General features: G+C 73.6%; 34 protein-coding genes. 3 read left to right on the top strand and 31 right to left on the bottom strand.

What is annotated here, in order from left to right; all coding sequences use genetic code 11:
• Positions 1 to 119: 119 nt before the first annotated feature.
• The 28 genes from ACFWYM_RS41265 to ACFWYM_RS41130 all read right to left on the bottom strand — a co-directional run bounded on the left by ACFWYM_RS41265 (position 120) and on the right by ACFWYM_RS41130 (position 43,912).
• Positions 120 to 1,004: a tryptophan 2,3-dioxygenase family protein gene (locus ACFWYM_RS41265; RefSeq protein WP_384849663.1), complete on the bottom strand. Its 885-nt coding sequence runs from the start codon at positions 1,002 to 1,004 to the stop codon at positions 120 to 122.
• A gap of 28 nt (positions 1,005 to 1,032) precedes the next feature.
• Positions 1,033 to 1,875, bottom strand: coding sequence for an ABC transporter permease (locus ACFWYM_RS41260; protein WP_384849660.1), 843 nt, complete (start codon positions 1,873 to 1,875; stop codon positions 1,033 to 1,035).
• Positions 1,872 to 2,879, bottom strand: coding sequence for an ATP-binding cassette domain-containing protein (locus ACFWYM_RS41255; RefSeq protein ID WP_384849657.1), 1,008 nt, complete (start codon positions 2,877 to 2,879; stop codon positions 1,872 to 1,874). Before ACFWYM_RS41255 ends, ACFWYM_RS41260 begins: the two co-directional genes overlap by 4 nt.
• Before the next feature lie 10 nt (positions 2,880 to 2,889).
• A complete protein-coding gene (locus ACFWYM_RS41250) occupies positions 2,890 to 10,053 on the bottom strand; it encodes an amino acid adenylation domain-containing protein (protein ID WP_384849654.1) in 7,164 nt (2,387 codons plus the stop codon).
• Positions 10,050 to 18,083, bottom strand: coding sequence for an amino acid adenylation domain-containing protein (locus ACFWYM_RS41245; protein WP_384849651.1), 8,034 nt, complete (start codon positions 18,081 to 18,083; stop codon positions 10,050 to 10,052). Before ACFWYM_RS41245 ends, ACFWYM_RS41250 begins: the two co-directional genes overlap by 4 nt.
• Positions 18,080 to 24,445: an amino acid adenylation domain-containing protein gene (locus tag ACFWYM_RS41240; protein ID WP_384849648.1), complete on the bottom strand. Its 6,366-nt coding sequence runs from the start codon at positions 24,443 to 24,445 to the stop codon at positions 18,080 to 18,082. Before ACFWYM_RS41240 ends, ACFWYM_RS41245 begins: the two co-directional genes overlap by 4 nt.
• Positions 24,446 to 24,501: 56 nt before the next feature.
• Positions 24,502 to 28,482 (bottom strand): amino acid adenylation domain-containing protein, encoded by a 3,981-nt coding sequence (locus tag ACFWYM_RS41235; protein ID WP_384849644.1) that lies wholly within the window; start codon positions 28,480 to 28,482, stop codon positions 24,502 to 24,504.
• A 186-nt stretch (positions 28,483 to 28,668) separates the two neighbouring features.
• On the bottom strand, positions 28,669 to 28,881 hold the full coding sequence (locus ACFWYM_RS41230) for an MbtH family protein (RefSeq protein ID WP_384849641.1): 213 nt from the start codon (positions 28,879 to 28,881) through the stop codon (positions 28,669 to 28,671).
• Positions 28,882 to 28,921: 40 nt separating this feature from the next.
• Positions 28,922 to 29,545 carry a 2-hydroxychromene-2-carboxylate isomerase gene (locus tag ACFWYM_RS41225; protein ID WP_384849638.1) on the bottom strand — a complete coding sequence of 208 codons (624 nt, stop codon included), beginning with the start codon at positions 29,543 to 29,545 and terminating at the stop codon, positions 28,922 to 28,924.
• A gap of 64 nt (positions 29,546 to 29,609) precedes the next feature.
• Positions 29,610 to 30,356, bottom strand: a complete 747-nt coding sequence (fabG, locus tag ACFWYM_RS41220; protein ID WP_384849635.1) for a 3-oxoacyl-[acyl-carrier-protein] reductase — start codon at positions 30,354 to 30,356, stop codon at positions 29,610 to 29,612.
• A 9-nt stretch (positions 30,357 to 30,365) separates the two neighbouring features.
• Positions 30,366 to 30,854 carry a 3-hydroxyacyl-ACP dehydratase FabZ family protein gene (locus ACFWYM_RS41215; RefSeq protein WP_384849632.1) on the bottom strand — a complete coding sequence of 163 codons (489 nt, stop codon included), beginning with the start codon at positions 30,852 to 30,854 and terminating at the stop codon, positions 30,366 to 30,368.
• Positions 30,851 to 31,249: a 3-hydroxyacyl-ACP dehydratase FabZ family protein gene (locus tag ACFWYM_RS41210; RefSeq protein WP_384849629.1), complete on the bottom strand. Its 399-nt coding sequence runs from the start codon at positions 31,247 to 31,249 to the stop codon at positions 30,851 to 30,853. The genes ACFWYM_RS41215 and ACFWYM_RS41210 overlap by 4 nt, the downstream gene beginning before the upstream one ends.
• Positions 31,249 to 31,497, bottom strand: coding sequence for an acyl carrier protein (locus tag ACFWYM_RS41205; RefSeq protein ID WP_384849626.1), 249 nt, complete (start codon positions 31,495 to 31,497; stop codon positions 31,249 to 31,251). Before ACFWYM_RS41205 ends, ACFWYM_RS41210 begins: the two co-directional genes overlap by 1 nt.
• Positions 31,498 to 31,526: 29 nt before the next feature.
• On the bottom strand, positions 31,527 to 32,642 hold the full coding sequence (locus ACFWYM_RS41200; protein WP_384849623.1) for a beta-ketoacyl synthase N-terminal-like domain-containing protein: 1,116 nt from the start codon (positions 32,640 to 32,642) through the stop codon (positions 31,527 to 31,529).
• 87 nt (positions 32,643 to 32,729) lie between these two features.
• Positions 32,730 to 33,131 (bottom strand): hypothetical protein, encoded by a 402-nt coding sequence (locus tag ACFWYM_RS41195; protein WP_384849620.1) that lies wholly within the window; start codon positions 33,129 to 33,131, stop codon positions 32,730 to 32,732.
• Positions 33,131 to 33,538: a hypothetical protein gene (locus ACFWYM_RS41190; RefSeq protein WP_384849618.1), complete on the bottom strand. Its 408-nt coding sequence runs from the start codon at positions 33,536 to 33,538 to the stop codon at positions 33,131 to 33,133. Before ACFWYM_RS41190 ends, ACFWYM_RS41195 begins: the two co-directional genes overlap by 1 nt.
• Positions 33,539 to 33,898 (bottom strand): hypothetical protein, encoded by a 360-nt coding sequence (locus ACFWYM_RS41185; RefSeq protein WP_384849615.1) that lies wholly within the window; start codon positions 33,896 to 33,898, stop codon positions 33,539 to 33,541.
• On the bottom strand, positions 33,898 to 34,869 hold the full coding sequence (locus ACFWYM_RS41180) for a hypothetical protein (RefSeq protein ID WP_384849612.1): 972 nt from the start codon (positions 34,867 to 34,869) through the stop codon (positions 33,898 to 33,900). Before ACFWYM_RS41180 ends, ACFWYM_RS41185 begins: the two co-directional genes overlap by 1 nt.
• Positions 34,866 to 35,711, bottom strand: coding sequence for an alpha/beta fold hydrolase (locus tag ACFWYM_RS41175; protein WP_384849609.1), 846 nt, complete (start codon positions 35,709 to 35,711; stop codon positions 34,866 to 34,868). Before ACFWYM_RS41175 ends, ACFWYM_RS41180 begins: the two co-directional genes overlap by 4 nt.
• A gap of 33 nt (positions 35,712 to 35,744) precedes the next feature.
• Complete coding sequence (locus ACFWYM_RS41170) at positions 35,745 to 36,638, bottom strand: beta-ketoacyl synthase N-terminal-like domain-containing protein (protein WP_384849606.1); 894 nt, start codon at positions 36,636 to 36,638, stop codon at positions 35,745 to 35,747.
• Complete coding sequence (locus ACFWYM_RS41165; protein WP_384849603.1) at positions 36,635 to 37,792, bottom strand: beta-ketoacyl-[acyl-carrier-protein] synthase family protein; 1,158 nt, start codon at positions 37,790 to 37,792, stop codon at positions 36,635 to 36,637. The genes ACFWYM_RS41170 and ACFWYM_RS41165 overlap by 4 nt, the downstream gene beginning before the upstream one ends.
• Entirely contained in the window at positions 37,789 to 39,066 is a 1,278-nt protein-coding gene (locus ACFWYM_RS41160) for a beta-ketoacyl-[acyl-carrier-protein] synthase family protein (protein ID WP_384849599.1), read from the bottom strand. Before ACFWYM_RS41160 ends, ACFWYM_RS41165 begins: the two co-directional genes overlap by 4 nt.
• A gap of 31 nt (positions 39,067 to 39,097) precedes the next feature.
• The gene (locus ACFWYM_RS41155) at positions 39,098 to 39,352 is read right to left on the bottom strand and encodes an acyl carrier protein (protein WP_384849596.1); all 255 of its coding nucleotides are present in this window, start codon (positions 39,350 to 39,352) and stop codon (positions 39,098 to 39,100) included.
• Positions 39,353 to 39,481: 129 nt separating this feature from the next.
• Positions 39,482 to 40,252: an IclR family transcriptional regulator gene (locus ACFWYM_RS41150; RefSeq protein ID WP_384849593.1), complete on the bottom strand. Its 771-nt coding sequence runs from the start codon at positions 40,250 to 40,252 to the stop codon at positions 39,482 to 39,484.
• Positions 40,249 to 40,998, bottom strand: coding sequence for a thioesterase II family protein (locus tag ACFWYM_RS41145; protein WP_384849590.1), 750 nt, complete (start codon positions 40,996 to 40,998; stop codon positions 40,249 to 40,251). Before ACFWYM_RS41145 ends, ACFWYM_RS41150 begins: the two co-directional genes overlap by 4 nt.
• A gap of 24 nt (positions 40,999 to 41,022) precedes the next feature.
• The gene (locus tag ACFWYM_RS41140; RefSeq protein ID WP_384849587.1) at positions 41,023 to 41,946 is read right to left on the bottom strand and encodes an ACP S-malonyltransferase; all 924 of its coding nucleotides are present in this window, start codon (positions 41,944 to 41,946) and stop codon (positions 41,023 to 41,025) included.
• 304 nt (positions 41,947 to 42,250) lie between these two features.
• The gene (locus ACFWYM_RS41135) at positions 42,251 to 43,042 is read right to left on the bottom strand and encodes a LuxR family transcriptional regulator (protein ID WP_384849584.1); all 792 of its coding nucleotides are present in this window, start codon (positions 43,040 to 43,042) and stop codon (positions 42,251 to 42,253) included.
• A gap of 48 nt (positions 43,043 to 43,090) precedes the next feature.
• Positions 43,091 to 43,912 (bottom strand): LuxR C-terminal-related transcriptional regulator, encoded by an 822-nt coding sequence (locus ACFWYM_RS41130; protein ID WP_384849581.1) that lies wholly within the window; start codon positions 43,910 to 43,912, stop codon positions 43,091 to 43,093.
• Between the two features lie 1,029 nt (positions 43,913 to 44,941).
• Here ACFWYM_RS41130 and ACFWYM_RS41125 point away from each other — a divergent pair.
• Genes ACFWYM_RS41125 through ACFWYM_RS41115 form a run of 3 tightly spaced genes read left to right on the top strand, consistent with a single transcriptional unit; the run spans position 44,942 to position 49,191 of the window.
• The gene (locus ACFWYM_RS41125; protein ID WP_384849666.1) at positions 44,942 to 47,776 is read left to right on the top strand and encodes an AMP-binding protein; all 2,835 of its coding nucleotides are present in this window, start codon (positions 44,942 to 44,944) and stop codon (positions 47,774 to 47,776) included.
• 18 nt (positions 47,777 to 47,794) lie between these two features.
• Positions 47,795 to 48,760 carry an NAD-dependent epimerase/dehydratase family protein gene (locus ACFWYM_RS41120; RefSeq protein WP_384849578.1) on the top strand — a complete coding sequence of 322 codons (966 nt, stop codon included), beginning with the start codon at positions 47,795 to 47,797 and terminating at the stop codon, positions 48,758 to 48,760.
• A 14-nt stretch (positions 48,761 to 48,774) separates the two neighbouring features.
• Positions 48,775 to 49,191, top strand: coding sequence for a nuclear transport factor 2 family protein (locus ACFWYM_RS41115; RefSeq protein ID WP_384849575.1), 417 nt, complete (start codon positions 48,775 to 48,777; stop codon positions 49,189 to 49,191).
• Positions 49,192 to 49,206: 15 nt separating this feature from the next.
• Here the strand turns inward: ACFWYM_RS41115 and ACFWYM_RS41110 are convergent, their stop codons facing one another.
• From ACFWYM_RS41110 to ACFWYM_RS41100, 3 genes are all read right to left on the bottom strand, one after another.
• Positions 49,207 to 49,524 carry a hypothetical protein gene (locus ACFWYM_RS41110; protein WP_384849572.1) on the bottom strand — a complete coding sequence of 106 codons (318 nt, stop codon included), beginning with the start codon at positions 49,522 to 49,524 and terminating at the stop codon, positions 49,207 to 49,209.
• Positions 49,525 to 49,588: 64 nt separating this feature from the next.
• Positions 49,589 to 50,239: a response regulator gene (locus tag ACFWYM_RS41105; protein WP_384849569.1), complete on the bottom strand. Its 651-nt coding sequence runs from the start codon at positions 50,237 to 50,239 to the stop codon at positions 49,589 to 49,591.
• Positions 50,227 to 51,528: a sensor histidine kinase gene (locus ACFWYM_RS41100; RefSeq protein ID WP_384849566.1), complete on the bottom strand. Its 1,302-nt coding sequence runs from the start codon at positions 51,526 to 51,528 to the stop codon at positions 50,227 to 50,229. Before ACFWYM_RS41100 ends, ACFWYM_RS41105 begins: the two co-directional genes overlap by 13 nt.
• Positions 51,529 to 51,780 lie beyond the last annotated feature (252 nt).

Below are 51,780 nucleotides of genomic sequence, written 5' to 3'. Positions count from 1 at the left end.
GGGATGCAAGGCGGAGGAGGGCGACAACGCGGAGCGTTGGCAACCGACGACAACGCCGCAGATCGGCGCACCAGCCCCCGCGACCGCGGCCAGATCCACCGGACAGGCCCTCGGCTTCATCAGGTCGACAAGTCCGACCCGTACCCCATCGGGCAGCCGTATACGACATTGCCGTCGCCCTCGACCTCGCTCGTCTCCTCGGCGGGTGCGGCGTGCACCTGGCTGCGGGCCTCGTGCAGGTCGGGGTAGAACCACTTGTCGAGCGTGGAGCGCAGGAACGCGGCGCCCGCGCTGCCGCCGCTGCCCGGGCGGGTGCCGAGAGCCCGGACCACCAGCATCCAGTGCTGGTAGCGCCATTGGTGGAAGAGCGCGTCGTACTCGAGGAGGTCCTCGGCGGTGTCGCGCAGCTCCTCGTCGGGCTGGCCCGGTGCGAAGAGCTTCTCGGGGGTGAGGCCGCGCCGCTCCAGGGCGCGGGTGAAGGCGTCGGCGACGTTGGGCTCCTGGAAGCGGCGCCGCAGCCGCTCCCGCTCCTCGTCCGTGGCGCCCGGCAGGTTCAGATAGCGGCGGTCCCGGAGCCCCGAGGCCATCTCCAGCTCGCGGAACTGCACCGACTGGAATCCGCTGGACTCCCCCAGCGCGCCCCGGAATTCATTGAACCCGGCCGGGGTCATGGTGGTGAGGACGTCCAGGTGCCCGAGCCACAGGCCGGTCACCCGGGTGAGCCGCCGCAGCGACCAGCGGGCCTGCCCGAACATCTCCCGGTCGATGGCGGTGCGGATCAGCTCCAGCTCGTCCAGCGCGCAGGAGAACCACAGCTCGATGGCCTGGTGGGTGATGATGAACAGCTTCTCGTCGTGGGCGTCGGTGCGCGGCCGCTGGAGCCGCAGCAGGTCGGCGACCTCCAGGTAGGAGCCGTACGACAGGGGTTCGTCGGCGTTCGCCGGCGCGTCGGCCGGGCCCGGCGGGGGGTTGGGGGTGATGGGTTCGGCGATGGTGTCGGTCATGCGCGGCTGTCCCCTCGGTGTGCGCCGCTCAACGGGCGGCGGCGGTGCGGTACTTGCGGATGGCGAGCGGTGCGACGGTCGCGAGGATCAGCGCCATCCAGACCAGGCTGAGCGCGACGGGGTGGTCGTTCGGGAAGGAGTGCCCCGCGGCCGCGGTGGGGTTGCCCCACAGCTCGCGGCAGGCGCCGACGACGGAGCTGAGCGGATTCCACTCGGCGGCGACGGTCAGCCAGTGCGGCAGGCCGGTCAGCGGGATGAAGGCGTTGGACAGGAACATCACGGGCATCAGGAGCAGCGACGGCACCGACGAGGCGGTCGTCGGGTCGCCGAGCGAGAGCCCGATGAGCGCCCCGAGCCAGGCCACCGTGAAGCCGAAGAGCAGCAGGATCCCGAAGCCCGCGAGGACCTTGAGGGCGTTCTCGTGGGTGCGCCAGCCGATGCCGAGGCCGACCGCGGCCATGGCGACACAGCCGATGGCGCGCAGCACGGTGTCGCCGACGGTGCGCCCGATCAGCACGGCCGCGCCCGACATGGGCAGCGAGCGGAACCGGTCGACGAGCCCGTTGCGCAGGTCCTCGACGGCGCCGACGGCGGTGCCGGGCACGGCGCTCAGGACGCCCTGGACGAAGATGCCCGCCATGATGAACTCTTCGTAGCCGCCGTTCGGCACCTCGATGACGCTGCCGAACAGGACGCCGAAGAGCAGCGCGAACACCATGGGGAGCACAACGGCGTTGACGAGGCGCCCGGGTGCGCGGCGCAGATGGCGCAGGTGCCGTTCGACGCAGATCACACCGTCGGTGAGGGCGGCGCCGAAGCCGTCGCCGCGCAGCTGGTCCGGGCCGGGGGCGGGGGCGGTGAGCACGCTCATGCCGCACTCCTTTCCGTCTCGCGCGTACGGGCGTCCGCGGGGGCTGCCGCCGGGTCTGCCGCTGTGGCGTCCGAACGCCCGGTGAGGCTGAGGAACACGTCGTCGAGGGAGGGGCGGCGGACCGCGAAGTCGCTGACCGCGACGCCGCTCGCGCGCAGTGCGGCGGCCGCCTCCGCGATGTCGTCGAGTCCGGTGGCGAGCTGGACGCGCAGGACCCGCCCGTCGTCGTCGGCGACCGGCACGGCGCCCACGGCGCGGCTGAGCGCGGCGGCCGCGGCGGCGCGCTGCTCCGGGTCGGCGAGGCCGACCTCGAGGCGCTCCCCGCCGACCTTGCGCTTCAGCTCGTCCGAGGTGCCCTCGGCGATGACGCGGCCGGAGTCGATGACCACGTTGCGGTCGGCCAACTGGTCGGCCTCTTCGAGGTATTGGGTGGTGAGCAGGACGGTGACGCCGCTCGCCACCTGTTCGCGGATCATCGCCCACAGGTCGAGGCGGCTGGCCGGGTCGAGCCCGGTGGTGGGCTCGTCGAGGAAGAGCACGGACGGCCGCGCGACCAGGCTGACGGCGAGGTCGAGGCGGCGGCGCATGCCGCCCGAGTAGGTCCCGGCGGTGCGCCCGGCGGCGTCGGTGAGCCGGAACCGCTCCAGGAGTTCGGCGGCCCGCCGCTTGGCCGCGGGCCTGCTGAGGCGCTGCAGCATGCCGACCATGCGGAGGTTCTCGGCGCCGGTGAGCTGCTCGTCGACGGCCGCGTACTGGCCGGTGAGCCCGATGGCGCGCTGCACCTCCTTGCGCTCGCGGACCACGTCGTACCCGGCGACCCGGGCCGAGCCCGCGTCGGGTTCCAGGAGGGTCGCGAGGATCCGTACGGTCGTGGTCTTGCCCGCGCCGTTCGGGCCGAGGACACCGAGCACGGTGCCGGCCGGGACGGCGAGGTCGACGCCGCGCAGGGCCTCGTGGTCCCCGTAGCGCTTGCGGAGTCCCTCCGCCTGGATTGCCAGCTCCACTGCTGTCTCCTCACTCACCGCGGACCCGGTCCGCCGGGGCCTGTTCCAGGTTTCGCTTCAGCACGCGGCCGATCTCGGCGATCGGCCCGGGACGGGTCATCTCGTCGTGGGCGCAGGCGATCTCGTGGATCTCCAGGCGCCCCGCCACATGACGCCGCCAGGAGTCGACGCGCGGCGCGTCCTGGCCGCGGCCCTCGGTGGCGAAGAAGTACAGGACGTCGCCGCGGTGGACGCCGGGGCGCAGTGCGTCGCCGACGGCCTGGTTGTTGGCGGCGACCCGCTCGACGGCCGCGACATGCCGGGCCTCCAGGCCGGCCAGGGCGTGCTCGCCCTCGCTGAGCAGCCCGGCCACGGCCGCGTGGTCGAGGGTGCCGCCGCCTGGCACCTCGTCGCCCGCGAGCCCGGCGAGTCCGCGCAGGAAGTCGTCGCCGTGGTGCTCGACGTGCTTGCGGCCCTCCGGGTAGGCGTCGAGCAGTGCGAGCAGCGCCACCTCCTCGCCCGCCTCCTGGAGCCGGGTGGCCATCAGGTGCGCGACGAGGCCGCCGAAGGACCAGCCGAGCAGGTGGTACGGGCCGTGCGGCTGGACCGTGCGGAGCTGCTCGATGTAGTCGTCGGCCATCTCCTCGGCGGTGTCCGGGAGTCGGCCGGTCCCGGTGAGCCCGCGCGCCTGGAGCGCGTACACGGGCCGGTCGCGCTCCAGGGCCGGGACGAGGCCGGAGTACACCCAGCCGACGCCGAGCCCGGGGTGGACGCAGAACAGCGGCGGCAGGCTGCCCTGGGCGCGCAGCGGCAGCAGCACCTCCAGCGCCGTGTCGATGGAGTCGATCGTGTCGGTGCCGAGCCGGGGTGCGAGCCGGGCGACGGTGGGCGCCTCGAACATGGTGCGGATGGTGAGGGTGACGCCGAGGGTCTCCCGGATGCGCCCGGCGAGCCGCATGATCAGCAGCGAGTGGCCGCCCAGGTCGAAGAAGTTGTCGTCGACGCCGACCCGGTCGACGCCGAGCACCTCCCCGAAGAGGCGGCACAGCAGTTCCTCGCGGACGGTGCGGGGCGCCCTGAACTCTCCTGCGGCACTGAACTCCGGTGCGGGCAGGGCACGTTGATCGAGCTTGCCGTTGTGGGTGAGGGGCAGCGCGGCCAGGGTGACGAACGCGGCGGGCACCATGTAGTCGGGCACCGATCCGGCGAGGAGCGCGCGCAGCTCCTCGGCCGCGGGCACCGCGTCGCCGGTGACGTACGCGACGAGCCGCTGGTCGCCGGGGGTGTCCTCGCGCAGCACGACGGCGGCCCGGGTGACGCCCGGGTGGCGGGCGAGCACGGACTCGATCTCGCCGGTCTCGATGCGGAAGCCGCGCAGCTTGACCTGCCCGTCGGCCCGTCCCGCGTACACCAGTCGGCCCTCGGCGTTCCAGTGCGCGAGGTCCCCGGTGCGGTACATCCGCGCCCCGGCGGGGCCGAACGGGTCGGCGACGAAGCGTTCGGCGGTGAGCGCGGCGCGGCCCAGGTAGCCGCGGGCCAGGGAGGCGCCCGCGATGTAGAGCTCGCCGCGCACCCCGGCGGGGACGGGGCGCAGTCCGGCGTCCAGGACGTAGGCGCGGGTGTTGGCGAAGGGGCGGCCGATCGGGACGGGACCGTCGGGGAGTCGGGCGCCGGGTTCGATGCGGTACTGGGTGCAGTTGACGGTCGCCTCGGTCGGCCCGTACACGTTCACGACGGCCGTGCCGGGGTGGCGTGCGCGGAATCCGGCGAGCGCGTCGGCGCTCAACGCCTCACCGCCCACGAGGAGTTCACCGGACGGTGAGACCCCCTCGGGCAGCGCGGCGAGCAGCGGCAGATGGCTCGGGGTGGCCTTCAGGAAGGTCGTGCCCGCACCGGACGCACCGTCGGCGCCGGCCGCGCCGTCCGGCTCCTCGTCGAGCGCGGCCAGGTGCACCCGGCCGCCGGCGACAAGGGGCGTGTAGAGGGCGGTCACGGTCAGGTCGAAGGTGACCGGGGAGTGCAGCAGGGCGGTGCCGGCGGCGCTCGGGTAGGCGCCCGCCGTCCAGCTCAAGTAGTCGGCCACCGCGCGGTGTTCGACGACGACGCCCTTGGGGCGGCCGGTCGAGCCGGACGTGTAGATGACGTACGCGGGGTGGGCCGGGGCGAGCGGGGCGGCCCGGTCGGCGTCGGTGAGGTCGCCCGCGGCGCGCGTCTCCAGGTCCCGCACGGTGTCCCGGGCGTCGAGGAGCAGCAGCGGCACCTGGGTGGCGGGCAGGCCGGTGGCGACGGTGCCCTCGCTGAGCAGCAGCACGGGCGCGGCGTCGGCGAGCACGAAGCGGGTGCGGTCGGCGGGGTGGTCCGGGTCCAGCGGCAGATAGGCGGCGCCGGACTTGAGGACCGCGAGCAGCGCCACGACCAGGTCGGCGGTGCGGGGCAGGGCGATCGCCACGACCCGCTCGGGGGCGGCGCCGTGCGCCACGAGGACCCGGGCGAGCCGGTTGGCGCGGCCGTTCAACTCCGCGTAGGACAGGTCCTCTTCGGCGGTGACGAGGGCGGTCGCGGACGGGGTCCTGGCGGCCTGGGCCTCGATGAGCGCGGGCACCAGGGCGGTGCCGGTGTCGCGCGTGCCGCCGTCGCCCGCGGCGAGCAGCGCGGCGCGCTCCTCGGGGGCGAGCAGGTCGAGGGTGACGACGGGCGCGTCCGGCCGTGACGTGGCGGCCGTGAGCAGCGTGTCGAGGCGCTGGACGAGGCGTTCGGCGGTGGAGCGGTCGAAGAGCTCGGTGTTGTACTGGAGCACTCCGTCGATCCCGGCCGGGGACCCGGCGGCGTCGAACGTCTCCCCGAGGTGGGCGGCGAGGTCGAACTTGGCGACGCCGGTCTCCGCCGCGTACGGGCTGGTGGTGACCCCGTCGAGCGCGAAGGCGGCCTCGGCGTTGTTATGGACCGACAGGAGCACCTGGAACAGCGGGTGCCGGGCCAGCGAGCGGGCCGGGTTGAGCACCTCCACGAGCCGCTCGAAGGGCAGGTCCTGGTGGGCGTAGGCGGCCAGGTCGGCCTCCCGCACCCGGTCCACGAGCTCGCGGAAGGTGGGCGTGCCCGAGGTGTCGGTGCGCAGCACCAGGGTGTTGACGAAGAACCCGACGAGGTCGTCGAGTGCGTCGTCGGTGCGCCCGGCGATGGGCGTGCCGATGGGGATGTCGGTGCCCGCGCCGACGGCGCCGAGTGCGGCGGCGAGCCCGGCCTGGAGCACCATGAACATGCTGGCGCGGCCGTCGTGCGCGAGCCGGGCGAGGCGGCCGTGCAGCTGGGCGTCGAGGGTGAAGCGGACGCCGTCGCCGTGGTTGCCGAGGACGGTGGGCCGGGGCCGGTCCAGGGGCAGTGCCAGCTGGTCGGGCAGGCCCGCCAACGCGTCTTTCCAGTAGGCGAGTTGCTGGGCGGCGACGCTGCGCGGGTCGGCCTCGTCGCCGAGGACCTTGCGCTGCCACAGCGCGTAGTCCGCGTACTGCACGGGCAGGGCGGGCAGGTCGGGGGCGGTGCCGGTGCGGCGGGCGGCGTAGGCGGTGGCGAAGTCGCGGGCGAGCGGTGCCATCGACCAGCCGTCGGTGGCGATGTGGTGCAGCACGAGGAGCAGGACGTGTTCCTCGGCGGCGGTGGTGAACAGGTGGGCGCGCAGCGGGACTTCGGCGGCGAGGTCGAAGCCGCGGGCGGCCTCGGCGGCGAGCAGGCCGGGGAGGGCGTCCTCCTGGGTGGTGGTGAAGGTGAAGCGGGGCAGGAGCGTCCTGTCGGCGGGCAGGACCTGCTGGCGCGGCTCTCCGTTGACGGCGGGGAAGACGGTGCGCAGGGTCTCGTGGCGCTCCAGGACGTCGGCGAGCGCGGCGTCCAGGGCCTGCTGGTCGACGGGTCCGTGCAGCCGGACGGCCAGGGGGATGTTGTACGTGGCGCTGGGGCCCTCCATGCGATTGAGGAACCACAACCGGTGCTGGGCGAACGACAGTGGCACCGCTTCGGGGCGTCCGGTGGCGCGCAGCGGCGGGCGGGCGCCCCCGGCGGCGGCGACCCGCTCGGCGAGCTCGGCGGGCGTGGGTGCCTCGAAGAGGGTGCGGATGGCGAGCTCCACGCCGAGGTCGGAGCGGACCCGGGAAACCAGGCGGGTGGCGAGCAGCGAGTGGCCGCCGAGCGCGAAGAAGCTGTCGTCGACGCCGATCGCGTCGATGCCGAGGATCTCCGCGAAGAGCGCGCACAGCGCCTCCTCCTCGGGGGTGCCGGGCGCGCGGCCCGCCCCGGACCCGGCGAGCTCGGGCGCGGGCAGCGCCTTGCGGTCGACCTTTCCGTTGGGGGTGAGCGGGAACTCGTCGAGGACGACGGTCGCGGAGGGCACCATGAACTCGGGCAGCACGGCGGCGACATGGGCACGCAGCGCCTCCGGGTCGGCCTGCTTCCCTTCGGCCTCGACGGCGTAGGCGACGACCCGCTTGTCGCCGGGCTCGTCCTCGCGCACGATCACCGCGGCGTGCCCGACGCTCTCGTGTGCGGCGAGCACCGACTCGATCTCGCCGAGCTCGATGCGGAAGCCCCGCACCTTGACCTGGTTGTCGGCGCGGCCCGCGAACTCCAGCTGTCCGTCGGCCCGCCAGCGGCCGAGGTCGCCGGAGCGGTAGAGGCGGGCGCCGGGCGGCCCGAAGGGGCTGGCCACGAAGCGTTCGGCGGTGAGCCCGGGGCGCTTGAGGTAGCCGCGGGCGAGGCCGGGTCCGGCGATGTACATCTCGCCGACGGCGCCGGGCGGCACGGGGCGCAGCCAGCGGTCGAGCACGTACACGCGGGAGTTGACGAAGGGCCGCCCGATGGGCGGGGTGCCGCCGATGCCGAGGGCGCCGCTCATGGTGGCGCCGACGGTGGTCTCGGTGGGGCCGTAGCCGTTGAGGAGGCGGCGGCCGGGGGCCCAGCGGGCGACGAGTTCGGGGGTGCAGGCGTCGCCGGTGGAGACCAGTGTCGCCCCGGCGAGCACGTCGGGCCCGGCCGGCAGCGAGGCGAGCGCGACCGGGGGCAGCGTGGCGTGGGTGACCCGGTGCCGGGCCACGAGCGTGGCCAGGGGGTCGCCGGGCATCAGCTCCTCGGCCGGGCCGAGGACGAGGGCGGCGCCGGAGAGCAGCCCCATGGAGATGTCCCAGAAGCCCGCGTCGAAGCTGACGGAGGCGAACTGCAGGACGCGGCTGCCGGGCCCGGCCTGCACCGCGTCGGCCTGGGTGGCGACGAGGCTCGCGAGGCCCCGGTGCGGGACCACGACGCCCTTGGGGCGGCCCGTCGAGCCCGAGGTGTAGATGACGTACATCGGGTGGTCGACGGTGAGCGGCGCGGTGCGCTCGGCGTCGGTGAGGTCCGCGGTGTCGTACGCGGACAGGGCGGCCGTCGTCGCGGGCGCGTCCAGGACGAGGCGGGGCACGTCGGAGGCGGCCTCGCCGAGCAGCCCGGCCGTGGCCCCGGTGGTGACGAGCAGCGCGGGGCGGGCGTCGTCCACCATGAACGAGAGCCGGTCGACGGGGTAGTCGGGGTCCAGCGGCAGATAGGCGGCGCCCGCCTTCAGGACGCCCCACAGGGCGACGACGAGGTCCACGGAGCGGGGCACCGACACGGCGACGAACTGCTCGGGGCCGACGCCGAGTCCGATGATGTACCGGGCCAACTGGTTGGCGCGGGCGTCGAGTTCGGCGTACGAGACGGTGGTGTCCTGGAAGAGCAGCGCGGGCGCGTCGGGGGCCTCGGTGACGCGGGCCCGGAACAGCTCGGGCAGGGTGGCGGGGGCGAGGTCGCGGGCGGAGTCGTTCCAGTCGGTCAGGAGGCGGCGGCGCTCGGCCGGGGAGAGCACGTCGAGGCGGCCCACCGGCCGGCCGGGGTCGGCGACGACGGCGGTGAGCAGCCGTACGAGCCGGTCGAGCACGGCGCCCGCCGCCTGCTCGTCGAAGAGGTCGGGCGCGTAGCACAGGCGCAGGTGCAGGTCGTCGCCCATGAGTCCGGCGGCGAGGTTGAGCGGGTAGTGGGCGCCGTCGCGGCCGTCGACGCCGCTGAACCGGACGCCGTCGACGACGAGTTCCTCGGTCGTCGGGTCGACGGGGTAGTTCTGGTAGACGAGGGTGGTGTCGAAGAGCTCCTGGTGGCCGGAGAGCTGCTGCACGTCGGTGAGGCGGACGTGCTGGTGGGCGAGGAGCTCGGACTGCTCGGACTGGAGCCGGGTGAGGGCGTCCAGGAGGGACTCGTCGGGCCGGAACCGGACGCGCACCGGCAGGGTGTTGATGAAGAGGCCCACCATCGTGTCGACGCCCGGGATCTCCGGCGGCCGGCCGGAGACGATGGCGCCGAACACGACGTCGTCGCGCCCGGTCAGGCTGGACAGGAGCAGCCCCCACACGCCCTGCACCACGGTGTTGACGGTGAGGGAGCGGCCGCGCGCGAAGGCGAGCAGGCCCTGGGTGATCTCGGCGGGCACCTCGTGCCGCAGCCAGCCTGGTCGCACCAGTTCGCGGCCCCGGTGCACGGGCGCCACCAGCGTCGGCTCGTCGATGTCGGCGAGCGCGGAGCGCCAGGACTCGCGGGCGGTGTCCGCGTCCTGCCGGGCCAGCCAGGCCAGGTAGTCGCGGTAGGGGGTGACGGGGCGCAGGACGGCCGGGTCGCCCTTGCTGCCGTACAGCTCGAACAGCTCACGGACCAGGACCGGCACGGACCAGCCGTCCATCAGGATGTGGTGCTTGGTGAGCATCAGCCGGAAGCGGTCGGGGGCGAGCCGGAAGACGGTGAAGCGCAGCAGCGGCGGCCGGGTCAGGTCGAAGCCGCGGGCCCGGTCCTCGTCGGCGTGCCGGGCCAGTTCGGCCTGCTGCTTGTCGGCGTCGAGGGCGCTCAGGTCGATCTGCTCCCAGGGCACCGGCACCCGGGCGTGCACCAGTTGCACGGGCTCGCTGGAGCGGTCGTGGCGGAAGCCGACGCGCAGGTTCGCGTGGCGCTGGAGCAGGGTGCGGGCGGCCCGGCGCAGCGCGCGGGCGTCCAGCGGGCCCTCCAGGTCGAGGAGGAGCTGGTGGACGTAGAGGTCGGGGCCGTCCTCGTCGTAGAGGGCCTGGAACAGCATGCCCTCCTGGAGCGGTGACAGCGGCAGGACGTCCTCGATCGCGGACTTGCCGGACGCGCCGGGCTTGTCGGTCTTGCTCACTTGGCCATCTCCCATTCGTCCGTGAAGTCGCCTGAGTCGTCGTCCTCGTCGTACTCGCCGTCCCAGTCGTCGACGGGGACGGCCGACTCGGCGTTGAAGGCGTCGAGTTCGTCCTGGCTGATCCGGACCAGCGAGAGGTCCGAGGGGGTGAGCCCGCCGATGCCGGCGTGCTCGGCGTGCGCGGCCAGGGCCCGCACGGCGCGCGAGAAGCAGTCGCTGAGCGCGCGCACGTCCTGTTCCCGCAGCAGGGTCTGCGGCCAGGACCAGACGAGCTGCAGACGCGGCCCGTCGGGGTGGTCCTCGGTCATCGCGTTGACGCCGAGGGCGTGGGTGAGCGGGGTCTCCGGGTCGGGGCGGCCGCCGCCGAGGTCGGCGCCGCCGACCATGTCCGCGTCGACGACCGGCGTCCACGGCGCGGCCGTACTGCCGTCCGAACTCGTCGACCGGCCCAGGTAGTTGAAGCTGATCTGCGGCCCGGGAAGGTCCTTCAGGACGTCCCGGGTCTCGTGGTTGAGGTGGCGGAGCAGGCCGTAGCCGAGCCCGTGGTCGGGCAGGGCGCGCAGCTGCTCCTTGACGCGCTTGACGGCCTCGCCGACGGCCGGTCCGCCCGCGGCGAGCGCGGCCGGGTCGTGGGCGCCCGGGTCGAGCCGCACCGGGTGCAGGCTGGTGAACCAGCCGACGGTGCGGGACAGGTCGACGCCCTCGACGACGTCCTCGCGGCCGTGGCCCTCCAGGTCGACGAGGACGGCCGTGCCGTCGGCGCCCTCGTCCCCCTCGGCCTCGTCGTCCGGGTCGATGTCGCCGCGCGCGGTGCGCCATTCGGCGACGGCGAGTGCGAGCGCGGTCAGCAGGACGTCGTTGACGCCCGCGTGGTAGGCGGCGGGCAGCGTGGTGAGCAGCGGCGTCATCTGCTCGGCGCCCTCACTGGTGGTCAGGAACCGCATGGTCGCGAACACGTCCTGGCCCGGGTCGAGCGGCCGGTCGCCGAGCAGCGCGTCGGGCTCCTCCAACATCTCTTCCCACAGCGGGAGTTCGGCGGTCCGCTCGGGCTTGTGGGCGAGCTCCACGAGGTGCTCGGCCCAGCGCCGGAACGAGGTGCCGGTCTCCTGGAGCGAGGGTTCCAGGCCGACGGCGACGGCCTCGCAGGCGGCGGCCAGGTCCGGGACGATCACCTGCCAGGACACGTTGTCGACGACCAGGTGGTGGGCGACGAGCAGCAGCCGCCCCGCGGCACCGGGCCCGGCGTCGAACCACACGGCCTGGAGCATCACTCCGGCGTCCGGGTCGATGCGGCCCCAGGCGGCCTCGCTCTCGGTGGAGGTGAGCGCCCGCAGCGCGGCCGCGTCGAGCCCGGCCGCGTCGACCCGGCGCACCCGCGTCGCGGCGTCGACGGTGCCGCGTTCGGGCACATCGAGCCGCCACCGGCCGGTGTCCCGGGTCAGCCGGGCGCGCAGCGCGTCGTGGTGGTCGAGGACCACGCCCAGGGCGCCGGCGAGCCGCTCCTCGGTGAGTCCGGCCGGGGCCTGGAGCAGCATCGACTGGTTGAACCGGCCGATGGGGCCGCCCCGTTCGCGCAGCCAGTGGATGGTCGGGGTGAGCTGCACCTCGCCGATGCCGAGGTCAGGGCCTTCGCTGACGACCGAGTCGAGGCTGGTCGCGACGGCGGCGAGAGCGGCCACCGTGCGGCGGTCGAAGACCTGGCGGGGCGTGATGACGAGTCCGGCCTGGCGGGCGCGGCTGACGAGCTGGATGGACATGATGCTGTCGCCGCCGAGGTCGAAGAAGCTGTCGTCGATGCCGACGGAGGAGAGGCCCAGCAGGTCCTTGAAGAGACCGGCCAGGACGACCTCGCGATCGGTGGTGGCCTCCCGGCCGCCGCTGGCCACCGAGAGATCCGGTGCGGGCAGCGCCTTGCGGTCCAGCTTCCCGTTCGGCGTCACCGGCAGCTCATCCAGGACCACGACAGCCGCGGGCACCATGTAGTCCGGCAGCGACTCCCCCACGTACGACCGCAGTTGAGCCGGATCGGCACGATGCCCCGGCCGGGCCACGACATACCCGACCAGCTGCTTGGCGCCCGGAGTGTCCTCGCGCACGAGAACCGCGACCTGCCCGACGTCCTCGTGCCGCGCCAACTCCGCCTCGATCTCCCCGAGTTCGATACGGAAGCCGCGCACCTTCACCTGGTCGTCGGCCCGGCCCACATAGTCGAGCTGGCCGCCCTCGCGCCACCGCACCAGGTCCCCGGACCGGTACATCCGTGTTCCGGCAGGGCCGTACGGATCGGCCACGAAGCGCTCGGCACTCAGTCCCGGACGGCCCAAGTAGCCGCGCGCCAGGCCGGGTCCGGCGATGTAGAGCTCTCCGATCACGCCGGGTGCGACGGGCTGGAGGCGGGCGTCGAGGACGTACAGGCGGGTGTGGTCGACGGGGCGTCCGATGGGCGGGGCCGAGCCGGGGGCGAGGGGGCCGCTCAGGGAGGCGCAGACGGTCGACTCGGTCGGGCCGTACGCGTTGATGAGGTGCCGCCCCTGCGACCAGCGGCCGACGACCTCCGCGGAGAGGGCCTCGCCGGCCGAGACGAGCGTCCCGCCGGGCAGCAGCTCCGCGGTGGGCTCCATCGCGGCGAGCACGACGGGCGGCAGCGTGGCGTGCGTGACCCGGTGCGTGGCGAGGGTCGTGGCGAGGGGTTCGCCGGGCTGGAGTCCGTCGTGGCCGGCGACGACCATCGCGCCGCCGGAGAGCAGGCCCATGCACAGCTCCCAGAACGCCGCGTCGAAGCTCGGCGAGGCGAACTGGAGGACCCTGCTGCCGGGTCCGGCCCCGAGCCGCCCGGCCTGGGTGGTGAGGAGGCTCGCGGCGCCCGCGTGGGAGACGACGACTCCCTTGGGGCGGCCGGTGGAGCCGGAGGTGTAGATGACGTACGCGGGGTGGGCGAGGGACAGCGCGGGGACGGGTCCGCCGTCCGGGCGCCCGGAGAGGTCCAGGGCGTCGAGCGCGAGCGCCGCCGTGCCGTCGGGCAGGCTGCCGAGCGTGTCCCGCACGGCGAGGACGAGGGCGGGGCGGGCGTCGTCCAGCATGTACGCGATGCGGTCGGCCGGGTAGGCCGGGTCCACGGGGAGGTAGGCGCCGCCCGCCTTCCACACGGCGAGGACCGCGACGACCAGCTCCACCGACGACCTCGGCAGCGCGAGCGCCACCAGCGACTCGGGGCCGATGCCCCGGGCCACCAGTTCGTGCGCCAACTGCCCGGCCCTGATGTCGAGTTCGCCCGCCGACAGCGTGAGCCCCTGCGAGATCAGCGCGGGCGCCTGCGGATCGGCGGCGACCCTGCGCGCCCACAGCTCGGGCACGGTCAGCACCGGATCGGCCCCTGCCGTGCCACCGGCCCCTGCCGTGCCATCCGCCCCGGGCGTACTGCCGGTCCCGGCCGTACCGCCGCTCCCGGCCGTGCCGCCGCTCCACTCCCCCAGCACCAGGCGCCGCTCCTCGTCCGCCAGGACGTCGAAGGCGGTGACCGCGGTGTCCGGGGCGGCGACGGCGTCGGCGAGCAGCGACAGCAGCCGGTCCGTCAGCTTCCGTACGGTGCCGTGGTCGAAGAGGTCGCCGCTGTACTCGACGAGTCCGTCCATGCCGCCGTCGGCGCGCTCGGCGAACTCGATGCCGAGGTCGAACTTGGCGGCTCCGGTGCCGACGGTCTCGGCCTCGGTGTCGAGGCCGCCGATGCGGACCTGCGCGGAGGCGGTGTTCTGGAGGACCAGCATCACCTGGAAGAGGGGATGGCGGGCCTGCGAGCGGTCGGGGGACACCGCGTCCACGACCCGCTCGAAGGGCACGTCCTGCTGCGCGAACGCAGCCAGGTCCCACTCCCGCACCCGGCCGACCAGTTCGCGGAACGTCGGGTCACCGGACAGGTCGGTCCGCAGCACCAGAGTGTTCACGAAGAACCCGACCAGGTCGTCCAGGGCCTCGTCCTGGCGGCCCGCCACCGCACCGCCCAGCGGAATGTCCTCCCCCGCACCCAGCCGGGACAGCAGCGTCGCCAGACCCGCCTGCAACACCATGAAGAGCGTGGCGTTGTTGGCGCGGGCCAGGGACGTCAGGCCGCGGTGGAGACCGGGGTCGACGGTGAAGGTGAGCATGCCGCCGCGGTGGCTGGAGACGGCGGGGCGCGGCCGGTCCGTGGGCAGCTCCAGGAGGTCCGGGGCGCCCGCGAGCACACCCTTCCAGAACTCCAACTGGCCGCTGATCAGGCTGTCTTCGTCGTCCTCCGCACCCAGCAGATCGCGCTGCCACAGCGCGTAGTCCGCGTACTGCACCGGCAGCGGCGGCCACGTGGGGGCGCCGCCCTTCCTGCGCGCCTTGTAGGCGGCGGCGAGGTCGCGGCCGAGCGGGGTCATGGACCAGCCGTCGGAGGCGATGTGGTGCACGGTCAGGAGCAGCACCTGTTCGCGGGCGCCGAGCACGAACAGCTCGGCGCGGAGCGGGAGTTCGGCGGCCAGGTCGAAGCCGCGGGCCGCCGAGGCCGCGAGCGCCGCGTCCAGGTCGAGCTCGGAGATCTCCTCCACGCGCAGCTCGGGCCGGGCGTCGGCCGGGTCGAGGACCTGCTGATACGGGACGCCCGCGGCCTCCGGGAAGAGGGTGCGCAGGCTCTCGTGCCGGGCCACCACGTCCGCGAGGGCCGCGCGCAGCGCCGCCACGTCGAGGGTGCCGTGCAAGCGCAGGGCGAGCGGGATGTTGTAGGTGGCGCCGGGGCCGTCGAGCCGGTCGAGGAACCAGAGGCGGCGCTGCGCGTACGACAGGGGGACCCGGTCGGGGCGGACGGCGGGCAGCAGCGGCGGGCGGGCCGCGGCGGCCTCGTCGACGCGCTCGGCGAGCGCGCTGACGGTGGGCGCCTCGAACAGGGTGCGGATGGCCAGCTCCACGCCGAGCGCGGCGCGGACCCGGGAGACCAGGCGGGTGGCGAGCAGCGAGTGGCCGCCGAGCTCGAAGAAGTGGCCGTCGGCGAACACCTCGTCGAGGCCGAGGACTTCGGCGAACAGTCCGCACAGGATCTCCTCGCGCGGCGTGCGGGGTGCCCGGCCCGCCTGGCCGCCGCCGAGGTCGGGGGCGGGCAGCACCTTGCGGTTGAGCTTGCCGTTGGGGGTCAGCGGCAGCGCGTCGAGGGGTACGAAGGCGGCCGGGACCATGTAGCCGGGCAGGTCGCGGACGGCGTGGGCGCGGGCCTGGGCGGCCTCGGCCGGGGTGTGTCCGGCGGCCGGGACGAGGTAGGCGACGAGCCGCTTGTCGCCGGGCCGGTCCTCACGGACCACGACGGCGACCTGGGCGACGGCCGGGTGGGCGGCGAGGACCGCCTCGATCTCGCCGAGCTCGATGCGGAAGCCGCGGATCTTCACCTGGTCGTCGGCGCGGCCGACGAATTCGAGGCTGCCGTCCTCGGTCCAGCGGGCGACGTCGCCGGTGCGGTACATGCGGGTGCCGGGGGCGCCGAACGGGTCGGCGACGAAGCGGCCCGCGGTCAGTTCCGGGCGGCCCAGATAGCCGCGGGCCAGGCCGGCCCCGGCGACGTACATCTCCCCTGCGACGCCCGGCGCGGCGGGGCGGAGGCCGCCGTCGAGGACGTAGATCCGCAGGTCGGGGATGGCCCCGCCGATCATGCTGCCGGGCCCGGCGGCGGCGCTCGGCGCGTCCAGGGCGAGATGGCTGACGTGCACCGTGGTCTCGGTGATGCCGTACATGTTGACGAGGACGGGGGCGCCGTCGTCGTGGCGCGCGTACCAGTCGGCGAGCCGCCACAGGTCGAGTGCCTCACCGCCGAACACCACGTATTTGAGGGCGAGTCGGTCGCCGGTCTCCGGGTGTTCGCGGTCGGCCTGGGTGAGCTGGTAGAAGGCCGACGGGGTCTGGTTGAGGACCGTCACCTGCTCCTCGGCGAGGAGGCGCAGGAACTCCTCGGGGGAGCGGCTGACGGAGTGCGGCACGACGACGAGGCGGCCGCCGTGCAGCAGCGGCCCCCACAGCTCCCACACCGAGAAGTCGAAGGCGTAGGAGTGGAAGAGCGTCCACACGTCGTCGGGCCCGAAGTGGAACCAGTGGTCGGTGGCGCCGAAGAGCCGCACCACGTTCTGGTGCGGGACGACCACGCCCTTGGGGCGGCCCGTCGAGCCGGAGGTGTAGATGACGTACGCGGGGTGGTGCGGGTCGAGCGCGACGGCGGGCGCCGTGGTCGGCTCGGCGGCGAGGGCGTCCTGCGTGGCGTGCTCGTCGAGCACCAGGCACTCGGTGTCCGCGCCCAGGTCGAGCCCCTCGGGCACGCCCGCGCCGGAGCGGGTGAGCAGCAGCGCGGGGCGGGCGTCGTCCAGCATGTACGCGAGCCGGTCCACCGGGTAGCCGGGGTCGAGCGGCACATAGGCGGCGCCGGACTTGAGGACGGCGAGCACGGCCACCACGAGGTCGGCGCAGCGGGGCAGGGCGAGCGCCACGAACCGTTCGGGTCCGGCGCCGTGCCGGGCGAGGAGGTGCGCCAACCGGTTGGCGCGGGCGTCGAGTTCGGTGTAGGTGAGGTGCTCGCCGGCGCAGCTGACGGCGGTCGCGTCGGGCGTGCGGGCGGCCTGCGCGGCGAACAGGGCGGGGATCGTGGCGGGTTCGACGGCGGCGGGCGCGTCGGTGTGGCCGCTCCACTCCTCGACGACGCGGTGCAGCTCCTCGGGGCCGAGCACGTCGACGCGCCCGGCGGGGCGGGTCGGGTCGGCGGCGAACGCCTCGAAGATGCGCGTGAGGCGGTCCCCGATGCGGCGCACCGCGTCGGTGCCGAAGAGGTCGGGGCGGTGGTCGAGGCGCATCGTGAGGCGGCCGTCGACGACGCTCGCGATGACGCCGAGCGCGTAGTGCGTGGCGTCGGTGGCGTCCAGGCCGGTCAGCATCAAGTCGCTGTTGTCGGGCTGGAGTTGGGCCATGTCGAGCGGGTAGTTCTCGAAGACCGCGATGGTGTCGAAGAGCGGGCTGTGCCCGGCGATGCGCTGCACCTCGGTGAGGCCCAGGTGCTGGTGGGCCATGAGGGACGCCTGCCGGGCCTGGAGCCGCTGGAAGGCGTCGGTGAGCGGCTCGGCGGCGGGGAGTTCGACGCGCACCGGCAGGGTGTTGATGAAGAGGCCCACCATGGTCTCGATGCCGGGGATCTCCGGTGGTCGCCCGGACACGGTCGCGCCGAAGACGATGTCGTCGCGCCCGGTCAGCTTGGCGAGCAGCAGCGCCCAGGCGCCCTGGAGCACGGTGTTGAGGGTCAGCCCGTGCTCGCGCGCCTGGTCGGTGAGGCGGGTGGTGAGCTCCTCGGTGAGGGCGACGGTGAGGTGCCGGGGCACCGTGGTGGGCGGCGGGGCGTCGGCGGGGGTGAGCAGGCTGGGCTCGCCGAGCCCGTCGAGGGCCTTGGCCCAGGCGGTCTCGGCGGCGGCCTTGTCCTGCCCGTCGAGCCAGGCCAGGTACTGGCGGTAGGGCGTGACGCGCGGCAGCGCGCCGTCGTCGCCGCGGGTGGCGTACAGCTGGAACAGCTCGCGCACCAGGACCGGCATGGACCAGCCGTCCATCAGGATGTGGTGCTTGGTGAGGACCAGGCGGTGGCGGTCCTCGCCGAGGCGGTACAGGCCGCCGCGGAGCAGCGGCGGCCGGGTCAGGTCGAACCGCTCGGCCCGATCGGCGGCGAGCAGCTCGTCCAGCTCGGCCCGCTGCCGCTCCGGCTCGGCGGCGAGATGCCCCAAGTCCGTCTCGCGCCACGGGAGTTCGACCTCGTGCGGCACGATCTGCACGGTGCGGCTGAGCCCCTCGTAGCGGAACGCGGCGCGCAGGTTCGGGTGGCGGCGCAGCAGGCCGTTCGCGGCGGCCCGCAGCGCGGCCGGGTCCAGCGGCCCGTCCAGGTCGAAGACGAGCTGCACGGTGTAGATGTCGGCTGCGTGCTCGTCGTACAGCGCGTGGAAGAGCAGCCCCTCCTGCAGGGGCGACAGCGGCAGTACGTCGGCGAGTCCCGGCTTCGTCATTGAGAAGTTCTCCAGTCGGCTTCCAGCAGGTCGATCTCGGCCTGGGACAGAGAGACAAGGGTCAGGTCGGAGGGCGTGTGCCCGCCGGACTCGGGGGCGCGGGCGTGGTCGGCGAGGACGGCCAGGGCGCGGAACCAGGTGTCGGCGAGGTCGGCGACCTCGGCGCCGGTGAACAGGGCGTCCGCGTAGGTCCAGGTGGCCACCAGGCGCGGCCCCTCGGGGTGGTCCTGGGTGAGGGCGTTGAGCTCCAGTTCGTGGGTGAGCGGCATTCCGGGGTCGCTGCCGCCGCCGAGCGCCGGGGCCTCGGGGGCCGCGGTCCAGGGCTCGTCGGGTCGGGCGGCGGCCGGGAAGCGGCCCAGGTAGTTGAAGCCGAGCTGCGGGGGTGCCGCGGCGGGCAGCGGGTCGCCGGGCGCCAGGTGGCGCAGCATCCCGTAGCCGATGCCGCTGTCCGGCAGCGCCCGCAGCTGTTCCTTGATGCGCTTGAGGGCCTCGCCGACGGCGGGTCCGCCGGACCAGAAGTCGGCCCGTGAGGCGGGGCCCGGGTCGAGCCGCACCGGGTAGAGGCTGGTGAACCAGCCGACGGTGCGGGACAGGTCGACGCCCGCCACGACGTTCTCGCGGCCGTGCCCCTCCAGGTCCACCAGGACCGTGGGGCCGCTGCCCTTGGCGCGCCGGGCCCGCCAGTCGGCGACGGCGAACACGAACGCGGTGAGCAGCACGTCGTTGACGCCGGCGTGGAACGCGGCGGGCACCTCGCCGAGCAGCGGCGCGGTGCGCTCGGCGGGCAGGGTGCGCTCGACGGCGCGCTCGGTGGCGAACGTGTCCCGGCCGAGGTCGAGCCTGCGCCCGCCGACGACGGGGTCGTCTCCGGTCAACTGCCGCTGCCACAGCAGCAGTTCGTCCATGCGGCCGGGCGCGGCGGCGGTCAGCTCCCGGGCCCAGACCCGCAGCGGCGTCGGCACCGGCGCCGGGTCCGGCTCTCCGCCCTTGACGAGGGCCTCGCAGGCGGCGGCCAGATCCGGTACGAGGATGCGCCAGGACACCCCGTCGACGACCAGGTGGTGGATGACGAGCAGCAGCCGCCCCGCGGCGCCGGGCCCGGCGTCGAACCAGACCGCCTGGAGCATCAGCCCGTCGTCCGGCGACAGCCAGCCCGCGGCGACGTCCCTCTCGTCCTCGACGACGGCGCGCAGCCGCTCGCTGCCGATGCCGCTCGTGTCGATCCGCCGCACCACGTCGCGGGCCGCGACCGCGCCCGGCTCGGGCACGTCGAGGGCCCAGCCGTCGGCGCGGACCAGCCGGGCCCGGAGCGCGTCGTGGTGGTCGAGGAGGGCCTGCACGGCGAGGATCAGCTGGTCCTCGGTGAGCCCGGCCGGGGTGTGCACGAGCATCGACTGGTGGAAGCGGTCGACGGGGCCGCCGCGGTCGCGCAGCCACCGCACGATCGGCGTCGCGGGCACCCGGCCCACCCCGCTGCCCGCGGCGAGGACGGGCGCCGCCTCGACGGCCCCGGCCACGGCCGCGAGGGCGGCCACCGTCTTGTGGTCGAAGACCTGTCTGGGCTCGATGACGAGTCCGGCCTGGCGGGCGCGGCTGACGAGCTGGATGGACATGATGCTGTCGCCGCCCAGGTCGAAGAAGCTGTCGTCGATGCCGACGGAGGAGAGGCCCAGCAGGTCCTTGAAGAGACCGGCCAGGACGACCTCGCGATCGGTGGTGGCCTCCCGGCCGCCGCCGGCCACCGAGAGATCCGGTGCGGGCAGCGCCTTGCGGTCCAGCTTCCCGTTCGGCGTCACTGGCAGCTCATCCAGGACCACGACAGCCGCGGGCACCATGTAGTCCGGCAGCGACTCCCCCACGTACGACCGCAGTTGAGCGGAATCGGCCGAGCGGCCTGGTCGCGGGACCACGTATCCGACGAGCTGCTTGGACCCCGGGGTGTCCTCCCGCACCAGGACCGCGACCTGCCCGACGTCCTCGTGCCGCGCCAACTCCGCCTCGATCTCCCCGAGTTCGATACGGAAGCCACGCACCTTGACCTGATGGTCCGCGCGCCCCATGTAGTCCAGCTGGCCGTCCGCACGCCACCGCACCAGGTCCCCGGTCCGGTACATCCGCGACCCGGCGGCCCCGAACGGATCGGCCACGAACCGCTCGGCGCTCAGGCCCGGGCGCCCCAGGTAGCCGCGCGCGAGCGGCCCCGCCACGTACAGCTCGCCGACGACTCCCGGCGGCACCGGCCGGAGGCGGGCGTCGAGGACGTAGGAGCGGCTGTTGAGAACCGGCAGCCCGATCGGCGGGGTCACCGGCTCGGCCAGCGGCCCGGCGACGGAGGCGCAGACGGTGGTCTCCGTCGGCCCGTACGCGTTGAACAGCCGCCGCCCCCCGGACCAGCGCCCCACCAGTTCTCCGGAGAGCGCCTCGCCGCCCGCGATGAGCGTCCCGCCGGGCAGCAGCGCGGCGTCGGGCTCCATGGCGGCGAGGACGACGGGCGGCAGCGTGGCGTGCGTGACCCGGTGCGCGGTGAGGGTCGTGGCGAGGGGCTCGCCGGGCAGCAGCCCGTCGGCGCCCGCGACGACGACCGCGCCGCCGGAGAGCAGGCCCATGCACAGCTCCCAGAACGCCGCGTCGAAGCTCGGCGAGGCGAAGCTCAGGACGCGCGCGCCGGGCCCGGCCCCGAACCGCTCCCGCTGGGTGGCCAGGAGGCTCGCGACGCCCGCGTGCGGGACGACGACTCCCTTGGGGCGGCCGGTGGACCCGGAGGTGTAGATGACGTACGCGGGGTGGGTGGGCGCGACGCGGGGCGCCGGGCAGCTCGCGTCGTGGTGGGAGACGTCGAGGGCGTCGAGGACGAGGGGCCGGGTCCCGTCGGGGAGCCGGTCCACCGTGTCCTTCACCGCGAGGACGAGGGCGGGGCGGGCGTCGTCCAGCATGTACGCGATGCGGTCGGCCGGGTAGGCCGGGTCCACGGGGAGGTAGGCGCCGCCCGCCTTCCACACCGCGAGCGTCGCCACGATCAGCTCCACCGACGACCTCGGCAGCGCGAGCGCCACCAGCGACTCCGCGCCGATCCCCCGCGCCATCAGCTCGTGCGCCAACTGGCTTGCCCGCAGGTCCAGTTCGGTGGCGGACAGCTCGAAGTCGGCGCAGATCAGCGCGGGGGCGTCCGGGTCGGCGGCCACCCTGCGCGCCCACAGCTCCGGCACCGTCAGGCTCTCGACCGGCGCCGGGTCGCCGCACCACTCCCCGAGGACCAGGCGCCGCTCGTCGTCCGCCAGGACGTCCACGGCGGTGACGGAGGTGTCCGGGTCGGCGGTCAGCGTGTCCAGGAGCCGGACGAGGCGCGAGGCGAGGCCCGCGACGGTGCCGGCGTCGAAGAGGTCCGTGCTGTATTCGACGAGCCCTTCGACGGTGCCGCCCGGGTGCTCGGTCAGCTCGAAGGCGAGGTCGAACTTGGCGCCTCCGGTGTCGACCCGCCGCATCTCGGTCCGGAATCCGGGGAGTTGGAGTTCGGCGGATGCGGTGTTCTGGAGGACCAGCATCACCTGGAAGAGAGGGTGCCGGGCCTGCGAACGGTCCGGGGACACCGCGTCCACGACCCGCTCGAAGGGCACGTCCTGCTGCGCGAACGCAGCCAGGTCCCACTCCCGCACCCGGCCGACCAGTTCGCGGAACGTCGGGTCACCGGACAGGTCGGTCCGCAGCACCAGCGTGTTCACGAAGAACCCGACCAGCTCGTCCAGGGCCTCGTCCTGGCGGCCCGCCACCGCACCGCCCAGCGGAATGTCCTCCCCCGCACCCAGCCGGGACAGCAGCGTCGCCAGACCCGCCTGCAACACCATGAAGGGTGTCGAGCGCGTGGCCTTCGCCAACTCCCGTATCCGCAGGCCGACTTCCTCGGGGACCGTGAAGGTGTGCCCGGCTCCCCGGTGGCTGGAGACGGCGGGGCGCGGCCGGTCCGTGGGCAGCTCCAGGAGGTCCGGGGCGCCCGCGAGCACACCCTTCCAGAACTCCAACTGGCCGCTGATCAGGCTGCCTTCGTCGTCCTCCGCACCCAGCAGGTCGCGCTGCCACAGCGCGTAGTCCGCGTACTGCACCGGCAGCGGCTCGCCCTCGGGCGCCCCGCCCCGCGTACGGGCTTCATAGGCGGCGGCGAGGTCGCGGCCCAGCGGCACCAGGGACCAGCCGTCGGAGGCGATGTGGTGCACGGTCAGGAGCAGCACCTGGTCGTCCGGTCCGAGCGTGAACAGGTCGGCGCGCAGGGGCAGTTCGGCGGCCAGGTCGAAGCCGCGGGCGGCGGCGGTCGCGAGCGCCGTGTCCAGGTCGGCCTCCGTGACCGGCGTGACGGTCAGTGCGGGCCGGGCGTCGGCCGGTGCGAGCACGCGCTGGTGCGGGACGCCCGACTCCTCCGGGAAGAGGGTGCGCAGGGCCTCGTGCCGGGCCACCACGTCCGCGAGGGCCGCGCGCAGCGCCGCCACGTCGAGGGTGCCGTGCAGGCGGAGCGCGTAGGGGAGGTTGTAGGTGGCGCCGCCGCCCTCCAGGCGGTCGAGGAACCAGAGGCGGCGCTGGGCGTAGGAGAGGGGGACGGGGGTGGGGCGCTCGGCGGGGCGGACGGGTGGCCGGGCCGTGTCCGCGTCGGTGAGCAGGGGGGCGAGGTCGGCGACCGTGGGGGCCTCGAAGACCGTACGGACGGCCAGTTCGGCGCCGAACACGGAGCGGACCCGGGCGGCGAGCCGGGTGGCGAGCAGGGAGTGGCCGCCGAAGTGGAAGAAGTCGTCGTCGATGCCGACGGAGGGCAGCCCGAGCACCTCGGCGAAGAGCCCGGCGAGCAGCTCCTCGTGCGGGGTGCGGGGCGCCCGGCCGGAGGTGGCGGCGGCCAGGTCGGGGGCGGGCAGCGCCTTCCGGTCCAGCTTTCCGTTCGGGGTGAGCGGGAAGCGGTCGAGGGTGACGAAGGCGGCCGGGACCATGTACTCGGGCAGCGACTCCGCGGCGAGGGCACGCAGTTCGGCCGCGTCGGGGCCGCCGTCCGGAGTGCCGGCGGCGGGGACCACGTAGGCCACGAGCAGCTTGGAGCCGGGGGTGTCCTCGCGGGCGGCCACCGCGACCTGGGCGAGGTCCGGGTGGGCGGCGAGGACCGCCTCGATCTCGCCGAGCTCGATGCGGAAGCCGCGGATCTTCACCTGGTGGTCGACGCGGCCCAGGTAGTCCACGTCCCCGTCGGCCCGCCAGCGGGCCAGGTCGCCGGTCCGGTACATGCGGGCGCCGGGCGGACCGAACGGGTCGGCGACGAAGCGTTCCGCGGTCAGACCCGGCCGGTTCCAGTAGCCGCGGGCGAGGCCGTCGCCGCCGATGTAGAGCTCGCCCTCGTCGGCGGTGCGCAACCGGTCGTCGAGGATGTACAGGGAGGTGTTCCAGACAGGGCCGCCGATGCTGTGCGGGGCGTCGGCGCCCGCGACGTCCAGGGACGTGGACCAGACGGTGGTCTCCGTCGGGCCGTACAGGTTGGTGGTGCGCGCGCCGAGGGCGCTCATCGCGGCGGCGAGGGACGGCGGCAGCGCCTCGCCGCCGACGAGCATCCGCAACCCCCGTACGGCATCGGGCTGTTCGGTGGTCATGGCCTGCCACAGCGACGGCGTGGCCTGCATGATCGTGGCGCCGCTCGCGGCGGCGAGGGCGGCGAGCCGGGCCGGGTCGACGACGGTCTCGCGGGGCGCGATGACGACGGCGGCCCCGGCGAGCAGCGGCAGGTACATCTCCAGGACGGCGATGTCGAAGGCGATGGTGGTGACCGCGAGCAGCCGGTCCCGCTCCGTCAGCGGGAACAGCTCGGCCATGGACGCGAGGAAGTTGGCCAGGGAGCGCCGGGTGATGAGGACGCCCTTGGGGCGGCCCGTGGAGCCGGAGGTGTAGATCGTGTACGCGGGGTGGGCGGGCCGCAGCGGCGCGGTCCGGTCGGCGTCGGTGAGGTCGCTCGCGTCCAGGCCCGCGCCCTCGGCCTCGGCGCGGGCCAGCCGGCCGGCGTCGAGGAGGAGCGCGGGCCGGGCGTCGTCGAGGATGTACGCGACGCGGTCGGCCGGGTACTCGGGGTCCAACGGCACGTATCCGGCGCCGGACTTGAGGACGGCGAGCAGTGCGACGGGCAGCTCCAGGGAGCGGGGCAGCGCGATCGCGACGGACCGCTCGGGCCCGGCACCGAGGCCCACGAGGACGCGGGCGAGCCGGTTGGCGCGGGCGTTCAGCTCCGCGTAGGTCAGCCGCCGCCCCTCGAAGACCACGGCCGTGGCGTGCGGGGTGCGGGCGGCCCGGTCCGCCATCAGCTCCGTGGGATCGGCGTCCGGCACGGCGCGCACGGTGTCCTTCATCTGTTAACCACCCTTGAATGAACGGTCGGTGGGGCTCGGGTGCGGTGGTGCCGGGGTCAGACGGCGGCGGGGGCGGAGACGGCGCGGGCGGCCTCGGCGGCCTCTGCGGCCGCGTCGAGGGCGCGCAGCTCATCGGCGAGGATCCGGCCGATCTCGGCCAGGGCCGCGGGCTTCATCAGGTCGTTGTGGCTGCGCTCCAGGTGGTGCGCGGTGATCTCGCCGGCCACGTACGGGCGCCAGGTCTCCGGCGTCGGGGAGATGTCGACCTTGTCGAGCGAGGCGACCAGGACGGTGACGTCGCCGCCGTACCGGCTCGGCACGAACTCGTGGACGAGGTCGCGCCCGTTGGCGTACACCCGGCCGATCGCCTCGATGTGGTGCGGCTCCAGGCTCGCGAGGGAGCTGCCGAGCTTGCGCAGGATCTCGATGACCTTGGCGTGCTTGAGGGGCTTCTTGCCGAGGTAGCGGCGGTCGTAGCCGACCCAGCGCAGCAGGTCCGCGAGGATCTCCTGCTCGCCGAGCTCCGCGAGGGTCTGCCCCGGGTAGGTGTCGAGGATCGCGAGCAGCCCCACCTGTTCGCCGGCCCGCTCCAGGCGGGATGCGATGACGTGCGCGGCGATGCCGCCCGAGGAGTAGCCGAGCAGGTGGTACGGGCCGTGCGGCTGGACCTCGCGGATCTGCTCGATGTAGTCGTCGGCCATCTCCTCGAAGGAGGCGGGGAGTTGGCCGGGGTCGCCGTCGAGGCCGCGGGCCTGGAGGGCGTAGACGGGGGTGCCCTGGCCGAGGTGCTTGATGATCCCGGCGTAGCACCAGCCGAGGCCGCCCGCCGGGTGCACGCAGAACACGGCGGGCCGCTCCCCGTGCGGGCGCAGCGGGAGCAGGACGTCGAGCGGGTCCTCCTCGCGGTCGCCGTCGGCGATGCGGGCGTCCAGGAGCGCCGGGGTGGGCGCCTCGAAGACGGCGCGGATGGTGAGTTCGGTGCCGAAGGTCGCGCGGACCCGGTTGACGAGGCGGGTGGCGAGCAGGGAGTGGCCGCCGAGGTCGAAGAAGTTGTCGTCCATGCCGGTCCTGGGCAGCCCGAGGACCTCCGCGAAGAGTCCGCAGACGATCTCCTCGCGCGGGTTGCCGGGCGCCCGGCCGGAGGTGGCGGCGGCCAGGTCGGGGGCGGGCAGCGCCTTCCGGTCGAGCTTGCCGTTCGGGGTGACCGGCAGTCCGGGCAGGCTGACGAACGCCGCCGGGACCATGTGCTCGGGCAGCTGTCCGGCCAGCTCCCGGCGGAGCTCGTCGGTGCGCGGCCCGGCACCCTCGGCGGGCACCAGGTAGGCGACGAGCCGCTTGTCCCCGGGGCTGTCCTCGCGCACCACCACCGCGGCGTGCGCGATCTCGGGGTGCCGGGTCAACGCGGCCTCGATCTCGCCGAGTTCGATGCGGAAGCCGCGGATCTTCACCTGGTCGTCGGTGCGGCCCAGATAGACGAGGGCGCCGTCGTCGGTCCAGCGCGCCAGGTCGCCGGTGCGGTACATGCGGGCGCCGGGCGGACCGAACGGGTCGGCGACGAAGCGTTCCGCGGTCAGGCCCGGGCGGCCCAGGTAGCCGCGGGCCAGCTGGGTGCCCGCGAGGTACAGCTCGCCCGCGGCGCCGGGTCCGGCGGGGCGCAGGGCGGCGTCGAGGACATAGGTGCGGGTGTTCCACACGGGCCGGCCGATCGGCACCGGCCCGGTGGCGGGCCCGCACTCCCAGCTGGTGACGTCGACGGCGGCCTCCGTGGGCCCGTACAGGTTGTAGAGGCCGACGCGGGGCAGCACCTGGAGGAACTGGTTCTGCAGCTCCTCGGGGAGCGCCTCGCCGCTGCAGATGACGCGGCGCAGCACGGTGCAGCCGGCGGCCCCCGGCTCCTGCACGAAGACCTGGAGCATGGACGGCACGAAGTGCGCGGTGGTGACGCGCTCCTCGCGGATCAGGGCGGCCAGGTACTGCGGGTCCTTGTGGCCCTCGGGCCGGGCCATGACCAGCGTCGCGCCGCTGATCAGCGGCAGGAAGAACTCCCAGACGGAGACGTCGAACCCGGACGGGGTCTTCTGCAGGATCCGGTCATCGGCGCCGATGCCGTAGCGCTCGCCCATCCACAACAGCCGGTTGGCGATGGCCCGGTGGGAGACCTGGACTCCCTTGGGGCGGCCGGTGGATCCGGAGGTGTAGATGACGTACGCGGGGTGGTCGCCGTGCGGCGCGGGCGCGGCGAGCGGGGTCGCGGGCTGCGCGGCCAGCAGGTCGGCGGTGTCGTCGATGTCGAGGACCAGCAGCGGGGCGGCCAGGCCGGTGGGCAGCCGCACGGCGGTCTCTGCGGTGGTGAGCAGCAGCGCGGGGCGGGCGTCGGCCAGCAGGTACTGGATGCGCTCGGCCGGGTAGTCGGGGTCGACCGGCAGATAGGCGGCGCCCGTCTTCAGGACCGCGAGGAGGCCGGTGACGAGCTCCACGGAGCGCGGCACGGCGAGCGCGACGCGGCTTTCGGGGCCGACGCCCTGGGAGCGCAGCAGGTGCGCCAACCGGTCGGCGCGCTCGTGCAGTTCGCGGTAGCTGAGGGAGGTGCCCTCGAAGCGCAGGGCCGTCGCGTCGGGGGTGCGCGCGGCCTGCCGGTGCAGGAGCTCGGTGAGGCCGGTGTCGGGGACGGCGTGCGCGGTCGCGTTGTGGCCGTGGATCACCAGGTCGCGCTCGGCCTCGGCGGCGACGTCGATGCGGCCGACGGGGGTCCGCGGGTCGGCGGCGGCCAGCTGGTGCAGGAAGCCGATGAAGCGGCGCTGGTGCCCGGCGATCTCCGCGCCCGAGTACAGGGCCGGGTTGGCGTCGAAGTCGACGTGCAGGCCGCGGCCGTCGGAGCGCTCGTACACGATCAGGGAGAGGTCGTCGGAGGGGCCGATGGAGAGGTTGTTGACGACGGCGGGCAGCTCGCCGAAGGAGAGCCCGTAGTCGAACATCATGATGTTGATCTCGGGTCCGGTCAGGCGCCCGCCGCCGCCGAGGAGATTGCGGTCGCGGACCAGGTCCTCGTACCGGTAGTGCTGGTGCTTCATGGCGGCGCGCAGCTCCGCCGAGACCTGCTCGAGGACGGCGGCCAGGGTCATGTCCTGGGTGACGCGGACCCGCAGCGGCACGACGTTGGAGACCATGCCGGGCACCGAGCGGGCCGTCTTCCCCAGGCGGCAGGAGACGGGGACGCCGAGCACCACCTCGTCCGCGCCGGTGGAGCGCTGGAGGTAGAGGGCGGCGGCGGTCATCATCGCGGCAGGCCAGGTCACCCCGACCTCGCGGGCGGTGTCGCGCAGCGCCTCCAGGCTCGCGGGGCGCAGGAACTCGGTGCGCCGGACCAGGCCGTGGGCCATGACGGGCTTCCGGTCGCTGAGGCCGACGGGCTCGGGGCAGTCGGCGAGGCGCTGCTGCCAGAACTCCCGGTCGGCGGCGAAGCGTTCGGACTCCCGGTACAGGGTGTCGGCGGTGACGAGCTCCGCGACCTGCCCGAAGCCGCTCGGTGCGGGCTCCTGTCCGGCGGCGAGCGCGGTGTAGAGCTCGGCGGCGCGGCGGGCGAGCAACGCGACCGCGAAGCCGTCCACGGTCACGTGGTGGTAGCGGTAGAACCAGAAGTGGCGGTCGCGGGCCACCCGCAGCAGCGCGAAGCGGAACAGCGGGTCGGTGCGCGGGTCGACGGGCTCGGCGAGGACCCGGCGCATCCACGCCTCGGCGGCCGCCTCGGGCGCGGTCTCGGCCCGCAGGTCCACCTGCTCCAGGGTCCACTCGGGGTCGGGGTCCGCGATCTGCCACAGCCCCTCGTCGTCCTCGACGACGCGCATCCGCAGCGCCTCGGCCTCGCCGACGAGCCGGTGCAGCGCCCGGTCGAGGACGTCGGCGTCCAACGGGCCCTGGATGTCCAGGTATTCGGCCGCGTTGTAAATCGGGTTCTCCGGGTCAAGCTGCTGGGCGAACCAGATTCCGGCCTGGGCCGCGGTCAGCGATATCCGAGACGCACCGTCTGCACCGAGCATGATTCTCATCCACCCCTAGCGGTCAACCTGAAATTCCGGGGAACGAATTCCACCCTGTCATCCGCCGGAATTCTCCGACAACGCCGACTGCATCAACCTGCCAACGCGGCGGCGGGCCCCGGCAACGCAGAACGGGCGTTGCAGATAACTGCCAACGCCCGTCCCGCTCCGCCGTCCGTGTCCCGGTCAGGCCCCCGCGGCCTGGACCAGGCTGGTTGGCCGCATGTCCGTCCAGTGCTCGCCGATGTAGTCGAGGCACTCCTGGCGGGGGGCCGCGCCGTGCAGCGTGGTCCAGCCGGCCGGGACCTCGGCGAACGCGGGCCACAGGGAGTACTGGCCCTCGTCGTTGATGAGGACGTAGTAGACCGCGCCATTGTCCTCGAAGGGGTTGGTCGCCATGATTCTCTTCCTTTCTCGGAGGGTTACCTTTCCCGGGGGGTTACTTCGCGCTCTTCTCGCGCACCGCCTCCACGAATCCGGGAAGGCGGTCGATACCCCAGTACTTGTCGAATCCGACGATGAAGAAGGGGACGCCGAATACGCCGTCCCGGTGCAGCGAGTTCAGTATCTTGAGCCCCTTCTCCCGAATGCCGGGGTCGGCGTGCGCGCCGGCCACGGCGTCCGGGTCGATGCCGACCTCCGCGCCGATCTTCGCCATGGTGGACGGCTCGGAGATGTCCTCGCCGTGCTCCCAGCGGGCCCGGTAGGTCGCGCGGATGAACTCCGGCCCCGCGCCCAGCTGCTGCGCCGCGAGGTAGGCCAGGTGCGGGACCTCCCAGCGCGGCGCCGGGTCCACCGGCCAGACCATCTCCAGGCCGCGGGCCCGCACGAGGCGGCGGACGTCCTGGAGGATGTAGAGGTGCTTCTCCTTGGACATCGGGACGTACGGCAGCTTGATGTTGCTGCGGTCCAGCTCGTCCAGGGCCGCGTCGTCCGGCTCCCAGAACGGCAGCCAGTCGATGTGTGCCGCCACGTCCGGGTACCGGTCGACCAGGTCGCGGTACGCCATCCAGGAGTAGGGACTGCGGAAGGAGAAGTACCAGCGCGGCCCGCGTCGTGCCATCACCGCCTCCAACGGTCAGTGGTGCGAGGGAAGTTGAACGGATGGGCACAGAGGGTGGCCGGGCTCAGATCGTGATGCCGCCGTCGATCTGCAGCACCGCGCCCGTGATGTACGCGGCCCGGTCCGAGACCAGGTACGCGACGAGGTCCGCGACCTCCTCGGCGGTGCCCATTCGGCGCAGCGGGATGGCGGACAGGGCCTCCTTGCGGGCCTTGTCGTTCATCTCGGCGACCATGTCGGTCTCGATGAAGCCGGGCGCGACGGCGTTGACCCGGATGCCCGCGCGCCCGGTCTCCTTGGCGAGGGCCCGGGTGAATCCGATGATCCCGGCCTTGGAGGCGGAGTAGTTGGTCTGGGTGCCGTGGCCGTAGACCCCGGCGACCGAGGAGATGTTCACGACGGCCCCGGCGCGGCGCTTCATCATGCCGAAGACCACGGCCCGGCAGACGTGGTAGACGCCGTCCAGGTTGGTGTCGATGACCTGCCGCCACTGCTCGTCCTCCATGAGGACCAGCGGGTTGTCGCGGGTGATCCCGGCGGCGGTGACGGCCGCCCCGACCGGCCCGAGCAGATCCTCGGTGGCCTCGGTCCAGGCCCGTACGGCGGTGGCGTCCGCGACGTCGACGCGGGTGCCGACCACCTGGACGCCGAACTCCTCGCCGGCCTTCTCCAGGCTGCGCGCCGCCGCGTCGTCCGAGCGGTAGCAGAAGGCCACGTCGAATCCGTCGCGGGCGAGCGCGCGGACCGTGGCCCGGCCGATGCCGCGCGATCCTCCGGTGACCAGGGCCACCTGGTTCGTGCTGTCTCCCATGATCTCTCCTCAGGGGCGCGGGGCCGAGTCCGGCCGCAGCGCCGAAGCGGGGCGGAAGGCCATGACGATGCGGCCCACGGTCATCACCGGCTCACCGGCCGAGCGGCTGTCGCCCTCGAACAGCAGCGTGTCGTCGACCTTGCGGTCCAGGCGCACCCGGTGTTCGAGGACCTCACCGGGCAGGACCGGGCGGTGGAACTCGACGCCCGTCATGGCGCCGAAGAGCATCACCTGGCCGTCGAGGACATCCGGGTTGGGGTCGTCCCAGGTGGCGAGGACCCCGGCGGACTGGCACCAGGACTCCACCAGCAGGGAGTCGGGATACGCGAAGTCCTCGCCCGGGGTGTCCGAGCCGAGCTTCTCGTACCAGGGCTCGTTGCAGGTCACCGCCTTGAGCGCGATGAGGCGCTCGCCGGGGACGACGTCCACGACCCGGTCCACGAGCAGCATCGGGAAGCGGTGCGGAAGGCGGGCCCTGATCTCACGCTGGCCGATCACGCGGACTCCCCTTCCGTGGCGGCGCCGTAGCGCAGCCGCACGGTGGCGGCCGGGCCGCGAGCGGTGCTGAGCTTCGCCCGGCACTGCCACTGGCCGGTCGGGATCCGCTTCCACGCCATCGCGATGTCGACCTGGTCGCCGGGGAAGACGGGCCCGGTGAACCGGGTCGACTCCACCGCGGCGAGTCCGGCGCCCTTGGCGCCCCCGGGCACGGTGGCCAGCGCGCCCTGGTGGGCGCACTCGACCAGACAGACCCCCGGGAAGATCGGGAACCCCGGGTAGTGGCCGGGCAGCACGGTCTCGTCCGCGTCGACGGTGAAGCGGGCCGCGGTGCTCAACTCGCTCTCCGCGGGCAGCACTTCGACCGGTGCGCGCAGCGGGCTCGCGGCCGGCATCAGGCGGCCCGTGGCGCGTCGACCTTGCCGCGCAGCAGCTCGTAGGCGCTCTGCAGGGTGACGATCTGCTTGAGCTCCGACTCGGGCAGCTTGATGCCGTACTTCTTCTCCAGGACGACGACGACCTCCAGGGCCATCAGCGAGTCGACCTCCAGGTCGTCGACGAACTTCGCGTCGTCGGTCACCTCGTCGACGTCGACGTCGAGCACCTGGGCCACGAGGGTGCGGAGATCTTCCTTGTCCAGCATGGGAGTTGTCCTTCCGAGAGGTGAGGCGGTCAGTGGAGTGCGAGCACGGCGCAGCCGGCCGTACCCGTGCGGTCGACCGAGGTGATGACCCCGATCCGGCCCGCGGCCCGCGCGGGCTCGCCCTCCGCGTAGGAGAGGAGGGCCGCCGTCTGGAAGGCCGCCGCGGCGGCCCCCGTGTCGCCGATCAGGCCGGTCGGGGTCAGGTCGACGGGGTCGGTGGCGCCGAACACCTCGCGCACGGCGGCGAGTTCGCCCTCGCCCTCCGGTCCGGGCGCCCCGGAGCGGGCGACCGCCGCCACCCGGTCCGGCTCCACCTCAGCGCGCCGCAGCGCCGAGCGGAGGCAGGACACCAGCGTGGGGCCCGGGTCGCCGTCGAGGACGACGCCCAGCTCCACGGCGAGGACCTCCGCGAGCACGGGCTGTCCGGGGTCGTCGGGGTCGTGCGGTTCGACGAGGAGCATGGCGCAGCCCTCGCCGAGCGGCGGTACGGTGCCGGTCGCCGGCCCCGAGTGGTGCTCCAGCCAGGACCGCGCCTGCGAGAACTCCTCGGCCGCCCCGCACAGCACGGTCCGAGCCCGGCCCGAACCCAGCAGCCTGCGCGCGTAGTTGAGGGCGTGCAGCCCGGCCGTGCGGCCCCCGGCGATGGTCGCGTTGGGGCCCTTCAGCTGGTACCAGATGGCGCTCTGTCCGGCCGCACAGTTCATCACCGTGTTGGGGAAGCGCGCCGGGTCGACGAAGAAGGGCTGTTCGCCGGTGAGCGAGTCCCGGGTGAAGTCCATCATCGACTGGGCGCTGCCCGTGGTGGTGCCGAGCGCGAACGCCGCGCCCTCGCCGGTGCCGACCGCGCGGTTGCGCGCGGAGTCGTCGAGCAGCGAGCCGACGGCGGCGACGGCGAGCCCGGTCACCCGGTCCATGGAGCGGGTGCCCTTCTTGCCGAGCACCTCGCGGACGCCGAAGCCGGGCACGACACCGCCGACGCCGCGGGCGCCGCCGGGGGTCGTGCCGTGCTCGGGGCCGAGTCCGGTGACGGCGCCGCGCCGCTCGCGCAGGCCCTCGGTGAAAGCGGACCTGCCCATGCCGTACGGCGACACGGCCGACCATGCGGTGATCACCGGGTGTCCGGTGCCCGTGGTGAGGGTGGTCATGACCGTCACGTATTCCTTCCGTTGTGGGAGCCGTTGAAGAGACAGCCGCCGTGGAGCGGGCCGTTGAAGAGAGCTGTCGCGGGGGGGTCAGAGGAAGCAGATCTGGCGGTACTCGCCCCAGCGGGCGGCCAGTTCGCCCTCCGCGGCGAGCCGCACCCCCTCGACGAGCGGCCGGAGCGAGCCGAGTGCGGCGAGCGCGGCCGCCTCCACCCAGATGCCGACGCCCGCCGCCAGGAGGGTGCGCAGGCCCTGCCGGGGGTCGGTGAGGGTGTCCACCGTCCGGTTGCCGATGCGCAGTGCGGGCATCGGGCCGGTGTCCAGGGCGTAGGTGACCGCCGTGCCGCGCAGCAGGATGTCGAGGCCGCCGAGCTGTCGGTGCAGCTCGGTCGCCAGGTACAGCTCGTCGAAGAACTGCTTCTCCAGGGCGCCCCGGTAGCCGCGCTCGACGATGGCGAGGACCCGCCCTTCCACCTGGTGCTGATGGTCCATCAGATGACTCCCAGCATCAGGGTCTTGTCGGCCGCCGCCACGTTCGCGGCGTATCCGGCGGGCGGCCGGAGCACCACCTGGGGCAGGTGGTCGACCGCCCCCCGGTCGTCGCTGCAGAACCGGCACCCGTACCAGTAGAGGCGGTCCGGGAAGGCGGTGAGCAGCTCCTCGGCGAGGGCGGCCGTGGAGGGGTGGGTCCGGTTCCAGTCGGCGAGGTTGCGCGGCTTGTCGGGGCCGAGTCCGCGCTGGGTGAGCAGCGTCGCGTACCCGCAGGTCCACACCTGCACGGTGGCGCCGCGCTCCAACAGGGCCTGGGTCAGGCGCAGGGCGCTGGTGACCCGGTCCGAGGCGTGCGGGGCGCCCATCAGGGTGATGAGCACGTCCGTGTGCGGAATCTGCCTGGCCACTCAGTGCCACACCACCCGGACGGCCGGATCGAGGATCCAGCCCGCCACCACGTCCATGCCGACGACCTTCAACTCGGGCCGCAGCGCGACCGGTTCGAGGCCGTGCTGGGCGAGCGAGAAGCTGTCCGCCGCGAGCACGCCGCCCTCCTTCTGGAACCGGTCCAGGTCGGCGTCGCTGCCCGGCACCGCGAGCACGACGCCGTCCTGGACCAGGAAGAGGAGCACGGACTGCCCGGTCAGCACCTGGGTGACGGCGTCGCGGCGCAGCCCCGCGTCCTCGGGCGCGACGCGGCCCTGGCTCTCGATGAGCAGCAGCCGGGGCGTGCCGCTCCCCCAGTCGCCGCTCTCCCAGTCGTCCATCACGCCCGCGCGGCCGTGCCGTTGATGGCGTCGACGACGCGCTCGTCGAGGCTGACCAGGCTCCAGTCGCGGCGGTTCTCGATGACGGCGTAGCCGTGCACGATGCGCCCGGTCGCGGTCTTCACGAGCCGGCCGTCGCGCAGCACGTAGAAGTCCATGCGGGAGGTGTAGGTGAAGTCCTTGAAGACCTCCTCGACGGTGAACACCGTGTAGAGGTCCTCCTCCATCAGCGCCTCGTCGAGGATGCGGATGTCGGAGCGGGGCACCACCGGTATCCAGCGGCGGTCGTCGAGCAGCGTCTTGATGGAGATGCCGCGGTCGGCGACGAAGCGGTCCTTGCCCTCCTCCATCAGGCGCAGATAGCCGGACATCTGGATGCGCTCGGTGAAGTGGCAGTACGGGTAGGGGATGTTCCACTTCCAGGCGTACGCGTTCTGGCCCGCGGTGAGGGAGTCGAGGATCTCCTGCTCCGCGGGGGCCGCCGTGCCTGGCTCGCGCTCCAGGTCGTCGCCGAGCTGGGCGACGGCGAAGCGGGCGAGCGGCGGCGGTGTCTCACCGGCCGCCTCCAGATAGGTGTCGATGCGCAGCGAGACGCGGACCTTGGACGTGACGGCCTTGAGGGTCTCCCCGTTCCGCTCGACGCGGATGGTGACCTTGAAGCCGATGGTGCCGTCCGTCTCCTTCGTCCACGGCACGACCTCCGCCTCGGCGGTGTCGTCCATGTGGAAGGCGTGCAGGATGCGGCTGTCGATCAGGACCAGGTCGAGGCCGAGGCCGTGCTCCTCGTAGAGGGCCCTGGCGGGCAGGCCCGCCTGCCGGAAGTGGTCGAGGACGGCCTCCTCGACCAGGTAGTTGACGTGCTTGAACCCGATCCACGTGCAGATGTTGGAGCCCTCGTAGCGAGGGCGGACCTGGGTGGTGGTGGCGGTGTCGAGCAGCGCCTTGACGGCGGTGTCCGTGACGAGGGTCATCGCTGGGGCTCCAGGGCGGTGAGAGGGGCAAGCCCGCGCTGCGGGGCGGTGCCCAGGGTCGAGTGGATGAACGAGCTGACGTGGGTGGCGAAGACCTCGGGGGCCTCCAGCATCGGGAAGTGCCCGCAGCCGGCGAGGACGTGCGAGGTGGCGTCGGGCAGGGCCGCGGCGAGCGCCACGCTCTCCTCGGGGCGGGCGGCGAAGTCCCGCTCGCCGCCGAGGACCAGGGTGGGGACGGTGATGCGGCCGGTCTGCAGGGCGGGGGTGCGCAGATACAGGTCGAAGAAGCGGAACCAGCCGTAGGGGCCGACGCGGTCGCGCACCCGCTCCCCCATGGCCCGCAGGACGTCCGGCGGGAAGCGGTCCCCGGAGTGCACCCGGACCCCCTCCTCCATGATCAGGTGGAAGTCGTTGAGGTAGTAGGTGATGGTCGACCAGTCGAAGCGCTCGGCGCTGCCCCGGTAGAACGGCGAGGCGAGCACCAGGGCCCGGATGCCGAACCTGCGCAGCGCGTCGACGCCGCCCCGGTTCTTCTGGTCGAGCAGGTCGAGCAGGACGTTGGCGGCCATCGAGTGGGCGACCACCACCTCGGCGCCGCCCGGCACCGCCGCGAGGGCCTTGCCGAGCCAGCCCCTGAGGTTGGGCTGCTCGCCCCAGTCGGCGATGGTCTCGGTGCGCCACGGCAGCCGGGCGGTCCACACCTGGCAGCCGGAGAGCAGCGGCAGGGTGTGCTCCCAGACGCTGTCGTTGGCGGCCAGGCCGTGCAGCAGCAGCACGCGCGGGCCACTGCCCTCGGTGCGCCGCTCCACGACGACGGGCCGCAGGTCTATGTGCGTGTTCACCGGCTTCCTCTCCTCTGGGGCCTGGACGGCGGGTCAGGCCGCGTCGGGGGCGAGCAGCAGCAGATCGGCGCTCGCGTCGTCGGCCGCGGTGCCGGACACGGCCCGCACCGGACCGCGCTCTCCGGCGTCGAACCGGCCGACGGCGGCGGCGACTTGGAGCACCCCGTCGGCCCCGGAGGCCCGGCCCAGGTGCGCGGGCGCCCGCCAGTCGGGGCCCGCCGGGTCCGCGTCGGCGGCGGCCCGGTGGTAGGGGCCGAGCACGGCGCGCACGGACGCGTCGCGGGCGGCGGCCGCGCGGCCGGCCTCCAGGACGAGGGCGGCCCCGCCGTCCACGGACCCGGCGCCGCCGGTCAGCCTGCGCACCACGTCGTTGTCGGGCTCCACGCCGAGCACCAGGACCCGCTCCACCCGGCCCGCGGCGATCATGGTGGCCGCCCAGTGCACGGCGTCGAGCCCGGACGTCTCGCCGTTGCAGACCATCAGGTTGGGGCCGCGCAGCCCGAAGCGGATGGCCGCCGAGGAGGCGATGACGTTGCTGGACGCGTTGGGCAGGTCCATCGGGCTGGTCGCGGTGACCGTCTCGGTGCGGATGGTGTCCAGGGCGCGGGCGACGGTGTCGAGGTTGCCGAAGTTGGAGCTGGCGACCACGCCGACGGTGGCCGGGGGCACGGTCAGGGAGCCGTCGCCCTTGCCGTCCCCGGCGTCGAGCAGCCCGGCGTCGCGCAGGGCCGCCTTGGTGAGGGCGTAGCCGAGCTGGGTGGCCCGGTCCTTGTAGCGCAGGCCCTTCTTGCCGACGTGCGCGGCCGGTTCGACGGGGGCACCGCCCTCGGCCGGTCCTTCGGCGAGGGCCCGCACGGTGTCGGCGCCGGGCAGCAGTACGGCGGCGCCGGAGACCACCACGGGGCTGTCGGTGCTACGGCGGCTCATCGGCTTCCTTCCACGATGGCGACGGCGTTGATGCCGCCGAATCCAAAGGCGTTGAGCTGTGCCACCCGCAACTCCTGTGCGGTGGCGGCCTGTTCGGTGACGAAGCGGAACCGCTCGGCCTCCTCGACCGGGTCGTCGAGGCCCACGGTCGGCGGCACCGTCCCCGCGTTGAGGGCCTGGAGGCCCACGATGAGGTTGATGAGCCCGGAGGCGCCCGAGGTGTGTCCGGTCATGGACTTCACCGCGGTCATCAGGGGCGCCGAGGCGTCGTCCCCGAGGACGTCGGCGAGGGCCGCGGCCTCCGCCTCGTCGTTGAGGAGCGTGCCGGTGCCGTGCAGCATCACCAGGTCCACGTCCGCGGGCTTGACCCCGGCGATGCGGTGGGCGGCGCGCATGGCCTCGGCGATGCCCTCCGGGGAGGGCGCGGTCACGTGGTAGGCGTCGCAGTTGACCGCGACGCCGCGCAGGTTCCCGTACACCTTCTTGGCGGCCGCCGCGGCCTCATCGGGTGAGCGGCGCAGCACGACCGCGGCGGCCCCGTCGCCCATCAGCACGCCGGTGCGGTTGCGGTCGAACGGCCGGACCCGGTCCGGGGGTTGGTTGTGCACGCGCTCCAGGAGCCCGTACATGGACTCGGTCAGGACGTCCACGCCCGCGACGATCACCGTGTCGGGACCGCCCTCCTGGTCGAGGAGGTCGGAGCCGAGCGCGAGCGCGTACAGGGAGGCCGAGCAGGCGTTGGAGAAGGTGTGTGTGACATCGGCGTTGAAGCGCTCGCGCAGGCCGGTGCCGAAGTGCAGCCCCGAGTCGGCGAACGGGGAGCCGTCGCGCCACCACAGCTCCAGGGAGCGCAGCTCCCGCAGGCCGGTGCCGACGAGGACGGGGATGCCGCTGAGGTCCTCGCCGAGCCCCGCGTCGGCGGCGGCCTGGCCGACCGCGTCGAGCAGCAGCCGGGTGGCGCGGCCGGGTATGTCGGCGCCGCGCACGGGCCGGTCGTCGACCTCGTAGGCGTGCTGGGCACGGAAGTTGGCGCGGTCGAAGCCGCGCAGGGCGGCCCGGCCGCTGACGCCCCGGCACAGGCTGTCGAAGAGCTCGTCGACACCGGAGCCGGTGGCCGCGACGGCGCCCATGCCGATGATCGGGCGGATCGTCATGACGCTCCTTCTTCCTGGAGTTGCGTCGCGTCGTACCGGCCGAGGAGCACCGCCGCGTTGTTGCCGCCGAACGCGAGACCGTTGTTCTGCACGATCCTCAGGTCGGCCTCGACGGCCTCGTTCGGTACGCAGTCGACGTGGCACTCGGGGTCGGTGGTGACGTGGTTGATGGTGGGTGGGATGAAGCGGTTCTGGATGGCGAGGGCGCAGCCGATGGCGCCGAGCGCGCTGGCCGCGCCCATGCTGTGGCCGAGCATCGACTTCATGGAGACGGTGCGGGGAGGCGTGTCTCCGAAGACCTGGCGGATGGCGCCCGCCTCGGTGATGTCGTTGGCCTTGGTGCCGGTGCCGTGCGCCGAGATGAGGTCCACCTCGTGCGGGGCGACGCCGGCGTTCTGCAGGGCGAGCCGCATGAGTTCGGCGACGCTGTCCCGGTCGGGCGCCACCTGGTGGTGGGCGTCGCAGTTGAGTCCGTAGCCGAGGACCTCGGCGTAGATGGTCGCGCCGCGCTCCAGGGCCGAGTCGAGCCGTTCCAGTACGAGGACTCCGGCGCCCTCGCCGGTGAGGATGCCCTTGCGGTCGGCGTCGAAGGGCTGGCACCGGTCCGGGGCGATGGTGCCGAGCCGGTAGAAGCCGGTGAACGTCTTGCGGCACATGGCGTCGGCGCCGCCGCAGAAGGCGAACTCCGCCTCGCCGGAGCTGACCGCGTCGAAGCCGTAGCCGATCGCGTAGTTGCCCGCCGAGCAGGCGGTCGGGATGGTGAGCGCCTCCACGTCGGTCAGGCCCAGCTCCTGGGCGATGGCCACCGAGAGCCGCCCGGCCGGCACGCGCCGGGCGGCCACGGGGTCGAACGTGCCGATCCCGTCGGCGAGTTCGGCCTCGACCAGCTGGTCCAGGTCGTGGCTCTCGCCGTCGGTCGTACCGATGGAGATCAGTCCGCGCCGGGCGCGCAGCTGCGTCAGGTCGAGTCCCGAGTCCTCCAGGGCCATCCGGGCCGCCGCCGTCGAGAACTGCGCGGCCCTGCCGAGCTGTTCCACGTCGAGCGTGCTGATCCAGTCCTGCGGGGCGAAGTCCGTGATCTCGCACCCGTTCGCGTGGGCGAAACCCTCGGTGTCGAACACCGTGATGGGCCGGGCACCGCTGCGCCCCGCACGGAGCCCCTGGAGGAACTCCTTCGCGCCGAGTCCGATGCTGGAGACCACCCCGAGTCCGGTGAGGACCACCCGGTGGCGCCCCGGCCGGGTGCGGCCCGCGCCGCGCACTGCCGTCGTCATGCCAACCTCCCCTTCCGCGCCGCGGGTCCGACTACCAGCCGGCCGGCTCCGCGACGACCTCGTAGACGCCCTTGAGGTTCACCATGCGTGGCAGCTCGCTCTGGCTGATGACGACCTTGAACTGCTTCTCCAGGGCGGCGAGGATCTCGATGGCACGGAGCGAGTCGGCGTCGTGCTCCTCCTTGAAGAGGCTGACTTCGGTGACCTCGTCCTCCTCGATCTCAAGAATGTCGCAGACGATTTCCTTGATGGTTTCCAGACGCTCTTCGTACGTGGCATTCGACATGCTGATTCCCCTTTTCTGATTCGCCGCCCCAGAAAGCACACGGCGGGATTACTCGCAAATGAATGGTGCGGTCTGCCGCGGATTCCTCACAATGTCGGCTGCAACAAGCTGCCACCGCTGCAAGGAAATTCAGAGTTCGCTCTTCGATACCTGGGCAGGAAAGGCGTGGGCGCGCAGGAGGGTGTCGCTCAGCGCCGCCGCGGAGTCGATCATGAGGCTGCTGAGGGCGCGGCCCGGCGCCTCGGCGAGGCGGGACTGCGGCCCGGTCAGGGCGAGCGCGGCCACCACCCGGTTCTCCGGAGTGAGCAGCGGCACGGCGTACGTCAGGGCGTCCGGGAGCATCGCGTCGGGCCCGTGCGCATAGCCCTGCCGTCGTACGAAGGCGAGTTGGGCCGCGGTGAAGCGGGCGCCGCGCAGCCCCTCGCAGAGCTCCTCGGGCTCCTCCCAGGCGAGCAGCACCTGGGCGACGGGCCCCGCGGAGGCGGGCCGGGCCATGCCGACGGGCAGCGGCTCGGGCCGCGCCGCGGACTCGGCGGAGGTGGCCATGCAGACCTGGAGGCGGCCGCGGCGGCGGAACAGGCGCGCGTCGAGGCCGGTCACCTCGCACAGGTCGGTGAGGACCCGCCCCGACGCCTGCGCGAGCCGGTCCCGCCACGCCTGGACGTGCAGCTCACCGAGCCGGTGCCCGAGCACGAAGCGCCCCTCGAAGTCCCGCGCGAGCAGTCCGAGCCGCTCCAGGGCGACGGCGAGGCGGTGCGTGGTGGGCCGGGCGATGCCGCTGTAGTCGGTGAGCTGGCGCAGGGTCGCGGGCCCGGACTCGACCCGTTCGAGGAGCTTGGCCGCCTTGTCGAGCACGGCGACGCCGCTCTCCGCCGCGGGCGGGCGGACCGCGGTGCTCATCGCGGGGCCAGCCGGGAGCGGATGTCCAGGAGCAGCTCTTCGCGGCGGTCCACCAGGTAGAAGTGGCCGCCGGACATCACCCGCAGCCCGAAGCCCTGGGGCGCGAGCCGCTCCCAGTCCCAGATCTCCGCGGTGCTGATGTCCGGGTCGTCGGCGCCGAGGTAGGCCACGACGGGGCAGTCGAGGGGCACGCCGGGGCGCGCGGGGTAGCGGGCGACGGCCGCGAAGTCGGCCCGGATGGCGGGGAGTACGAGCTCGCGCAGGGCCGGGTCGTCCAGGAGCCGGGCGTCGGTGCCGCCGAGCCGGCGCACCTGCGCGATCAGCGCGGCGTCCCCGCCGAACGCGGCCGTGCGCGGGGTGAGCAGGTGCGGAGGCTTGCGCCCGGACACCATGAGCACCTCGGGCCCGGTCCCGTACCGCTCCTTGAGGCGCAGCGCCAGCTCGTAGCCGACGGAGGCGCCCATGCTGTGCCCGAACACCGCGAGCGGCAGGTCGAGTTGGGGCCCGAGCTCGTCGGCGAGGGCGTCGGCGAGCGCCTCCAGGGAGTCGAGGGGGTCCTCGGCGATGCGCTCCTGCCGTCCGGGGTAGCGCGCGGCGAGCAGCTCCACGTCGTCGCCGACGGCGCCTCCCCAGCCGTGGAAGAAGCTGGCGGACCCGCCGGCGTGCGGCAGACAGAGCAGCCGCAGCCGGGGCGGCGCCTTCGTCGGATGCCGGTGCAGCCAGCTGCTTTCGGTGCTGAGTGCCATGTCGTACGTCTCCTCGCTGTCGCGTCAGGCCAGGGAGGCCGGACTGTCGAGGGACACCACCTCGGTGTCCGGGGCGATCCGCCGGATGAGGCCCGCGAGGGTCCGCCCCGGGCCGAGTTCGACGAGGCGGCGGCAGCCCAGGGAGTCGATGAGGGTGCCCACGCATCGCTCCCACAGCACCGGCGAGGTGAGCTGGCGGGTGGCGAGCTCGGGCCAGTCGGTGTCGGCCGCGTGCGCCTCGGCGTCGGCGTTGGCCACGACCGGGAGGTGCGCGGGGGCGAAGGCGGTGTCCTTGAGGGCGGCGCGCAGGGCGTCGGCGGCGGGCTCCATGTAGGGGCTGTGGAAGGCGCCGCCGACCTGGAGCCGGATCATCTTGGCGCCGATGGACGGGGCCTCGTCGGCGATCCGCTCGATGCCCTCGACGGAGCCCGAGACGACCGTCTGGCCGGGCGCGTTGACGTTGGCGACCCAGACGTCGGCGCCGGCGGCGCGCACCTGTTCCGTCAGCGCCCTGACGTCGTCGAGCGGCGCCGCGACGAGCACCCCCATGGTGCCCGCGCGCCGCTCGGCGGCGGCCCGCATGGCGCGGCCCCGGGCGGCGACGAGGGCGGTGGCGTCGGGCAGCGTGAGCGCCCCGGCCGCGGTGAGGGCGGCGTACTCGCCGAGGCTGTGCCCGGCGCAGCCCACCACGCGCCCGCCGAGCGCCCCCCGGCGCACCGCCTCGGCGTGGGCGACGACCGCGACGCCGAACACGGCGAGCTGGGCGAGGTCGGTGCGCCGCAGCTGTTCGCCCGGTGTGCGCAGCAGCAGTTCGGGAATGTCCTCGCCGCTCGCCGCGGACATCTCTTCGGTGAGCGCCCACGACGGAGTGTCCCGCCAGGGTTCGCCCATTCCTTCTTTCTGTGTCCCCTGCCCGGGAAACACCACGCCGATCGGCACCTGATTCATGGATCTGCTCCGCCTTCCGCTCCGTCCTGAACAGGAGGGCACGGGGATCCGTCCGCGACGCACAGCGGAATGACGGATCCCCGTGCTGCGGCGTCCTGCCGAGCGGGGGTCCCGGCGCAGCCGAGGAGGGAATTCCCAGGAATTGACGTTCCCGAATCCCTTTCTCCTGACGCCTATCCAACTGGGCGGCGCCGAGGGGCGGCAACGCGTCTTTCAGGAAGCTGCCAGGAGGCGCCCCGCACCCGGCGGCCGGGTGGCAGCTTCGCCCGCCGGGGTCCCTCGGCGGGTGGTTCCCGCACCGGGGTCAGGACGTGGGGCGCCGCGGTGCCGCGGGCGGCAGCAGCCCGAGCTCCGCCGCCCGCGCCCCGGCCTGGAAGCGCGAGCTGGCGCCGAGCAGCGCCATGATCTCCGCGACATGGCGCCGGTAGGTCCGTACGGACACGGTGAGTTCGCGCGCCGCCACCTCGTCGGTGGCCCCGGCCCGCAGCGCGCCCAGGATCTGCCGGGCGAGCGCGGCGCGGTCCCGGTCGCCGAAGACGATGCGCTCGCTCGCGGGCACCGAGTTGCGCCAGACGCTCTCGAAGAGCGTGTCGAGGCTGTGCAGGACCTGCGGTGCACGGATCTTCGAGGCCCGCACCCCGGCCGCGGACTCGGCCACCACGAGGGCGGCGCTGCCGTCGACGATGAGCGCCTGCAGCGGCGGCACCCGGGTCACCCGGATCGCCACCGGCCGCTCCAGGGCGAGCTGTTCGCGCACGAAGTCCTCGTCGACGAGGGTGGGGCTGGTGAGCAGCCGCACGGCGACCGTCTCCGCGGCCCGGTAGATGAGGTTCCGCTCGGCTCGCTCCTGACCGGTGAGCCGGTCCCCGGCGACCAGCGGCCGGGCGTGCACGATGTCGATGGAGCGCTGGGCCCCCTTGATGAGGTTCCCGGCCTCCCGCAGCACCGCGGAGTAGCCGTCGACGGCGGTGATCCGCTGCTCCCGGATGTTGCGGTCCCGGTGGATCGCCACCGTCGACTCGATGAGGGCCCGCACTTCCAGGAGTGCGTGCTCCAGCTCGTCCTCAGCCCCGTTGGACACTACGCGCTCCGCCATTTCCCATGAGTGTTCGTACCGTCGACCCCTGCTCGGCGAGCAGCCCGGCTACTCGGCGAGCAGGCCCAGTTCCACTGCCCTGGCGCCCGCCTGGAAGCGGGAGTTGGCGCCGAGCTCACGCATGATCTCGGCGACATGGCGCCGGTAGGTACGCAGGGACACATCCAGCTCCTGGGCGGCCGAGGCGTCGGTCCGCCCGTCCCGCAGCCGCTCCAGGATCTTGCGGGTGAGCTCGCTCTGCAGCCGGGGGCTGAGCGCGAGGTGGTCGTCGAGCTTGCGGCCGCGCGACCAGGCCCCGGCGAAGAGGAGTTCGAGGGCGCGCACCGCGGCGGTGTCCTTCACGAGGGTGGCCTGTCCGTCGGCCTTGCCGCCACCGCCGCGCACCAGCGCGGTGGATCCGTCGACGACGACGATGTCGCGCAACTCGGCCTCGCTGACCCGGACTTCGAACCGGGGCTCGGCGCCACGGCTCATCCGGGCGAGCGAGCAGTCCGCGACGGGGGCGGCGCAGAGCACCCGGACCGTCGGCCCGGCGGCGAGCCCGCCGAGCAACTGCCGTACCAGGAAGCCGAATTCGTCGTCGGCGCTGATGGCGCAGCAGACCGAGTGCCGGGCCCGGCCGAGCAGCTCTTCGAGCGCTTCGGCGAGGACGGCCACATCGGCCTGGACGCCGGGGCGCTCCGCCGCGGGCAGCCGCCGGTAGAGGGAGACGGTGGACTCGATGAGCGCGCGGGCCTGTAACAGGGTCTGCTCCACGTGCGCGGCGTGGTCCACGGGGGCCGACGCGTCCGGGCCCGGGTCTCCCTGGCCGGTCTTCGCCCCTCGCTCCCCCTCTTCGGCACTGTGTGCGTCGATCGTCACACCAGTCACTTGCGCCCCCTCGCTGACCGGATCCGAATCTTCCGTGCGCCCGTCCCCACGGTCAGCTGACATCCTGCTGTCCGGTTCCTGTCCGAACCACTCTGGCTGACCAATACATCTGTTTACTTGAGAAGCAAACTACCGGTGCTATTGAGACAGCAGGCCGCACCAGAGGACATTAGTTCGCTGACTCAGAACCAGTCAACGAAAGTCCGCGGCAGGCAAGACGGCGCGCGCAATTACCGGCCCAGACTGACGCCCGGGAAATGCCCGCCTCCAACTCCCCTGACAACAAACTGCACCCTTCCCCCGGAAGCTGACCCACCCTTTCCGATTGCGCCACGGGGTGCATCCGGTCCGCCACGATCCGTAGCACCCCTGTCCGGTTCCGGCCAACCAGGGCCCGCCGAGCCTCCGTTCGAGCCAGGGACAAGCCTACGGTTCAGCCGTGACGAAAAGCCGTACCGCGACGAAACAACGAGGTTCTGCGTTCCTTTTGGATTCGGCCGGCACAGCGGTCCGGCGGCGGCCGGTACCGACTGGGCGGTACGGCAAAAATGATCTCCGGCTCCTCGACGGGGAGGAGTCCGGCCGGGCGGCGAAAAGGAAATCGGCCGACGTGCAAACGGAGTTCATCTGCCGCAGCTCCGAGGTCGAGCGGACCCTTTCGAGCGTGCTCCGGGTGTCCGCCCATGAGAAGTCGCCTGGCCGGAATCGATGCCCTGACTGCGACAGTGACCGGCACGGACCGCCAGCGGCGCGTCACCCGCTGACACCGTGGCGGATCAGTGTCGGCCACCCGGCCGGGCCCGGTGTCCTCGCCCCGCCCGGGACCGGCATCGCCTCCCGACCCGGCGCACCGGAGAGCCGGTTGACGGGCTCTGTCGCGGTGCGCGCACCCTCGTAGGCCCCTGCTCCCCTCCCGTACGGACTCCTCACCCCCGTCATCGCACAGAGCACGTCCTTCACACCCTTGGCGCGCCCGGCGGACTGGGCCCGGCGCGCCCCGAGGCCAATGAGAAAGACGCCATGACGAAAATGTCCGAGCACCCCATCGTGTCCGCGCGCACCGGCGCACCCGGGCAGACCATCGCCGACCTCCTGCTGAGGGCGGCCGAGGACCACCCCGACACCGGCGTCCGGTACTGCTCCGGCCCCTCCGACGCCCCCTTCCACGACCAGAGCCACCCCCAACTGCTCGCCCACGCACGGCGGATCCTCACGGGCCTGCGCGCCCGGGGGCTGCGCCCGCAGGACAAGGTCGTGCTGCTCCTGGAACGACCGCAGGAGTTCCTGCCGGCGTTCTGGGCGGCCGTCCTCGGCGGCTTCGTGCCCTGCCCGATGGTGCCGCTGCGCGGTGACCGGGAGCGCTGGGCGGCGCAGCTCACCCATGTGCGGGACCTGCTCGACGGGCCCCTGTTCGTCACCGGTCCGAGCCTCGCCGCCGAACTCCCCGCCATGGACGGCCTGTTGGTGGCGCCGCTGGACGAGCTCGACCGCCCGGACAGCCCCGAGGCCACGACGGTGCACGAGGCCGCGCCCGGCGACACCGCCGCCCTGGTGCTGACCTCGGGCTCCACCGGCCGCTCCAAGGCCGTCATGCTCAGCCACGCGAACCTCCTCGCCGCCATGGCGGGCAAGAACGGCCACCACCGGCTCACCGCCGCCGACACCACCCTGAACTGGGTCTCCTTCGACCATGTGGCCGCTCTCCTGGAGTGCCATCTGCTGCCGCTGGCCACCGGCAGCCGCCAGCTCCACGTCGAGGCGCCGGTGATCCTCGGCGAGCCGCTGGAGTTCCTGCGCCTGATCTCCCGGCACGGCGTGACGATGACCTTCACGCCCAACTTCCTGCTCGGGCTGGTCAATGCGGCGGCGGACCGCCTCACCGCGACCGGCGAGCGCCTGCGCCTCGACGGCCTCCGGCACATCATCAGCGGCGGCGAGGCCGTCGTGGTCGCCACCGGCGAGACCTTCCTCGACCGCTTCGCGCCGTACGGGCTCGCCCCGGACGCGCTGTGGCCCGCGTTCGGGATGACCGAGACGTGTGCGGGCAGCGTCTACTCCCGCAAGGCGTTCCCCGATGCCGACCGCGGCCGGGAGTTCGCCAACCTGGGCACCCCCGTCGAGGGCCTGCGGATCCGGGTGGCGGACGCCGGGGACCGCGCGCTGCCCGCGGGCGAGGTCGGCGAACTCCAGCTCGCCGGTCCCATGATCACCCCCGGCTACCACAACGACCCGGAGGCCACCGCGGCCGCCTTCACCGACGACGGCTGGTTCCGCAGCGGCGACCTCGGCCGGATCGACGAGGGCCGCCTCACCCTCGTCGGCCGCAGCAAGGACAGCATCATCGTCAATGGCGTCAACTACTTCAGCCACGACGTCGAGTCGGCCCTCGAACGTCTCGACGGCGTCGCCCACTCGCTCGTGGCCGCCTTCCCCACCCGCCCGGCGGGCAGCGACACCGAACAGCTGGTGATCGCCTTCCACCCGGAGGTGCCCCTGGACGACGAGGCCGCGCTGCACCGCGTGCTCCAGGCCGTCCGCGCCACCGTGGTGATGCACTGGGGCTTCCGGCCCGCCCTCGTGCTGCCTCTGCCCCGGGACGCCTTCCCCAAGACCAGCCTCGGCAAGACGCAGCGCGCCCTGATGCGCCGCCGCCTGGAGTCGGGCGGCCACGACGCCGCGCGCGACGCCGTCGCCGAGCTCACCGTGCGCATGCTCGGCGGCCACACCGCCCCCGAAGGCCCGACCGAGCAGGTGCTCACGGAGATCTACGCCGAGCTGTTCGACGCCGACCCGGCCGGCGTCAGTGCCACCGCCAACTTCTTCGACCTGGGCGGGACTTCACTGGACGTCCTGCGGCTGCGCGGCCGCATCGCCGAGCGGCTCGGCGCCACCGGCCTGGAGCTCGTCACCCTGCTGACCGCGCCGACCGTACGCGCCCTGGCCGCCCGCATCGACGCGCGGGCCACCCCCGGTGCCGCGGCGTACGACCCGCTGGTGCCGATGCAGACCGGCGGCGCCAAGACCCCGCTGTTCTGTGTGCACCCGGGCATCGGCGAGGTCCTCGTCTTCGTCAACCTCGCCCAGTACTTCGTGGGCGACCGGCCCTTCCACGCGCTGCGGGCCCGTGGCTTCAACGACGGCGAGAAGCCCTTCGCCACCTTCGAGGAGATGGTGGACCGCTACGTCGAGGCCATCCGGGAGCGGCAGCCGCACGGCCCGTACGCGGTCGCGGGCTACTCGTACGGCGGCGCGGTCGCCTTCGAGATCGCCAAGGTCCTCGAAGCCCAGGGCGAACGGGTCGACTTCGTCGGCAGCTTCAACCTGCCGCCGCACATCAAGGACCGGATGAACGAGCTGGACTTCACCGAGACCGCCGCGAACCTCGCCTTCTTCCTCGACCTGATCGGCAAGAAGCAGTCGCTCGAACTCCCCGCCGAGCTACGGCACTTGATCCGTGAGGAGCAGGCCGCCCGCTTCATCGCCCTGGCACCCGATCGCCGCCTGGCCGAACTCGACCTCGACGCCGACGCGTTCGCCGCCTGGGCCGGGCTCGCCGACTCCCTGACCGACCTGGGGCGGAGCTATGAGCCGAGCGGCACGGTGGCGTCGATGACCGTGTTCTGCGCGGTCCCGCTGCGCGGCACCAAGGAGGACTGGGTCACCCACGAGCTCAGCCGCTGGGACGAGTACACCCGAGGCCCGAACCGCTACGTCGATGTGCCGGGCGAGCACTACACGCTGATGGGCCCGCGCCACGTCGCCGCGTTCCAGGCGGTCCTCCGGCGCGAGCTGGACCGCTCGCTGGCCGAGGCCGACGCGGCGGCGGCCCGCACCCACCACGAATCCACCGACCGGCAGCGCTGAAGGGGACGAGGGCACACCATGCGGGGAAAGCGCATCCTGATCACCGGCGGCACCGGGCAGGTCGCCCGGCCGGTCGCCGAGGCCCTGGCCGAGCACAACGACGTCTGGTGCCTGGGCCGGTTCACCGCCCCGGGCGTCGAGCGGGAGCTCACCGGCAAGGGCATCACCACCTGGCACTGGGACATGGCGGACCCCTCGGGCGAGGCGTTCAAGGGCCTCCCCGAGGACTTCACCCACGTCCTGCACGCCGCCGTGCGCCGGGGCGAGGACGGCGACTTCAACGCGACGGCGGAGATCAACTCGGTCGCCACCGGCCGCCTCATGACCCACTGCCGCACCGCCGAGTCGTTCCTGTACGTCTCCACGGGCGCCCTCTACGCCCGCCGGTCCCTGGACCACCGCTACACCGAGGACGACCCGGTCGACGGCGCCGCCGACTGGCTGCCCGCCTACCCGATGGGCAAGCTCGCCACCGAGGGCGCCGTGCGCGCCTTCGCCCAGGTCCTCGGCCTGCCCACGACGATCGCTCGCCTCAACATCGCGTACGGGCCCGGGAGTTACGGCGGGGTGCCGATGCTCTACTTCCGGCGGATGCTCGCGGGCGAGCCCATCCCCGTGCCGCGCGAGGGCCAGAACTGGTGCTCGCTGCTGTACACCGACGACCTGGTCGCGCAGGTGCCGCACCTGTGGCGGGCCGCCGCGACGCCGGCGACGCTCGTCAACTGGGGCGGCGACGAGTCCGTCGGCATCACCGACTGCGTCCGCCACATGGAGGCGCTCACCGGCGTCGAGGCGAAGCTCGTGCCGAGCGACGTCACCCGCGAGACCTACCAGTTCGACCCCGCGCGGCGCCGCGCCCTGACCGGGCCCTGCCGGGTGGGCTGGCAGGACGGCATCCACCGCACCCTGCGCGCCCTGCACCCGGAGCACCTCACCTCGCGCGCCCTGCACCCCGAGCACCTCACCTCCGCCGACCGCACCTGACGAAGGGCCCCACCATGACGACGACCGACTCCAGACCCGGCACCAACCGCGCCCTCATCGAACGCGCCTACGCGGCCTTCCGCACCCGCGATGTGCCCGCGCTCCTCGCGACGCTGGACCCACAGGTGGAGTGGGTGCACCCGGACGGCATGGCCGAGTACGGCCTCGGCGGGACCAAGCACGGACACGCGGGGGTACGGGAGTTCCTCGCGCACGTGCCGACGGTGCTCGCCGGGATGCGCCTTGAGCCGCAGGAGTTCGTGGTCTCCGGCGACCGCGTGGTGGTCTTCGGCATCCGCGACGTGACCTCGGTCCGCGGCACCACCGAGACGCTGCCGTTCATCCACTCCTGGACGCTGCGCGACGGCGTGGCGATCCGCATGGAGGACGTCTTCGACACGGCGCTGTTCCGCCGGGTCATCGAGAGCTGACGGCGTCACCGGGCCCTACGACAGCACGACCCAGTCCATCAGCAGGGCCGCCACCAGCCCCACCCCCAGCAGATACGACCCCAGACGCGTGCGCCCGCGCCGGCTCAGCTCGATCACCACGCCGCACAGGATGAGCAGCAGCCCGTACACCCCGACGACCAGCACGGACGAACGGCTCGCGAGGCGCAGTCCGAGCACGACGGCCGCCGCCGCCATCAGCACGGAGGCGGCGGCCACCCGCAGCCGCCGCGCCTGCCGTGGCGTGAGCCCACGGCGCGCTCCCTCCGCGGGCTCGGTCTCGCCGGGTGTCTCGGTCTGCTCTGACGCGCTCATGTCGAGGGATCGTATGCGCCGCACGCGCCCGTCACCATGCCGACCCCCGCCGACAGCGGGAGACTCAGGCCCTCAAGTAGGCCAGCACGGCCAGCACCCGGCGATGCGTGCCGTCCGACAGCGGCAGGTCCAGCTTCCCGAGGATGTTCCCGATGTGCTTGCCGACCGCGGCCTCCGTGACGACGAGCTCACGGGCGATCGCCGCGTTCGACCTTCCCTCGGCGACGAGCCCGAGCACCTCGCGCTCGCGCGGCGTGAGCGCTTCGAGGGGATCCCGCCGCCGCCGCAGCAACTGCCGTACGACCTCCGGGTCCACCACGGTCCCGCCCGCCGCGACCCGGTCGAGCGCCTCCGCGAACTGTTCGACCTGCCCGACCCGGTCCTTGAGCAGATAGCCGACCCCCGACCCGTCCCCGGTGTCCAACAGCTCGGCGGCATAGGCCCGTTGGACGTACTGGCTGAGGACGAGCACGGGCAGCCCCGGCCGCTCGGCACGCAGGTCGAGCGCGGCCCGCAGCCCCTCGTCCTGGAAGCCGGGCGGCATGCGTACGTCGGTGACGACGATGTCCGGCGCGTGCTCGGCGACCGCGGCGCGCAGCGCGTCGGCGTCCCCGACGGCGGCGGCCACCTCGTGCCCGAAGCGGCCGAGGAGACCGACGAGCCCTTCGCGCAGCAGCACGCTGTCCTCGGCGAGCACGACTCTCAGGGGGTGCACGGGATCTCCACGGTCAGGACGGTCGGCCCGCCGGGCGGGCTGGCGACCGTCAGTGTGCCATCGAGCACGGCGAGGCGGTCCGCGAGCCCGGTGAGCCCGCTGCCACCCCTGCCGCCGCTGCCACCGCCACCCGCCCCGGCACCCCCACGCCCGTCGTCCGTCACCTCGATGCGCAGCACACCGTCCCCGTGCCGGGCCCGCACCCCGGCCCGCCGCGCACCGCTGTGCCGGTCGACGTTGGTGAGGGCCTCACGGACCGCGAAGTACCCGGCGGACTCGACGGGTTCGGGCAGCCGCGGCAGGTCGAGCGCACAGGTCACGGGGACGACGCACCGGTCGGCGGTGTCCTCGATGGCGGCGGCGAGCCCGTAGTCGGCGAGGACCTGCGGGTGGATGCCCCGGATCAGCTCGCGCAGTTCACCGAGGACGGCCTCGGCCTCACCGTGGGCGGCGGTCAGCGAGGCGGCGAGCGGGCTGCCGGGCTCGGCGTCGAGCCGGGCAAGCCCGAGCCGCATGCTGAGCGCGACGAGCCGCTGCTGCGCCCCGTCGTGCAGATCGCGCTCGATGCGCCGCCGCTCGGCCTCGAAGGCGGCGACGAGGCGGGCCCGGGACCGGGTGACCTCGACGAGCCGCGCGGCCAGCTCGGCCTCGCGCGGGTCGAGCAGCAGCCGGGCGAGACCGGCGCGCGCGACGGCGTAGGCACCCAGCGGATACAGCAGTACGAGGAGCAGCACGAGCCCCAGGAGCGCGGTGCCCACAGCTCCCGGATACCCGTCGACGAGCCACAGCTTGGCGGGCCGCACCCCGCCTCCGCCGGAGAGGGCGAGCTGCAGCGGCGCGCCCAGCAGCAGCACCGGCAGCCCCACCGCGCACGCGAGAACTCCGAGGTCGAGGGGCCACAGCACGAGGGCGAGCAGCACGGCGTACGCGAGCTCGCGCCAGGTCGCCGCCTCCCCGACCCGCAACCGGAACCAGGCGACGAGCCCCGGCTCCTCAGGGGTCCGATGCGGACTGCCCCCTTCGTACTCCTCGTACGGGAGCAGGACCCGCACCCGCCACCGCTCGACGGCCGCCACCGGCACCCCGCTCAGAGCCAGCGCGGCAAGCAACGGCAGCCCGACGAGAACAAGGCTCAGGGCAACACCGAGCACCCCCAGGGCCACGAGCACGACCAGCAGCCCGGCCCCCGCCAGAGCCCCGCCCCCCACATAGACGACCGACCGCCAGGGCCGGCTCCCCCACACATAGCCCCGCCATCCACCGGCCCCCCACAGGGTGTTCTGGATCACGCGTACACGGTAAGGCGCCGGAAGGGGTGACGGCCCGCAGACGGGCGACGGCGCAAGGGGTGGGGACGCGGCTACGGGCCCGCAGGCGGGCGACGGCGCAAGGGGTGGGGACGCGGCTACGGGCCTGCAGGCGGGCGACGGCGCAAGGGGTGGGGACGCGGCGGTATGTCCGCCCGCAGTACAGCACCCCACCCAAGCCAGTACTCATGCACTCACAGGGCGCCCCCGGCTTTTCGAGGACGGACATACCGC

Source organism: Streptomyces sp. NPDC059009 (assembly GCF_042740175.1).
Taxonomy (GTDB): domain Bacteria; phylum Actinomycetota; class Actinomycetes; order Streptomycetales; family Streptomycetaceae; genus Streptomyces.
This window is presented reverse-complemented; position numbering and strand designations above follow the sequence as displayed.

What these genes read in the sequence shown, in the direction of transcription:
- ACFWYM_RS41265 (WP_384849663.1), bottom strand. Translation starts at nt 1,004, where the DNA reads ATGACCGACACCATCGCCGAACCCATCACCCCCAACCCCCCGCCGGGC.
- ACFWYM_RS41260 (WP_384849660.1), bottom strand. Translation starts at nt 1,875, where the DNA reads ATGAGCGTGCTCACCGCCCCCGCCCCCGGCCCGGACCAGCTGCGCGGC.
- ACFWYM_RS41245 (WP_384849651.1), bottom strand. Translation starts at nt 18,083, where the DNA reads ATGACGAAGCCGGGACTCGCCGACGTACTGCCGCTGTCGCCCCTGCAG.
- ACFWYM_RS41240 (WP_384849648.1), bottom strand. Translation starts at nt 24,445, where the DNA reads ATGAAGGACACCGTGCGCGCCGTGCCGGACGCCGATCCCACGGAGCTG.
- ACFWYM_RS41235 (WP_384849644.1), bottom strand. Translation starts at nt 28,482, where the DNA reads ATGCTCGGTGCAGACGGTGCGTCTCGGATATCGCTGACCGCGGCCCAG.
- ACFWYM_RS41230 (WP_384849641.1), bottom strand. Translation starts at nt 28,881, where the DNA reads ATGGCGACCAACCCCTTCGAGGACAATGGCGCGGTCTACTACGTCCTC.
- ACFWYM_RS41225 (WP_384849638.1), bottom strand. Translation starts at nt 29,545, where the DNA reads ATGGCACGACGCGGGCCGCGCTGGTACTTCTCCTTCCGCAGTCCCTAC.
- fabG (WP_384849635.1), bottom strand. Translation starts at nt 30,356, where the DNA reads ATGGGAGACAGCACGAACCAGGTGGCCCTGGTCACCGGAGGATCGCGC.
- ACFWYM_RS41210 (WP_384849629.1), bottom strand. Translation starts at nt 31,249, where the DNA reads ATGCCGGCCGCGAGCCCGCTGCGCGCACCGGTCGAAGTGCTGCCCGCG.
- ACFWYM_RS41205 (WP_384849626.1), bottom strand. Translation starts at nt 31,497, where the DNA reads ATGCTGGACAAGGAAGATCTCCGCACCCTCGTGGCCCAGGTGCTCGAC.
- ACFWYM_RS41200 (WP_384849623.1), bottom strand. Translation starts at nt 32,642, where the DNA reads ATGACCACCCTCACCACGGGCACCGGACACCCGGTGATCACCGCATGG.
- ACFWYM_RS41195 (WP_384849620.1), bottom strand. Translation starts at nt 33,131, where the DNA reads ATGGACCATCAGCACCAGGTGGAAGGGCGGGTCCTCGCCATCGTCGAG.
- ACFWYM_RS41185 (WP_384849615.1), bottom strand. Translation starts at nt 33,898, where the DNA reads ATGGACGACTGGGAGAGCGGCGACTGGGGGAGCGGCACGCCCCGGCTG.
- ACFWYM_RS41180 (WP_384849612.1), bottom strand. Translation starts at nt 34,869, where the DNA reads ATGACCCTCGTCACGGACACCGCCGTCAAGGCGCTGCTCGACACCGCC.
- ACFWYM_RS41170 (WP_384849606.1), bottom strand. Translation starts at nt 36,638, where the DNA reads ATGAGCCGCCGTAGCACCGACAGCCCCGTGGTGGTCTCCGGCGCCGCC.
- ACFWYM_RS41165 (WP_384849603.1), bottom strand. Translation starts at nt 37,792, where the DNA reads ATGACGATCCGCCCGATCATCGGCATGGGCGCCGTCGCGGCCACCGGC.
- ACFWYM_RS41160 (WP_384849599.1), bottom strand. Translation starts at nt 39,066, where the DNA reads ATGACGACGGCAGTGCGCGGCGCGGGCCGCACCCGGCCGGGGCGCCAC.
- ACFWYM_RS41155 (WP_384849596.1), bottom strand. Translation starts at nt 39,352, where the DNA reads ATGTCGAATGCCACGTACGAAGAGCGTCTGGAAACCATCAAGGAAATC.
- ACFWYM_RS41150 (WP_384849593.1), bottom strand. Translation starts at nt 40,252, where the DNA reads ATGAGCACCGCGGTCCGCCCGCCCGCGGCGGAGAGCGGCGTCGCCGTG.
- ACFWYM_RS41145 (WP_384849590.1), bottom strand. Translation starts at nt 40,998, where the DNA reads ATGGCACTCAGCACCGAAAGCAGCTGGCTGCACCGGCATCCGACGAAG.
- ACFWYM_RS41140 (WP_384849587.1), bottom strand. Translation starts at nt 41,946, where the DNA reads ATGAATCAGGTGCCGATCGGCGTGGTGTTTCCCGGGCAGGGGACACAG.
- ACFWYM_RS41135 (WP_384849584.1), bottom strand. Translation starts at nt 43,042, where the DNA reads ATGGCGGAGCGCGTAGTGTCCAACGGGGCTGAGGACGAGCTGGAGCAC.
- ACFWYM_RS41125 (WP_384849666.1), top strand. Translation starts at nt 44,942, where the DNA reads ATGTCCGAGCACCCCATCGTGTCCGCGCGCACCGGCGCACCCGGGCAG.
- ACFWYM_RS41120 (WP_384849578.1), top strand. Translation starts at nt 47,795, where the DNA reads ATGCGGGGAAAGCGCATCCTGATCACCGGCGGCACCGGGCAGGTCGCC.
- ACFWYM_RS41115 (WP_384849575.1), top strand. Translation starts at nt 48,775, where the DNA reads ATGACGACGACCGACTCCAGACCCGGCACCAACCGCGCCCTCATCGAA.
- ACFWYM_RS41110 (WP_384849572.1), bottom strand. Translation starts at nt 49,524, where the DNA reads ATGAGCGCGTCAGAGCAGACCGAGACACCCGGCGAGACCGAGCCCGCG.